Raw genomic sequence first — 48,128 nt, 5'->3', positions numbered from 1 at the left:
ACGCCACCCAAGCCGCCGGGCCGTCGTACGGGACGCCACCCAAGCCGCCGGGCCACCGTCCGGGACGCCACCCAAGCCGCCGGGCCACCGTCCGGGACGCCACCCAAGCCGCCGGGCCACCGTCCGGGACGCCACCCAAGCCGCCGGGCCACCGTCCGGACAGGGTGCCCCTGCCGTCAGGCCGTCGTGCGCAGGAGATCGGACAGTCGGCGGGCGGTGGTGGCGTCGCGGGCGGCGGTGAACGGCAGCGCGTTGCCGCCGGTCACGCGGAACGGCTCGCCGCCGAGGGTGACGTGCGCGCCGCCCGCCTCCTCGACCAGCAGCAGACCGGCCGCGTGGTCCCAGGCCGCCTCCCAGGAGAACGCCACGGCGTCCACCTCGCCCCGGGCGACGGCGAGATACTCCAGGCCCGCGGAGCCGCAGGGCCGGGGTGCGACGCCGTCGGTCCACAGGGCCCGCAGCGCGCGCTTCTGCTGGTCGGTGGTGAAGTCGGGGTGCGAAGTGGCGACGACGAGGTCCCGGCCGGGCACGGGCGGCCCCGCGAACAGCCGCTCACCGTCGAGGAAGGCGCCCTGGCCCCGGACGGCGGTGGCGAACTGGTCGCGTGCCGAGGCATACGTCCAGGAGGCGATGACGACCCCGCGGTGGGCGAGCGCGACCAGGGTGCAGAAGCCGTCGTCGCCGTGCACGAACTGGCGGGTGCCGTCGACCGGGTCGATGATCCACACCGGTGCGTCGCCCTGAAGCGCCTCGTACGTCGCCGGGTTGGCGTGCACCGCCTCCTCGCCGACCACCACGGAGCCGGGCAGCAGGGCCGCGAGATCCTCGGTGAGCCGCAGCTCGGCGAGGCGGTCGGCGTCCGTCACCAGGTCGTGCGGTCCGCTCTTCCGGTCCACCTCGTGCTCGGCGAGGCGGCGGAAGCGGGGCAGGATCTCGGCCGCGGCGGCCTTGCGGACCGCTTCCTCCACGTCGGCCGAGCAGCGGGCGAGAAACTCGTCGATGGTTTCCGTCTCTTCGATCATGCCTCCATGAGAGCACGCCCCTCTGACAATCCCCGCCCGGCCGGTGTACACCGGGTGGAATCGGGATGAGGGACAGGGGCCGGCCGGAGCCGTCGCCGGGTTCGTCACCGGCCCACCGCGTACCCCTGCATCCCGCGGGGGTTCGCCGCCGCCGACAGGATGCCGGTCTCCGGGGCCCGGGCGACCGCGCACAGGCGGCCCTCGGACCAGGCGGGGCCGACGGTGACGTCGTGCCCGCGGCGCCGCAGCTCCTCGATCACCTCGGCGTCCATCCGGGACTCCACGGTCACGCTGCCGGGGCGGCGGCCGCGCGGGTAGAAGGAGCTGGGGAAGCTGTCGTTGTGCCAGTTCGGGGCGTCGATGGCGCCCTGGAGGTCGAGGCCGCCGCGGACGGGTGCGCGCAGGACGGCGGCGAGGAAGAAGTGCAGCTGCCACTGGTCCTGCTGGTCGCCGCCGGGGGTGCCGAAGGCCAGGACCGGCACACCGTCGCGCAGCGCGAGGGACGGGGTGAGGGTGGTGCGCGGGCGGCGGCCCGGGGTGAGGGTGTTCGGCAGGCCCTCCTCCAGCCAGGTCATCTGCAGACGCGTGCCGAGCGGGAAGCCCAGCTCGGGAACGACCGGGTTGGACTGCAGCCAGCCGCCGCTGGGCGTGGCGGCGATCATGTTGCCCCAGCGGTCGACCACGTCGAGGTGGCAGGTGTCGCCCCGGGTGGTGCCGATCCGGTCGACGGTCGGCTCGCCCGCGCCCATGGGGTTGAAGGGAGGCTCGCTGGCGGCATCCACGCACGCGTGTGCCTGTGCGGGCAGATACGGAGTGCGTCCGCCGGGGCTGCCGGGGCGCAGCTCGTACGAGGCCTTCGCGCCGACGAGGGCGCGCCGGGCGGCGTTGTAGTCGTCCGACAGCAGCTCGGTGAGCGGCACCGCGGCGGCGTCCCCGTACCAGGCCTCGCGGTCGTCCATGGCGAGCTTGCAGCCCTCGATGAGCAGGTGGACGTAGTCGGCGGAGCCGTAGGCGGGCAGCTCGGGCGGGAGCAGGGCGAGCTGCTGGAGGAAGGCGGGGCCCTGGCTCCAGGGGCCCGCCTTGCACACGGTCCAGCCGTTCCAGTCGTACGTGGCCGGGGTCTCGTAGGCCGCCGACCAGCCGGCGAGGTCGGTCTCGGTGAGGGTGCCGGTGTGCCGTTCGCCGCTGGTGTCCAGGGTGGGCCGCCGGGACTGCCGCAGCAGGGCCTCGGCGATGAAGCCGGAGCGCCACACCTCGCGCGCGGCGTCGATCCGGGCTTCCCGGTCACCGGCGTGGGCGGTCTCGGCGAGCAGCCGCTTCCAGGTGGCGGCGAGGGCGGGGTTGCGCAGCAGCTCGCCGGGCCGGGGCGCCCTGCCGCCGGCCAGGTAGAGCTCCGCCGACGACGTCCACTCCGTCTCGAACAGCTCCCGTACGGTCTCCACGGTCGCGCCGACCTTCTCCACGGGCGCGTGCCCGTGTTCGGCGTAACCGATGGCGTACTTCAGGACGTCGTCCAGGGACTTGGTGCCGTGGTCGCGCAGCAGGAGCAGCCAGGCGTCGAAGGCGCCGGGCACGGCGGCCGCGAGCGGCCCGGTGCCGGGGACGAGCTCCAGCCCGAGGCTCCGGTAGTGCGCGGCCGTGGCGCCCGCCGGGGCCACGCCCTGCCCGCACAGCACGCGCACCGCGCCGCCCGCGGGGGCGAGCAGGATCGGCACCTCGCCGGCGGGCCCGTTGAGGTGCGGCTCCACCACGTGCAGTACGAACGCCCCGGCCACCGCGGCGTCGAAGGCGTTGCCGCCGTCCTCGAGGACCGCCATCGCCGACTGCGAGGCCAGCCAGTGCGTGGAGGAGACCATGCCTAAGGTCCCCTGGAGGGTGGGCCGGGTGGTGAACACAGCGCGCTCCTGGGCTCGGGTACGTCTTCCGGGTGATCGTACGGATGTACTCGCCGCCCGGGAACACCTCGCAGACGCCTCACGTTGATCTCTTACGGCAGGAACGGAGGCCCCAGTGCACGGTGAGTACAAGGTGCCCGGTGGCAAGCTCGTCGTCGTGGACGTGGACGCCGAGGAGGGCGTGCTGCGGCACGTGCGGGTGGCGGGCGACTTCTTCCTGGAGCCGGACGCGGCGCTGGACGCGGTGAACCGCGCGCTGGAGGGCGCCCCGGCGGACACCGACGCGGCGGGGCTGGCCGCGCGGATCGACGCGGTGCTGCCCGCCGGGACCGTGATGTACGGCCTGACCTCGGAGGGCGTGGGCATCGCGGTGCGCCGCGCGCTGGCGCACGCCACGGACTGGACCGACTACGACTGGCAGCTGATCCACGAGGGCCCGCAGCCGCCGGCCCTGCACATGGCACTGGACGAGGTGCTGACCGCGGAGGTGGCCGCGGGCCGGCGGCCGCCGACCCTGCGGGTGTGGGAGTGGGGCGCCCCGTCGGTGATCATCGGCAGCTTCCAGTCGCTGCGCAACGAGGTGGACCCGGAGGGCGCCGCGCGGCACGGCATCGAGGTGGTGCGGCGGATCTCCGGCGGTGGCGCGATGTTCGTGGAGCCCGGCAACACGATCACCTACTCGCTGTCGGTGCCCGAGTCGCTGGTGCAGGGCCTGTCCTTCCAGGACAGCTACGCCTACCTCGACGACTGGGTGCTCGGCGCCCTCGGCGACATGGGCGTCCGGGCCTGGTACCAGCCGCTGAACGACATCGCGACCGACCAGGGCAAGATCGCGGGCGCGGCGCAGAAGCGGGTCGTCGGTCCCGGCGGCGGGCCGGGGGCCGTGCTGCATCACGTGACCATGTCGTACGACATCGACGCCGACAAGATGGTCGAGGTGCTGCGGATCGGGCGGGAGAAGCTGTCCGGTAAGGGCACCGGGAGCGCGAAGAAGAGAGTCGATCCGCTGCGGCGGCAGACGGGACTGCCGCGTGAGGCGGTCATCGACCGGATGATCGCCTCGTTCCGCGCGCGGTACGGGCTGGCCCAGGGCAAGATCACGGACGAGGAGCTGGCGCGGGCGCGGGAGCTCGCGCGGACCAAGTTCGGTTCCCCGGAGTGGACAGCGCGGGTGCCCTAGCCGCCGGCTCGGCCTGAGCTCCGGTTCAGCAACGGGTCAAGGGTTGCTCTGCGCTCGGCCAAACGGTCGTATGAGTTCCGTGTGCGTCCTCATCGATACTGCGACATAGCCGGATTTGCGCCGTTGCCCGCTGGCTACCGTGGTCGAGCCGATCGGCCATGCAACCAACGGGGAAGAGGTGACGGCGGTGGGCGCGCCGATACGTTCACGCCTGCTCGATCTCGCCGAGCCGGATCCGACAGGACGCGACCTTCCACAGCAGGCTCCGGGACCGCGCCGCTCGGCGCTGCTGGACCTCGTGGCGGCCGCGCCGCCCTCGCGACCGGACACGGACGACCGGCCGGCCCCCAAACCGGGTGTGCCCGCCTACCACACACCGGTGTTCGTCCCGGCGCATCCGAGGTCCGTCGCGGGAACGGGGACGGACGGCCGCCCCGCGCGCGTGCCCTTCGTCGTCGTCGAGCTGTTCGAGCACCCCGAACACGGCACCGTGGCCTTCGCGTTCACCTCGCCGCAGAAGCTGGTGGAGGTGCTCGGCGAGGCGCAGCCGTGGGTCGCGGCATCCCTCGGTCCCCTGGCCGAGGGCGTGAGCGAGCAGGGCGTCACCGTCCTGCTGGATCCCCGGGGCGCGCCCGGGGAACCCACCTGGCGGCCGGAGGACCTGGCCGCCTACGCGCGGGAGGTACGCCGGTGAGCGACTTCAAAGCGGTCTACGACGACCTCGCCACCATGGCGAGGACCTTCCACGAGCAGGCCGGCGACTACCGCAAACTGCACCCCGACGTGGCACCGCCCGTGGTCAGCGGCGGTGATCCGGGGCTGGACTCGGCCATCAAGGAGATCGCGGACCTCATCGTCGCCCTGCACATCGGCATGGCCGACCGGATGGACGACCACGGGGACAAGGTCGCGTACGCCCGGGACTCCTTCCACCGGCACGACGTGGACGTCCACGGCGTCTTCGAGGACCTGATGGGATGAGAGCTGATGGGTGACAGCTGGGTCGGCGGCGACATCGGCGGTCTGCGCACGATGGCCGAGACGTACAAGAACGCCAAGGACAAGCTCGACGACGTGGTCAAGCCGCTCAGCGGCGCCGTCGAGAAACTGGTCGGCGACGCCGACTGGAAGGGCGAGGCGGCCGAGAGCTTCCGCGCCAAGTGGAGCGAGGACGCGCTGGCCGCCGGCGGCTTCGCGGAGCTGGTGCACGCGGCGGGCGAGATCCTCGAGACGCTGGCGGGCGCGCTGTCCACGTGCGAGAAGTCCCTGCAGAACGCGGAGCACATCGCGGCCGGCAAGGGTGTGGCGACGGACGCCAAGGGCGCGCCGCTGCCGATCATGACGGCGAACCCGCCGAGCGCGGACGACCAGAAGACCATCTCCGCGATGAACGACTACGCCACGGCGCGCAACGAGGTCCTGCACACCGCTCAGCACGCCCGGCTGGTGGCGGCGCAGCAGTTGCAGGGGCTGTACGACAAGGTGACGTCGAAGGACGGCTCGGTTTCCCCGGGGGACAAGGTCACCCTGTACGACGCGCTGCGCGGGCTGTACGCGTACGACGCCGAGGACGCCCGCGCCGGGGGCCTCGAGGCCCGCAAGCACCTCGACGCGGCCAAGGCCGAGGCGCAGGCCGCCAAGAAGGAACTCCGCACGGAGCGCAAGGCGTTCCAGAAGGCGGGCAAGGCGCTGCCCAAGGACCTGCCCGCCAAGAGCGCCTACCGCGACGCGGTCACCAGGGTCGACGCGCTGGAAGAGGACATCGCGCGCGCTGACAACGGCAGCACCAAGCTGCCGTACGACCGTGCCCTGAACGTCAAGCTGGCGGACGCCGCGGACGCGCTGCGCATGGGCAGGGGCCTGGAGGCGCTGCCGGACGTCCTGAAGGAGATTCCGGTACTGGACGTCGCCGCGGCGGCGGCCTGCGGTCTGATCGAGGCGAAGGACGACCACGACAAGGGCTGGTCCTGGCAGCACTCGGTCGCCGTCGACGGCGGGGCAGCCCTCGGCGGCCTGGCAGCCGGTGCGGCGATCACGGCGGCCCTGCCCGTCGAGGGTGCGGCCGCCGTCGCCGCGGTCGGGGTCGGCTCGGTGATCGTAGCGACATCCGTCCTCGACCACGCCTTCCACGAGCACTGGAGCGAGGACATCCACGACCACGGGGTGGTCGGTGGCGTGTGGACGGGGACCAAGCACGTCGCCACGGAGACCGTCGATGACGGAAAGCGACTGGTGAAGGATGTCTGGCATGGCGTCACAAGCATCTTCTGAGGCACCGGCCCCCGGATTCTCCGTGCCCATCCCCGCCTTGCCGAAGCTGGGACGCACCTGGTACCGGCGCGGCGGACTCTACTGGCTGTGCCGCGCCCGGACCACGGTCTTCATCGTCATCGCCATGGCCATGTTCTGCCTCTTCGCGCTGAGCCTGTACGCGGGGGTCCGCGACCTTCTGCCGTCCACCGCGCGTGTCGTGTGCGACGGCGTACAGGTGGCCGCGTCCGTCGTGACCCTGGTGTGGGGTTGGGTCGCGCAGCGCAGGAGCCACCGCGAGGCGATGCTGAATCCACCCACTCCGGAACAGACCCTTCGCGCCAAACGCGACCACAACAGGCGCGTCCCGGGCCGGATCGCCATGGGGCGCGGACTCGTGCTGCTCGCCGCTCCCGTCATGCCGGCGTTCGCGGCATGGATCGTCGGCTGGCTGCTCGCCTGGGTCACCGTCCGGGAATACCCGAGCGAAGTCGGCGCCCGCCGCTGGCTGGAGGAGCACAGGTCCGGGGCGTGACGCGGACCGGAACGCCCTACCGTCCCCGCCGGGCCTCGGCACCACCGTAGGCGCCCGCCACCGGTTGGAGAGGCGCATAACGGGCAGAGCAGTACGTCATGAACGCGCTCCCGTGACCGCGCGGCCACGCTGCGAGTTTCCGCTTCCGCCCACAGGGACTCTTGTGACACTGTCGTGCCACGTCCACCATGCGGACCCCTTCCTACCCCTCCCCCACGAGAAGTGCGCCGTGCGTTCTCTTCCTCTGCCGCTCGCCCTCACCGCGCGACTGACGCCGGTCGCGGTCCTCGCCTGTGCCGGCTGGGCGCTGACGTCCGGCCCGGCGGCGTCGCCGACGGCCGCCGGGCACCAGACGGCCCAGAAGACGTCCACCCAGTCCTCCTCGTCCTCCTCGTCCTCCTCCGACCCGTCCTCCACCGCGGCGGCGAAGGCGTACGGCACCGCGCCCGCCCCCTGCTCCAGCGTTCCCGTGGCCACCGTCAAGTCGCTGGTGCCCGGGGCGAGGACGGCGGGCAAGGAGATCCCGTCGACGGACACCGAGCTGCGCCGCACCTGCTCCTGGAACGCGCTCCAGGGCTACGACTACCGCTGGCTCGACGTGTCCTTCGAGATCAGCGCGACGGACGAGGAGGCGGAGCAGGAGTACCAGCAGCGGGTCGGCGAGAAGAGCGGTGGCGGGGCCGTTCCGGGGCTCGGGGACTCCGCCTACTCCGTCGTGAACCTCACCACGGAGGACCAGCAGCAGACCCGCGAGGGCGTGGTGCTGGTCCGGGTCTCCAACGCACTGGTGATCGTCACGTACAACGGCAGTGACTTCGAGACGAAGAAGGCGCCGAGCACGGACGAGATCAACAAGGGGGCCATCAAGGCGGCGAAGGCCGCGGTCGGCGCACTGGGGGGCGGGCAGTCCGGCTGACCGCCCCCAAGGCCCTTACACCGCCGTCTCCCTGCGGCCGGTGAGCAGCGTCAGGGCCAGGTACAGCACCAGGGAGGTGCCGAGGCCCACCGCCCAGCCGTAGTGGGCCAGCGGGGCCAGGGCGGGGATGGGGCGGCCGTCGATCAGCGGCTTGAAGTCGGCGCCGCCGATCGCGAGGAAACCGCCCGTCAGGAAGGCGACGACCGCCCGCCAGTTCCATCCGGCCACGTACCAGTAACGGCCGCCCGCGCGGTACAGGTCGGCGAGGTCGAGGCGGGTGCGGCGCAGGAACCAGTAGTCGGCGACGAGGATGCCCGCGACCGTGCCGAGCAGGCCGCCGACCAGGCCGAGCCAGGTGAAGATGTAGCCCTGCGGGTCGGAGTACAGCTTCCACGGGAAGATCAGCACGGCGAGGACGGCGGTGATCAGGGCGCCGGTGCGGAAACTCACCCGCCGCGGCGCGACGTTGGAGAAGTCGAAGGCCGGGGAGACCAGGTTGGCCGCGATGTTCACGGAGAGAGTGGCCACGAGCACGGTGACCAGGGCGTAGAGCAGACCGACCACGTTGTCCGTCTTGGCGGCGAGCTGGACCGGGTCCCAGACCGGCTTGCCGTACACCGCCTGCGAACCGGACGTGACGAGCACGGAGAGGAACGCGAAGAGGGTCATCGTGGTGGGCAGGCCCAGGGCCTGGCCCCAGGTCTGCGCCTTCTGGCTCTTGCCGTAGCGGGTGAAGTCGGGGATGTTCAGCGACAGTGTGGACCAGAAGCCGATCATGCCCATGAGCGAGGGCCAGAACAGCTTCCAGAAGCCGCCGCCCCAACCGAGTCTGGACGGCTGGTCGAAGAGCGGGCCGACGCCGCCGGCCTTGCTGCTCATCCACCACAGCATCACCAGCGCGCCGACGATCACGAAGGGTGCCGCCCAGTTCTCGAAACGGCGGATGGTCTCCATGCCCCGGTAGATGATCGCGACCTGGACGACCCAGAAGATCGCGAAGGACAGCCACATGGTCCAGGCGTAGCCGCCGATGTGCGAGGCGCCCGACCAACTGTCGCCGATCAGCTTGCCGGCGAGGAAGTAGATCGCCTCGCCGCCGATCCAGGTCTGGATGCCGAACCAGCCGCAGGCCACCAACGCCCGCACGATCGCCGGCAGGTTGGCGCCGCGCACGCCGAAGGAGGCGCGGGCGAAGACCGGGAAGGGGATGCCGTACTTGGGTCCGGCGTGCCCGGTCAGCAGCATCGGCACCAGCACGATCAGGTTGGCGAGGGCGATGGTGAACACGGCCTGTTTCCAGTCCATGCCCACCGCGATCAGCCCGGAGGCCAGGGTCCAGGAAGCGGTGTTGTGGGCCATGCCGACCCACAGGGCCGAGAAGTTGTACGTCGTCCACGTGCGCTTTGCCACGGGGACCGGGAGCAGGTCCTCGTTGGCGTAGCGGCCGCTGGGCGGTGGCGTACCGGGAGCGAGTTCCACGCGCCCGTCGGGGAGGGCGACTTGGCCGGATGTCGGTATGGCCGTGGGAGCGGTGTCGGTCATGGGCTGGCCAATCGGGGAGAGGCGGGTCGGGAAAGGCCGTGCGGGCACCAGCCCCCTCCCCGGGACGGCGGGGAGGGGAGACCAGGACAGGCGTGGGGGGCTCGGAGCCGGACTTCGGCCCGGGGAAGGGATCAGGCGTTGACCGCGGGAATGACCCGGTGGCCGTAGGCGTCGATCGTGGCCTCTTGCGCGTCGTGCATGTCGTACACCGCGAACTGGTCGACGCCGAGCGCGCGGAGGGCGTTCAGTTTCTCGATGTGCTTCTCGACCGGGCCGATGACGCAGAACCGGTCCACGATCTCGTCGGGCACGAACTGGGTGTCGGGGTTGTCGCTGCGCCCGTGGTGGGCGTAGTCGTAGCCCTGGCGTGTCTTGATGTAGTCGGTGAGTGCCTCGGGGACCTGGGAGGAGTGCTCGCCGTACTTGGTGACCAGGTCGGCGACGTGGTTGCCGACCATGCCGCCGAACCAGCGGCACTGCTCGCGGGCGTGGGCGAGGGCCTCGGGCGAGTCGTCCTCGGTGACGTAGGCGGGGGCGGCCACGCAGATAGTGAGCTCGGACGGGTCGCGGCCGGCGGCGGCCGCCGCGTCCTTGACGGCCTTCACCATGTACTCGGTCAGGTACAGGTCGGACAGCTGGAGGATGAACCCGTCGGCTTCCTCGCCGGTCATCTTCAGTGCCTTCGGGCCGTAGGCGGCCATCCAGACGGGGAGTTCGGCGCCCTCCTTGATCCACGGAAACCGGATCCTGGTGCCTCCGAGGTCGGCCTCTCCGCCCCGGCCGAGGGTACGGATGACCTTCATGGCCTCGCTGATGCGGGCGAGGGTGTTGGGTTTGCGGCCCGCGACACGCATCGCGGAGTCGCCGCGGCCGATGCCGCAGACGGTGCGGTTGCCGAACATGTCGTTGAGGGTGGCGAAGGTGGAGGCGGTGACCTCCCAGGTGCGGGTGCCCGGGTTGGTGACCATCGTGCCGACCGTCAGCTTCTGCGTGTTCGCCAGGATCTGGCTGTAGATCACGAACGGCTCCTGCCACAGCACGGCGGAGTCGAAGGTCCAGCCGTAGCGGAATCCGTTGCGCTCGGCCCGCTTCATCAGGCTGATGACTCGGGAGGCGGGCGGATCGGTCTGCAGGACGAGTCCGAAGTCCATGGACGCCACTCCTAGTTGAGGTACTGACACGTGGAACGCGGGGTGTAGACGCCGTGGCCGGCGCGTCCGGTGTAATCCCGCTGGTCGATGACGGGCTCGCCGCGCGAGAGCACGGTCTCGACCCGGCCGGTGACGCGCTTGCCCTCGTAGGCCGAGTAGTCGACGTTCATGTGGTGCGTCTCGGCGGACATCACCTGCTCGGCGTGCGGGTCGTAGATGACGACGTCCGCGTCGGCGCCCGGGGCGATGGTGCCCTTCTTCGGGTACAGGCCGAACATCCGGGCCGGTGCGGCGCAGGCGATCTCGATCCAGCGGCGGCGGGAGATGTGCCCGTCCACGACGGCCTGGTGGAGGAGGTCCATGCGGTTCTCCACGCCCGGCAGGCCGTTGGGGATCTTGGAGAAGTCGCCGCGGCCCAGCTCCTTCTGGCCGGTGAAGCAGAACGGGCAGTGGTCGGTGGAGACCACCTGCAGGTCGTTGGTGCGCAGGCCCCTCCACAGCGCCGCCTGGTGTTCGCGCGGCCTCAGCGGAGTGCTGCACACGTACTTGGCGCCCTCGAAGTCCGGCTCGGCGAGGTTGTCGGTGGACAGGAACAGGTACTGCGGGCAGGTCTCGCCGAAGACGTTCAGCCCCGCGTCCCGCGCCCGGGCCAGCTCCGCGACCGCCTCCTGCGCCGAGACGTGCACGACGTACAGGGGCGCCCCGGCCACCTGGGCGAGCTTGATGGCGCGGTGGGTGGCCTCGGCCTCCAGCAGGGCCTTGCGGACCTCGCCGTGGTAGCGGGGGTCGGTCTCGCCGCGCGCGAGGGCCTGTTCGACCAGCACGTCGATCGCGATGCCGTTCTCGGCGTGCATCATGATCAGGCCGCCGTTCTCGGCGGAACGCTGCATCGCGCGCAGGATCTGGCCGTCGTCGCTGTAGAAGACTCCCGGGTAGGCCATGAACTGTTTGAACGAGGTCACGCCCTCCTCGACCAGCAGGTCCATCTCCTTGAGCGTCTCCTGGTTCACATCGGAGACGATCATGTGGAAGGCGTAGTCGATCGCGCAGTTGCCCTCGGCCTTGGCGTGCCAGGCGTCCAGGCCTTCGCGCAGGGTGTGACCGACGCTCTGCACCGCGAAGTCGACGATCGTCGTCGTACCGCCCCAGGCCGCCGCCCGGGTACCGGTCTCGAAGGTGTCGGAGGCGGAGGTGCCGCCGAACGGCAGCTCCATATGGGTGTGGGCGTCGACGCCGCCCGGGATGACGTACCTCCCGGTGGCGTCGATGACCCTCTCGGCACCGAAAGCCGCGGCGGCGGGGGTGCCGGAGGCGGCGAGGGCGGCGATGCGGCCGTCCTCGATCAGCACGTCTGCGTGGATCTCGTCGGACGCTGTGATGACGAGACCACCGCGGATGACGGTACGGCTGCTCATGGTCCCTCTCCTGCCAGGGTGGACGGGGCGGTCGGTGCGATCAGGGTGCCGTCAGCGGCGTGTACGCCCCCGGTGCCCGGTCGCGGTAGAACTGCCAGCGGTCGCGGACCTCGCGGAGTCTGGCCAGGTCGAGGTCGCGGACGACGAGTTCGGTCTCCTTGTCGCTCGCCACCTCGCCGACGAACTGCGCCTCCGGGTCCACGAAGTAGGTGGTGCCGTAGAAGTCGTTGTCGCCCAGGTCCTCCACCCCGACCCGGTTGATCGCGCCGACGAAGTACTCGTTGGCGACGGCCGCCGCCGGTTGTTCCAGCTGCCACAGGTAGCGGGACAGGCCGCGCGAGGTGGCCGAGGGGTTGAAGACGATCTCGGCTCCGGCGAGGCCGAGCGCCCGCCAGCCCTCCGGGAAGTGCCGGTCGTAGCAGATGTAGACGCCGATCCTGCCCACGGCCGTGTCGAAGACGGGCCAGCCGCTGTTGCCGGGACGGAAGTAGAACTTCTCCCAGAATCCCCGCACTTGGGGAATGTGGGTCTTGCGGTACTTGCCGAGGTAGGAGCCGTCCGCGTCGATCACGGCGGCCGTGTTGTACAGGACGCCCGGCTGCTCCTCCTCGTACATCGGCAGGACCAGGACGATGCCCAGCTCGCGGGCGAGGGCCTGGAAGCGCTGGACGGTCGGGCCCTCGGGAATCCGCTCGGCGTACTCGTAGAACGCCTTGTCCTGCACCTGGCAGAAGTAGGGGCCGTAGAACAGCTCCTGGAAGCAGAGGACTTGGGCGCCCTGCGCGGCGGCGTCGCGGGCCGCCTGCTCGTGCACCTGGATCATGGACTCCTTGTCGCCGGTCCAGGCGGTCTGGAAGAGGGCGGCACGGATCACTCGGCTCATCGGGACCTCCGGTAGCTCGGTGTGCCGTGAGCCTAGAAAGCCAGGACGGGCCGTTTGAGTGGCAGCGTGTCACGTCTGCGGGCCGTGGGCGTGCCACCGTGTCACGTGTGCGGGGGCCCATGTTTCACCGCCGTTTTCCCAGGTCGTCGCATGCTTCACCGTTGTTGCGCGTCGTGCGCGAGGAGTGCGATGTGCACGGAGGCCGCCTGTTCGAAGTCGTCCAGGTCCACACCGAGGCGGCCCTGTATGGCCTCCAGGCGGCGGTAGAGGGCCGGCCGGGAGACATGGTGGAGCTGGGCGGTGCGGGACTTGTTGCGGCCGGTCGCGAGATACGTGCGCAGGACGTTCAGCAGCTCCGGTTCGGCGGCGCACAGCAGCCCGTCCAGTTCCCGCTCGGCGAAGGACTGCACATGAGGGTCGTCGCGCAGCAGCCGGATCAGCCCGCGCAGGTGGACGTCCCTGAGCCGGACGACGGCCGGCAGGTCGAGGGCGGCGGAGGAGTCGGTGACGGCGTCGGCGACATGCCGGGCCTCGCGCAGCCCGGCGGGCACGTCGTCCCAGGCGGTGCGCGGATCGGCGGCCGCGACCACCGTGGCCGGCGCTCCGGTCTCCGTGCGCAACCGGGCCGCGAAGTGCTCGGTCAGCGCCTCGGCGTGCTGATCGCGGGGAAGGCTGAGCAGGACGGCGGTGGCCCCGCCGGCCAGCTCCGCGACCAGACCGGGCAGCCCCAGCATCCGCAGCACGCGGCCGAGGCGGGCCGGATCCTCGCCGGGTACGACGAGCGGGACGAAGGTCCGCCGGTTGACCGGCAGTCCGGCCGCCCGCGCCCGCGGCAGCAGCTGCCGGGCCGGGACCACACCGGAGACCAGGTCGGTCAGCAGGCTCTGCGCGGACTGCTCCTCCCAGGTCTGCGCGGAGCCGCCGCCGAGCATGCGGTGCAGGACCAGCGCCTCGGCGGCCCGGTCGGCGAGCAGCCGCCCGGTGGCCGCATCGCCCCGGTGGCCGCACAGCAGCAGCCGGCCCCATCGCTCCCCGCCCCCGCCCAGCTCGGCGTGGATCCAGCCGTCGCCCGCGCCGCCGCCGGCCTGCCGGGCGATCCGCTCCCAGTCGCGCAGCACGTCCTCCACCGCGGACCGCTCCCCCGCGGTGGCGAGGACGCGGTGGGCGAGGTTGGTGACGACGACCGGGCAGCCGCTGTGCCGGGTGACCTCGTCCAGCAGCCGTTGCAGCGGGGCACCGGCCGTGATCAGCCCGGTGAGGGCGGTCCGTACGGTCTCGGACAGGCTGACGGCGGCGAACTTCCGCCGCACCAGACGGCATTGCACCTCCTCCGTCAACTCGGCGAAGGGGAAAGGCCGGTGCAGCACCACCATGGGCAGCCCGCACCGCTCGGCGGCCCGCCGCATCACCTCGGGCGGCGTGGGGAAGGCCCGTCCGAGGCCGAGCACGACGGCCGCGGCCTCGGCCCGGTGCAGGGACTGGATGTACTCCGCCTGCTTGGCCTCGTCCCCGGCGAGGAGCACCCCGGTGGTGAGCACCATCTCGCCGCCGCTGAGCATCACGCCGACGTCGGCGGCCTCGGCGACGTGCACCCAGCGCACCGGCCGGTCGAGCTGCCCGGCCCCGGCCACCACCTCCGGGTCCCCGGCGAGCACCCGCTCCAGGGTGAGCACCTGCCGGACGGAGAGCGCGGGTTCGAGCGGCTGCCACGTGACGGTCGAGATGGCGGTCATGGCCGTGTCCCTTGCTCGGATGGTGCTAACCCGGGTGGTGTCAGTACGAACTCCTTCTCAGTACGAACCCCTGAGCGCGTGTTCGAGGATGGCCGCGCCCTCCTCGGCCTCCGCGACGGTGAGCGACAACGGGGGTGCGACGCGCAGGGCGCTGGTGTTGTGGCCGCCGCCCTTGCCGATGAGCAGTCCGCCCTCGCGAGCCGTCTCCAGCACGGTGGCGGCCGCCTGCGGATCGGCCTCGTCCGTCCCCGGTTTCACCAGCTCGACGCCGATCATCAGCCCGCGTCCGCGTACCTCGCGCACGCCGGGCAGCTGGGCGGCGAGGGCCCGCAGCCGCTCGATGAGCAGGCCGCCGACCCGGCGGGCGTTGCCCTGGAGGTCGTGTTCGAGGAGGTAGTTGAGGTTGGCGAGACCCGCCGCCATGGTGATCTGGGTGCCGCCGAAGGTCGAGATACTGTTGGCGTCCAGGCAGTTCATGATCTCGGCGCGGGCGACGACCCCGCCGATGGACATGCCGTTGCCGATGCCCTTGGCGAACGTGACGAGGTCCGGCGGACCGCTGCGGGCGTGCGCCTGCCAGCCCCAGAAGTGCTCACCGGTACGGCCCCAGCCGGTCTGGACCTCGTCGGCGATCCACAGGATGCCGTGCTCCTTCAGGACTTCCCGGAAGGCGGCGTAGAGACCGTCGGGCGGGGAGGTGAACCCGCCGACGCCCTGGATGGGTTCGGCGATCAGCGCGGCCGGCGGCCGGGTGTGGCCGAGGATGTCCTTCAGGTCGGCGACGCAGGCGTCGATGAACGCGCGGTCGTCGAGTTCGGCGTACGGGCCCCGGGTGCGGACGCCGCCGTGGACGTACAGGGTCTGCAGCGGGGACAGCGAGGTCGGGGACCAGCTGCGGTTGCCGGTGATGCCGACCGTGCTGAAGGAGCGGCCGTGGTAGCTGTTGCGCATGGCCAGGACGGTGTTGCTGCGCCGGTAGGTGGTGGCCAGCAGCAGGGCGGTGTCGTTGGCCTCGGTGCCGGAGGTGGTGAAGAACACCCGGGCGTCCGGGATGCCGCTCAACTGGGCGACCCGCTCGGCGAGTTCGACCATCGGCCGGTTGAGGTAGAGGGTCGAGGAGTGGATGATCCGGCCGGCCTGCTCGGTGACCGCCTTGGTCACCTCGGGCAGCGCGTGCGCGGTCATCGTCGTCAGGATGCCGCCGAAGAAGTCGAGGTACCTGTTGCCGGCGGAGTCCCAGACGTACCGTCCCTCGCCGTGGGTGATCTCCAGCGGGTCGTCGTAGTAGAGGGCGAGCCAGTCGGGCAGGACGCCCCGGTGACGGGAGTAGAGGTCGTTCACGGCTGCACCAGCCCTTCGTAGGCGTCGGGGCGGCGGTCGCGGTAGAAGGCCCACTGCTGCCGCACTTCCTCGATGAGGTCGAAGTCGAGGTCGCGGATCAGGAGTTCTTCGCTCTTGTCGCTCGCCACCTCGCCGACGAACTTCCCGCGCGGGTCGACGAAGTAGCTCGTGCCGTAGAAGTCGTTGTCGCCGTACTCCTCCTGCCCCACCCGGTTGATGGCGGCGATGAAGTATTCGTTGGCGACGGCCGCGGCGGGCTGCTCCAGCTGCCAGAGATGGGCGGACAGTCCGCGGTGGGTGGCGGAGGGGTTGTAGACCAGCTGGGCGCCCTTCAGTCCCAGTTGCCGCCAGCCCTCCGGGAAGTGCCGGTCGTAGCAGATGTAGACGCCGACCCTGCCGACGGCGGTGTCGAAGACGGGCCAGCCCAGGTTGCCGGGCTTGAAGTAGTACTTCTCCCAGAAGCCCTTCACCTGGGGGATGTGATGCTTGCGGTATTTGCCGAGGTAGGTGCCGTCGGCGTCGATGACGGCGGCGGTGTTGTAGTAGAAGCCGGACTGCTCGACCTCGAAGACCGGGACGACGATCACCATGCCGGTCTCGCGCGCGAGTTCCTGCGTCCGGCGGACCGTCGGACCGTCGGGCACCGGTTCGGCCCAGCGGTAGTGCTCCGGCTCCTGGACCTGACAGAAGTAGGGGGCGTTGAAGACTTCCTGGAAGCCGATGATCTTCGCGCCCCGGCGGGCCGCCTCGCGGGCGTGCTCCTCGTGTTTCGCCACCATGGACTCGGTGTCGCCGGTCCAGGTGGCCTGGACCAGAGCGGCGCGGACGACGTTGGCCATGAGCTGCTCCTTCGACGCGACGTCAGAGCCTCTACGCCCGTAGAGCAGGGCCGTAGAGGGTCGAAAGTAAGCCTCCGGGCGGCCCTTGCCAAGACCATTGTCGTCAACCCGCGGAGTCGATCACGTTTCACACTCCTGTGGGTGAGCGCGGAGGCCGACCGGGGGGCCGATCGGGGGCCATCGCGTCCCGGCCTTGTCACGGCGCGTGCCCCGCGACCCGCAGGGCGTGTACGAGGTCCCAGTACCGTTGGTCGGAGACGGCGTGCGCGGCCTCCAGCAGCGGGGGTACGAGGCGGCCCGGGTCGGCGGCGACGCTGCGGGCGGCCTCTTCGGGGGTGCGGACGCGCACGTAGGCGTCCAGCAGCGCCCGGACGTCGCGCCGCCGCCCCTCGCCGTCCAGCCGCAGCACGGCCGCGCCGATCTGCTCCGCCGGGCGCGCCACCCCCTGCCGCAGCATCTGCTGCCCGTCGGCGTCCCGTCCGGCCGCGGCCAGCGCGTCGGCGGCGGCGACCAGCCGCTCGGCGGGCAGCGACGCGGCCTCCCACAGCAGGGTGGCCCAGTCGGCGCCGAGGCCGGCCCGGTGCAGGGCGTCCGCGAGGAGCGGGAAGCGGGCGGGGGGCCACCAGGTGGCCTCCACCAGCAGCACATGCGCCTCCCCGCTGCGCCCCTCGGCCCGCAGCCGCGCCAGCCGCTCCACGGCCCCGTCGACCGCCTCGCCCGCCCCGTCGTCCACCACGTCGACGGGGGCCGGCACCGGTACGGCCGGCGACGCGGCCCCGGCGAACCGGGCCCCGCGCGGCGTACGACGCCCATCGGAAGGGCCCGGCACCACGGGCACCGGCGCCTGCGGTACGGCCACGGGAGCGGCCTCGTCCTCGGCCATCCCGGCGAACCGGGCACTGCCACGGCGGCGTTTGCGGGGGCCGGCGGGGGCGGGAGGCGTTTCGGCGGAGGCAGCGGCCGGCGGGGCGAGTGGAGCACCGACCGGCGGGGCCGATGGGGCAGCGGCGGCATGCGGGGCGGCCTGACCGGCTGGGTCTGCGGCGACGTAGGGCGCATGAGCGGACGGAGCCTCGTGGGCGGGCTGCCCGGCTCGGGCCGGAGGCGCGGCTCGGTACGCCTGCCCGGCTGAGGCAGACGACGCCGCCGGGTACGCCTGCCCGGCGTGGTGGGCATTCGCTGCGGAGGTCGGCCGCTCGGCTTGGCCGGCGTCGGCGGCGTGCGCGCCCTGGGCGGGGTCCGCGGCTTGGTGAGCCGGGCCGGGGCGGTGGGCGGACGCGGTGGGGTTCGTGCCGGAGAGGCCGTCGGGGGTGCCGAGTCGGCCGTTTACCGACCGGCGGTCCAGCTCCGCCATCCTGGCCCGCAGTTCGGCACAGCGGGCGGTGGCGCGGTCGTGGTCGTCGCGGACCCAGGCGAGGTCCAGGCGGAGGGACCCGGCCTCTTCGCGCGAGGCCGGCGCCGACAGCAGCCGGATCAGTTCGGCCTGCCGTTCGGCGGCGTACCGCTGCTCGCGGAGCATGACGTCGAGGCGGTCGACCAGAGCGTCCCGGGCTCCGGGCCGGGCGTCGTACGCCGTCAGCGCGGCGGCGTACAGTGTGCCGGCCCGTTGCCGCTCGGCCGCGGCGGCGGCGGGGCCGTACACCGCGCCGAGGTCCTCCAGCAGCGCCTCCACCACGTCCCACGGCGGCACCTCGCGCCCGTCCAGACAGGCCCGCATGCCCTCGGGGTCGCGCTGCCAGAAGATCCCACACCAGCCCCCGCCCTGGTCGAGGCGCGCCATGAGGCCGTCCAGGTAGCTCGCGAACTCCCGCATCCGACCGGCGAGTTGATCCACAGCCATCACCCAGCTCTCCCGCCCGACCGTCAGCACTCCGGTCGGTAGGCAACACCAGCTGTGTTACGGGCCCGCTACGCACAGTTTTCCGGCAGCGCGCGGGCGGCTCATTGTGGGATCTTGACCGTTGCGCGCGCGGTGACGCCCGCGCCGGCGTCTCAGACGGCCGCCGGAGCGCACCGCGCGACGAGTTCGTCCATCGACAGGCCGAGCACCCCGGCCAGTGCGGCCACCGTGAAGAACGCCGGAGTCGGCGCCCGCCCGGTCTCGATCTTGCGCAGCGTCTCGGCCGAGATCCCGGCCTCGGCGGCGATCTCGGGCATGCTCCGGCCACCGCGCGCCTCACGCAGCAGCCGCCCGAGCCGTTCGCCGCGTTCATGCTCTTCGGGGGTGAGAGGGGTGCGCACCATGTGACCCATTCTAATACCGGCCCCCGGCACGCCGCCCATTAAAATACCGGTATAGTAATTGGCATGGTTGAGTTGAAGACAGACACGTCGATCGACGCGATGCACGCGGCGGGCCAGGTCGTCGGGCGGGCCCTGACGGCCGTACGGGGGGCCGCACGCGTAGGCGTCTCCCTGCTGGAGCTGGACGAGGTGGCGCGGGAGGTGCTGCGCGAGGCCGGGGCCTCCTCGCCGTTCCTCGGCTACCGCCCCTCCTTCGCCCCGACCCCCTTCCCGGCGGTGATCTGCGCCTCGGTCAACGACGCGATCGTGCACGGCGTCCCGAGCCGGTACCGGCTCCGCGACGGCGACCTGGTCTCCATCGACTGCGGCGCCGAGCTGGACGGCTGGGCCGGCGACTCGGCGATCAGCTTCGTGGTGGGCCGCCCGCGCCCGGCGGACCTCCGGCTGATCGACGCCGCCGAGCGGGCGCTGGCGGCAGGCATCGAGGCGGCCGTGGCCGGCCACCGCATCGGCGACATCGCGCACGCCGTCGGCCGCGTGTGCCGTACGGCCGGATACGGCATCCCGCAGGACTTCGGCGGCCACGGCATCGGCCGCCGGATGCACGAGGACCCCGAGGTCCCGAACGAGGGGCGGCCCGGCCGCGGCCTCCCGCTCCGCCCCGGCATGGTCATCGCCATCGAGCCCATGCTGATCGCGAGCGGCAAGGACGCCTATGCCACGTCGGACGACGGCTGGACCCTGCGCACGGCCGACGGCTCCCGGGCGGCCCACGTCGAGCACACCGTGGCCATCACCGATGCCGGTCCCCGGATCCTTACGGCACGAGAAACGCCCTGACGAGGCACGTGGAGGCGAGAACGCCCACCCCAAATGCCCGTTCCGGCGGATCGTGTCATCGTGGGCATGAGCGACCCACCCCCTGGTTACCCGGACTGCTCCGCACGTCGTCAGAGGAACGGAACGCCATGACCAACGGCTACCCTCCTGACCCCTTCGGTGAATTCCTGGCCCGCTTCTTCGGCGGCGCGCCCAGCGGTGCGCCCCGCCACATCGACATCGGCCGCCTGCTCAGCCAGCCGGCCCGGGAGCTGGTCAGAGGGGCCGCCCAGTACGCCGCCGAGCATGGCAGCCGGGATCTGGACACCCAGCACCTGCTGCGCGCGGCGCTGTCCACCGAGCCCACCCGGAGTCTGCTGAGCCGGGCGGGCGCCGACCCCGACTCGCTCGCGACGGAGATCGACGGCCGGGCCGGCCCGGTCCAGCACCCGCCGGGCGAGGCACCGCCGCCGACGTCGCTGTCGCTGACCCCGGCCGTCAAGCGGGCCCTGCTGGACGCACACGACATGGCGCGGGCGAGCGGCGCCGGATACATCGGCCCGGAGCACGTGCTCAGCGCGCTGGCCTCGAACCCGGACTCGGCGGCCGGGCACATCCTGAACGCGGCCCGCTTCTCGGCCGGCTCCCTGCCGCCCGAGGCCCCGGAGAGCACCCAGAAGCGCCCGGAGCGGCAGCGGCCCACCGGCACGCCCACCCTCGACAAATACGGCCGCGATCTGACCGAGCTGGCCCGGGAGGGCGGGGTCGACCCGGTCATCGGCCGGGACACGGAGATCGAGCAGACCATCGAGGTGCTGTCGCGGCGCGGCAAGAACAACCCGGTGCTGATCGGTGACGCGGGCGTCGGCAAGACGGCCATCGTGGAGGGGCTCGCGCAGCGGATCGCCGACGGGGACGTGCCGGACGGGCTGGCCGGGCGGCGGGTGGTCGCCCTGGACCTGACCGGAGTCGTGGCCGGCACCCGCTACCGGGGTGACTTCGAGGAGCGCCTGAACAACATCGTGGAGGAGATCCGCGCCCACTCCGACCAGCTGATCGTGTTCATCGACGAGCTGCACACCGTCGTGGGCGCGGGCTCCGGCGGCGAGGGCGGCGCGATGGACGCCGGCAACATCCTCAAACCGGCGCTCGCCCGGGGCGAGCTGCACATCGTGGGCGCGACCACGCTGGAGGAGTTCCGCCGGATCGAGAAGGACGCGGCGCTGGCCCGCCGGTTCCAGCCGATCCTGGTGCCCGAACCGACCGTCGAGGACACGATCGAGATCCTGCGGGGTCTGCGCGACCGGTACGAGGCGCACCACCAGATCCGCTACACCGACGAGGCGCTGGTCGCCGCCGTGGAGCTGTCGGACCGGTATCTGACCGACCGGCGGCTGCCGGACAAGGCGATCGACCTGATCGACCAGGCGGGCGCGCGGGTCCGGCTCGGTTCCCGGACGAAGGGCACGGACGTGCGCGCGATGGAGCGCGAGGTCGAGCAACTGGTCCGGGACAAGGACCAGGCCGTCGCCGACGAGGACTACGAGCAGGCGAAGCAGCTGCGTGACCGGATCGGTGAGCTGAAGCAGCGGATCGCGGAGGCGAGCGGGGGCGGAAAGGCCGACGAGGGGATGGACCTGGAGGTGACCGCCGACGCCATCGCCGAGGTGGTGTCCCGGCAGACCGGCATCCCGGTCAGCCGGCTGACCCAGGAGGAGAAGGAGCGGCTGCTCGGCCTGGAGGAGCATCTGCATCAGCGGGTGGTCGGGCAGGACGAGGCGGTGAGCGTGGTCGCCGAGGCCGTACTGCGTTCCCGCGCGGGTCTGTCGAGCCCGAACCGGCCGATCGGCAGTTTCCTCTTCCTCGGGCCGACCGGCGTCGGCAAGACCGAGCTGGCCCGGGCGCTCGCCGAGGCCCTGTTCGGCAGCGAGGACCGCATGGTCCGCCTGGACATGAGCGAGTACCAGGAGCGGCACACGGTCTCCCGGCTGGTCGGCGCCCCGCCCGGCTACGTCGGCCACGAGGAGGCGGGGCAGCTCACCGAGGTGGTGCGCAGGCACCCGTACTCGCTGCTGCTGCTCGACGAGGTGGAGAAGGCGCACCCCGACGTGTTCAACATCCTGCTCCAGGTGCTCGACGACGGCCGCCTGACCGACTCCCAGGGCCGGACCGTGGACTTCACCAACACGGTCATCGTGATGACCAGCAATCTCGGTTCGGAGGCGATCACCCGGCGCGGTGCCGGGATCGGCTTCGGCCCGGGCGGCGCGGACGCGGACGAGGAGGCGCGGCGCGAGCAGATCCTGCGGCCGCTGCGCGAGCACTTCCGGCCGGAGTTCCTCAACCGGATCGACGAGATCGTGGTCTTCCGGCAGCTGACGAGCGAGCAGCTGCGGCAGATCACGGACCTGCTGCTGGAGGGTACCCGGCGGCTGCTGGACGGGCAGGGCGTCGGCGTCCGGTTCACGCCCGAGGCCGTGGACTGGCTCGCCCAGCGCGGCTACCAGCCGGAGTACGGCGCCCGGCCGTTGCGCCGCACCATCCAGCGGGAGGTGGACAACCAGCTGTCCCGGCTGCTGCTGAACGGCACGATCTCCGAGGGCAGCCGGGTCACGGTGGGCGTGCGGGACGGCCGGCTGGACTTCCGCGTGGAGGAGAACCGGCCACCCGCACCGGAGCTGTGATCCGGCCGCCGCGACGGGGAGCCGTGAACGTGACATGACCCCCGGCGTCCCGGCGCCGGGGGTCACGGCGTCCACGGCGCCGGGCGTCATCACGTCTGTCGCGGTCTCTGCCCGGTGGTCAGGGCGTCTACGGCGCCGGGTCCACCACCATCGCGGAGCCGCCACCGCGCCGTACCTTCTCGGCGGCGGCCAGCCATTTGCCGTTCGGCAGCCGTTGCACGCCGGTGGCCGCGCCGATCTCCGGGTTCAGCTTGAAGCGGTGCCCGAGGGCCTCCAACCGTGCTTTCACGTCGCTGTCGTAGAGGGCCGGTTCGAGTTCGGTCTGGGCCGCGTTGCGCTGGCTGGCGCGGGGCGCGGCGATCGCGTCGACCAGCGGCTGGTGCCGGTCCAGGAACCCGGTGAGTGTCTGCAGCACGGTGGTGATGATGGTCGCGCCGCCGGGCGAACCGAGCGCCACCACGGGCCGGTTGTGCCGGTCGAGGACGATCGTCGGCGAGATGGACGAGCGCGGCCGCTTGCCCGGGCCGGGCAGGTTCGGGTCGCGGACGGCCGGGTTGGCCGGGGCGAAGGAGAAGTCGGTCAGCTCGTTGTTGAGCAGGAAGCCCCGGCCGGGCACGGTGATGCCGCTGCCGCCGGTCTGCTCGATGGTGAGTGTGTAGGCGACGACGTTGCCCCACTTGTCGGCCACGGTCAGGTGGGTCGTGTTCTCGCCCTCGTACGTCGTCGGGGCCGCCGTGCCGCCCTTGCCGCAGGCCGCCGGGTGACGCGGGTCGCCGGGGGCGAGCGGGCTGCTGAGCACCGCGTCGTCCTTGATCAGGCAGCCGCGCGAGTCGGCGAACCGCTGCGACAGCAGCTGCTTCGTCGGTACGTCCTCGAAGGCGGGGTCGCCGACCCAGCGCCCGCGGTCGGCGAAGGCGATGCGGCTCGCCTCGATGTAGTGGTGCAGGTACTGCACCTCGCTCGCCTTGGAAAGGTCCGTGTTCTCCAGGATGTTGAGCGCCTCGCCGACCGTCGTGCCACCCGAGGAGGACGGCGCGATGGAGTACACGTTCAGGCCGCGGTACGACGCCCTGGTGGGCGCCTGGAGCTTGGCCCGGTAGACGGCGAGGTCCTTCTCGGCCAGCTTGCCGGGGCGGGCGTTCCAGCCGGAGGCGGGGCTGACGGGCGGGTGTTCGACCGTCTTGACGATGTCGTCGCCGATGTCTCCGCGGTAGATGGCGCCGATGCCCTCGCGGCCCAGCTCCTCGTAGGTGCGGGCGAGTTCGGGGTTCTTGAGCGTGGAGCCGACGACGGGGAGCTGTCCCTTGGGCAGGAACAGCTTCGCGGTGTCGGGGAAGTAACGGAACCGGGTCTCGTTGGACGCCGTCTGCGAGCGGAACGTGTCGTCCACCGTGAAGCCGTCGCGGGCGATCCGCTCGGCCGGTTTCAGGACGGTGCCGAGTTTCTCGCTGCCCCACTCGTCCAGCGCCTTCTGCCAGGTGGCGGGCGTGCCCGGGGTACCGACGCTCAGGCCGCTGCTGACGGCGTCGGGGAAGGCGAGCGGCTTGCCGTTCTCCGTGAACAGGTCGGAGTCGGCGGACAGCGGAGCGGTCTCGCGGCCGTCGATGGTGTGGACGGTACGGGACCTGGCGTCGTAGTAGACGAAGTAGCCGCCTCCGCCGACGCCGGCGGAGTAGGGCTCGGTGACGCCGAGCGCCGCGGCGGTGGCGACGGCCGCGTCGACCGCGTTGCCGCCGCGTTTCAGCACCTCGATGCCCGCGGCGGAGGCGTCCGCGTCGACGCTGGCGACGGCGCCGCCGTAGCCGACGGCCACGGGAACCTTGGGCACCGTCCGGCTCGTTGTCGTGGCGGGTGGCGCCGCCGCCCCCACCGACACCACGGCGGCCGAGACCGCCACAACCGCCAGTTTCCGCGTACCTGGACGACCCATCCGTACCTCCCGTCGGGACAGTCCGCGCAGCGTAACCAGATCGCCGTAGTACCGACAGTACGCCTCGGCGCTCTGCCACACGAACGTCACACATCGAACACGGGTACGTTGCCGTCGCCCGGGCCCGCTAGCATGCGCGGCCATGAACGACGACGTGCGCAACATCGTCCTGGGCGTCATAGCGGCGGGTGTCTCCGCCGCACTCGGCTGGGTCGCCCGTACGTATCTGTGGCGGCGCAGACTGCGACGCAAGCAGGGGTTCTTCGGGCTGCCGGACCACTCGGAGTCGCTGCTGGTGGTCAACCGCAACGCGGGCGGGCCGGAGCTGTCGGTGATGCGGCACGACGTGTTCGCGTTGCTGGAACTCTCCGCCCTCATCAAGGACTGCAACGCGCACGCTCAGGTCGTGGCGCACGACGCGGCCCAGCAGGGGTTCGGCGAGCGCACGGAGTTCTGCCTGGGCGGTCCCGCCTCCAACCGCCGGATGGCGGCCCACCTCTCGTCGCTGCTGCCGGGCGTGCAGGTGAACGTCGAGGCCGAAGCCGGGCCGGACCTCGGCGCCTTCCGGATCGGCGGCAACGACTACCGCATGGAGGGCGGGCGGAGCGAGTACGTGCTGCTCGCCCGGCTCACCGCGGGCGGGCGGCGCGACGCCCGCCCGGTGTTCCTCTTCTGCGGCCAGCGGTCCATCACCAACCAGGCCGCCACCCGCTATCTCGCCCGCAACCACGAGCGGCTGGCCCGCAAGCACGGTGGCGGCTCCTTCGTCCTGCTCCTGAAGGTGGTCAACTCGCAGGCGTACGGCCCCGATGTGGTGGAGCTGGTGGCGGACGTGACCCGGGCGGCTCAGACACCACTGCCGGAGGCGGCCACGACCGGCGCCGCCTAGGGTTCCGGACCGACTGCTCCGGCGTCGTCAGGCCGCGGGGAATCCCCCGGAGTTCCGCACCTCGGACAGCGCCTTCTTGATGGTGACCTTCGCGAAGTAGCCGGCACCGAAGAATATGCACTGGACGACGTACCAGAACTTCTCGGCCCCGGTCATCTCGACCAGTCCGTACTCGCTCAGCGCCTTCTTCACCGGGACCTTCTGGAAGTAGGCGGCACCGAGGTAGATGCAACCCAGGACGTACCAGAAGCTCTCCCAGGAGGTGGTGGTGCCCTGACCGAGGTACTGCCGTTCTGCCATGACGTTCTCTGCCTTCCGATGACTGTGAGGATCCGGGGAGACACGCCGATCCGGACCCTTGCGGGCAGCCTCGGGCAGCAGCCGCACCGGCGCGGACGCCTGGCGGCATGCTGAAGCACGAGTTGAGATGGCGTGGATGATACGCACACGTGTAACGGTGCTGGTCGTCGTGACGGCCAGCCGCCCCCCGGATGTGCAAGCCGCAGCATAGGACAAGAGACCTTGATCGTCACCTTGGGTCGTCAGCCTGTCCATGTGATCCCCACCGGCGACCACCGGTTCCGCCGGAGCCTGTCGGGCCTTCAACAGTCCCGCCGCGCAACAATCTTTACCCGCACGTAACTTACCGACGGGTTACTTGCGGTAAGAGGGCGCGGTTACCGTCGGGTCACTTTGCACTTGACCAGTCAAGGAGTGACCCATGAGACACCGTCGCACCGCTCCGCGCGCCTCCGCCGCCGCAGCCGTCTCGGCGGCGCTGATCGCCGGCACCGTCGTCGGCCTGGCGCCGGCCGCCGAGGCCGCGCCGTCCGTCCGCTTCGTCGACATCACCGGCGACGGCGGCACCGTGCTGAAGGCCAACGTCCTCACCCCTGCCGACTCCGACGGCTCACGCAGCTACCCGCTCATCGTGCTGCCCACGAGCTGGGGCCTGCCCCAGGTCGAGTACCTGGCACAGGCACAGAAGCTCGCCGACTCCGGCTATGTGGTCCTCAGCTACAACGTACGCGGCTTCTGGCAGTCCGGCGGCCGGATAGAAGTGGCCGGTCCGCCCGACACAGCGGACGCCTCCAAGGTCATCGACTGGGCCCTCGCGCACACACCGGCCGACCCGCGGCACATCGGCATGGCGGGGGTGTCCTACGGCGCCGGGATCAGCCTGCTCGCCGCCGCCCACGACAAGCGTGTCAAGGCCGTGGCCGCGCTCAGCGGCTGGGCCGACCTGGTCGGCTCCATCTACTCGGGCCGCACCCAGCACGTCCAGGCGTTGGGCGTCCTGGACGGCGCGGCCACCCTCACCGGCCGGGAGAGCCCCGAACTGCGGACCATCTTCGACCACCTGTACTCCTCCGACCTGTCGAAGGAACAGGAGATGATCGACTGGGGGCGGAAACGTTCCGCAACGACCTATGTCGACCAGCTGAACAGCAACGGCACCGCGGTCATGCTGGCCAACGCCTGGGGCGACACGGTCTTCCCGGCGAACCAGGCCGCCGACTTCTACGAGAAGCTGACCGGACCCAAGCGGCTGGAGCTGCGCCCCGGCGACCACGCGACCGCCGAGCTGACCGGCCTGTTCGGGCTGCCCAACGACGTGTGGACGGACACCGAGCGCTGGTTCGACCACTACCTCAGAGGCACCGACAACGGCATCGACCACGAGCAGCCGGTCCGGCTGAAGTCCCGTAGCGCGGGGGGATACGAGGGCTACCCGGACTGGAAGTCGGTCGGCGCCACACGTCGGAAGATCGCGCTCGCGGGCTCCACCACCATCCACGCGAACGTCGACTCGGGCGCGGACGGCGGAATCGTCTTCCTCTCCAGCATCCTCGACCAGATCGCCCAGTTGCCGCCGATCGCCTCGATGCCGCTGCTGCCGCGCCGCTGGGCGGCCGTCTGGCAGTCGGAGCGGTACGGCAGTGCCCAGCAGGTACGCGGCACCGCGCGCCTGCACACCACGCTGACCCCGACCGGGGAGAGCGGCACCCTCGTCGCCTACCTGTACGACGTGGGCCCGCTCGGCATCGGCAAGCTGGTCACCCACGCACCGTACACGTGGCACGGGCGGACGCCCGGCGAGCCGTTCGACGTCGACCTGGAGCTGTTCTCCACGGCCTACGACGTTCCCGCCGGGCACCGCCTCGCGGTGGTGGTCGACACGGTCGACCCGCTGTACATCGAGCACAACCCGTCCGGCGCGCAGCTGACCTTCTCCTCGCCCTCGGACGACCCGTCATACGTGTCCGTCCCCGTGCGCGAGCAGTGATCTCCGGCTGCCGCCGGACGAGCCTGGCCCGTGTGAACTGCCGCCCCCTACGGTCTCGGGGCCGTGGGGGGCTCCCCACCCGGCAGCGGCGCCCCAGGTCCGGCCGTGGCGATCACCACGGCCTCGGTCTTGGGACTGCGCTGCTCACGGCGGGACACCCAGCCGGCGAACCACGAGAGCAGCATGCACATCCCGATGTAGATCGGCGAGATCACCATCACCACAGGGATGAACGGCAAATCGTAGTCGAGGTTCGAGGCGATGAGCTTCCCGGCGTGGAGGAACTCCTCGTAGGTGATGAGGAAACCGAGGGAGGTGTCCTTCAGAGCGACCACCAACTGGCTGATGATGGCGGGCAGCATGGCCCGTACGGCCTGCGGGGCGAGGACGTACGCCATGACCTGGGTCTTGCGCATGCCGAGCGCGGACGCGGCTTCGTGCTGGCCGCGCTCGACGGCGCCCACGCCCGCGCGGAAGACCTCGGCGAGCACCGAGCCGTTGTAGAGGGTGAGTCCGGCGACCAGGGCGGGCAGCGGCTGCGCCTTGAGCGCCACGAAGATGAAGAAGATCATCACCAGGACGGGCATGGCGCGGAAGAACTCCACCACCAGTGTGGCCGGCCAGCGCACCGCACGGTGGTCCGACAGCCGTCCGGCGGCCAGCAGTCCACCGAGGGCGAGGGAGAGGACGGCCGCGAGGGCGAACGCCTTCAGAGTGTTGCCGAGCCCGCGCAGCAGCAGTTCCTGAATGCCCTTGTACTCGAACGGCATCCACTTGGTGTAGGTGAACTGGCCGGTGTCGAAGAGGAGATACAGGAGCCAGGCGACGAGGGCGAGGAGGAGGGCGGTGGACAGGACGCCGTAGACGAGGTGCCGTTGCCGGGTGCGCGGGCCCGGGACGTCGTAGAGCGCGGTGGTCCCGGTCATCGGGCGACTCCCCACTTCTGCTCCAGCAGGTTGAACAGGGCGCTGATGGCGAGCGTGATGATCAGGTAGCCGACGGCGATCCAGACGAAGGTCCAGACGATGTTGTAGCCCAGTTCGTTGATGGTCTTGTAGGTGCCGAGCAGTTCGGTGACGCTGAACGCCCCGGCGATCGCGGAGTTCTTGGCGAGCGCGATGAGTGTGGAGCCGACGGGCGGGATCACGGACCGGAACGCCTGCGGCAGCACGACCAGGTTCAGGGTCTGCCCGAAGGTCATGCCGAGGCTGCGGGCCGCCTCACCCTGGCCCCTGGGCACGGTGTTGATGCCGGAGCGCAGCGCCTCGCAGATGAACGCCGAGGTGTAGCAGCCGAGGGCGAGAACCGCGAACACCTCGAAGGGCAGGACCAGTCCGAACCGGGGCAGGCCCAGCAGCACCGCGAAGAACAGCAGGGTGAGCGGGGTGTTGCGCAGCACGGTGACCCACAACGTGCCGAAGACGCGCAGGGAGCCGACGGGAGCGACCCGGAAGGAGGCCATCAGGAAGCCGAGGGCCAGCGCCAGCAGGGAGGAGTACACGGTGAGTTCGACGGTGCCGAGAAAACCTTCCCAGTAGGTCGAGAAGTTGTCTTTCAGTACGTTCATGCCGTCCTCGCTCAGCTCGCCGGGTAGCGGTCGATGGCGGGCGGGTGCGGTGCGGGCACGCCGGACAGGCCGAGCGTGGCGTCGTACGCCCTCTTCCAGTCGCCGTTCTTCTCCCCGGCCCGAAGGGCGTCGTCGAGGGCGAAGCGCAGGGCGTTGTCACCGTGCGGGACGCCGATGCCGTAGGGCTCCTTCGAGAACGGCTTGCCGACCACCTTCAGCTCGTCGGGGACCTTGGCGGCGTAGCCGATGAGGATGGCGTCGTCGGTGGTGACCGCGTCGACCTGGTAGGTGAGGAGGTTGTCGACGCAGATGGAGTAGGTGTCGTAGGCGACCAGGATCGCCCGCGGGTAGTCGGTCCTGATGCGCTGGTACGGCGTCGAACCGGCCGCCGAGCAGACGCGTTTGCCGGCGAGGTCCTCAGGGCCGTGGATGTCGTTCTCGTCCGCGCGGACCAGCAGGGACTGGCCGGCCAGGTAGTAGGGGCCGGCGAAGCCGACGAGCTTCTTGCGGCCCGCGTTGATGGTGTAGGTGCCGACGTAGTAGTCGATCTGGCCGTTCTGCAGGGCCGTCTCGCGGTTGGCGGAGGCGATGGTGCGGAAGCGGATCGTGTTCGGCGGGAAGCCGAGGGAGGCGGACATCATTCTGGCGATCTCGATGTCGAAGCCGGAGTAGGTGCCGGTCGCCGGGTCCTTCTCGCCCAGGTAGGGCTGGTCCTCCTTGGCGCCGACGACGAAGTAACCGCGCTTCCTGGCACGGATCCAGGTCTTGGAGTCGGGCAGGCGGAAGCCCTGTGCCACCGGGTAGTCCGGGAGCCGGCCGGCTGCCGGGCCCTTGGCGGGCGGGCTGCCGTCCTTGCCGCAGGCGGCGGTGAGCAGCGCGAGGACGCCGAGGAGGGCGGCGCACAGGGCGCGGGGCACGCGGATGGTACGGAACACGGGTCGCACTCCCCCGGGTCAGTGCTTGAGGATCTTGGAGAGGAAGTCCTTGGCGCGCTCGCTGCTCGGGTTGGTGAAGAACTCCTCCGGACCGCGGTCCTCGACGATCCGTCCGTCGGCCATGAAGACGACGCGGTTGGCGGAGGCGCGGGCGAAGCCCATCTCGTGGGTGACGACGACCATGGTCATGCCGTCCCGGGCGAGCTGCCGCATGACCTCGAGCACCTCGTTGATCATCTCCGGGTCCAGGGCGGAGGTGGGCTCGTCGAAGAGCATCGCCTTGGGCTCCATGGCGAGGGCCCGGGCGATGGCCACGCGCTGCTGCTGGCCGCCGGAGAGCTGCGCCGGGTACTTCTCGGCCTGGTTCAGCAGGCCGACGCGGTCGAGGAGTTCACGGGAGCGGCGGTCGGCGTCGTCCCTCCCGCGTCCGCGGACCTTGACCTGGGCCAGGGAGACGTTCTGCAGGACCGTCTTGTGGGCGAAGAGGTTGAAGGACTGGAAGACCATGCCGACCTCGGCGCGGAGCCGGGCGAGGGCCTTGCCCTCCTCCGGCAGCGGCTGCCCGTCGAGGGTGATGGTGCCGGACGCGATGGTCTCCAGCCGGTTGATCGCTCTGCACAGGGTCGACTTGCCCGACCCCGACGGGCCGATGACCACGACCACCTCCCCCTTGCCGACGGTGAGGTCGATGTCCCTGAGGACATGCAGTTCCCCGTAGTACTTGTTGACGTTCCGCAGTTCGATCAACGGATCGACGGCCATACGCAGCGCTACCCACTCTCAGCTGTGTCGTGGTTGCCGCAACCTATCCAGACGGCAGTGGAGCTGACGGACGACACGCATCTTTCGGGCAATAGCCGTATTTACGTCAGAGGGGTGGCCGACGGGGCCTCCGTGGGTGCTCGTCGGGGGCCGTGGGTTCAGGCCTCGGCGATCTCCGCGTACAGCTGGGACAGCTCGGGGACGCCGGTCACCGCCCACTCGAGCCCGGCCGGCACCACCTCGACCTCACGGCCGGAGGGCAGGCATACGACGGGCTCGCCGTCGGAGCGGATCTCCCAGACCGCGCCGGGCACGGTGCGCACCACGACCGTGCCCAGGTACAGCCCGGCGTCGTTGCCCAGCCACGGCAGGATCTCCGCGTCGTCGCGCCAGCGGGGCACCATCTGGTCCAGGGCCTCCAGCGAGGCCGGGCTGTCGTCGAGGCGGACGCCCGCCTGGGCCGCCTGCGAGCGGAGCAGCTCGCACTCGGACAGCAGCGCGGCGACCGACTCGGGGTCGGCGGGGAGCGCCGCGTGACCGTCCTTCTTGTGCCGGTGGCCCAGGAACGGAAGGTTCATGGTCCCAGCGTGACATCACACCTCGAGGTCGACCACCACCGGCGCATGGTCGGAGGCACCCTTGCCCTTGCGCTCCTCACGGTCGACGTAGGCGTCCTTGACGGCCGTGGCGAACGGCGCGTTGCCGTACACCAGGTCGATGCGCATGCCGCGGTTCTTGGGGAAGCACAGCTGGCGGTAGTCCCAGTACGTGAAGGGGTGCTCGTACTTGAGCGGACGCGGGACGACGTCGTCCAGGCCGGCCTCGCGCAGGGCGGCGAGGGCGGCGCGCTCGGCGGGGGTGACATGCGTGGCGCCCTCGAAGGCGGCCGGGTCGAAGACGTCGTCGTCGGTCGGCGCCACGTTGTAGTCGCCCAGCACGGCGAACGGGCGGCTGCCCTGCGCGTCGCCGTACACCGCCGCCTTCAGGGCCTCGAGCCACTGGAGCTTGTACGCGTAGTGCGGGTGACCGACCTCGCGGCCGTTGGGCACGTACACCGACCAGACGCGGACCGGGCCGCAGGTCGCCGCTATGGCGCGCGGCTCGGTCACGCCGTCGTAGCCCGGGTCGCCGGGCAGGCCCCGGACCACGTCCTCGATGCCGACGCGGGAGAGCACCGCCACGCCGTTCCACCGGCCGGTCGCGTGGACCGCCGCCTCGTAGCCCAGCTCGCGCAGCTGGTCGAACGGGAACTGGTCCTCGGCGATCTTCGCCTCCTGGAGGCAGAGCACGTCGGTGCCGCTGCTCTCCAGCCAGGCCAGCAACCGCGGGAGGCGGGCGGTGATCGAGTTCACGTTCCAGGTGGCGATGCGCATGCGTCACAACCTACCTGGCGGGTGTGACAACGCCGGTCCGCGCACTCAGACCTGCGCCGACGCCCCCGGCGTGAGCCGCTGGTGGTCCGTGCCGCCCAGCGCGCCGATCTGGCGGTCGTAGATCGGCCGCGCGAGGTCGGTGAGCAGCGCGTCGTGGACGTCGTAGGCGCGCTGCGGCTTGACCTCGCGGACGTACTCGATCACCTCGGCGATCTTGTTCCACGGGGCCATCACCGGCAGCAGCAGCGTCTCCACCGGGTGGTCCGGGACGGTGAGGGCGTCGCCGGGGTGGAAGACCCTGCCGCCGTCGACCAGATAGCCGACGTTGGTGATGCGCGGGATGTCCGGGTGGATCACGGCGTGCAGTTCACCGTGGACCTGGACATCGAAGCCCGCGGCGGTGAAGGTGTCGCCGTGGCCGACGGTGTGCACGCGGCCCGGGAAGGCCGCCGTGATCTGGTCGGCGACGGACTTCAGCGTCCAGATCTCCGCGGCCGGGTTCGCCTCCAGGGCGGCCCGAAGCCGGCCCTCGTCGAAGTGGTCCGGGTGCTCGTGCGTGACCAGGATCGCGTCCGCGCCGACCGCCGCGTCCTGCTCGCTGAACCCGCCGGGATCGATGACGAGCGTCCGCCCCTCCTTCTCGAGGCGGACACAGGCGTGGGACTTCTTCGTGAGCTTCATGACGCCCCATCCTGCCGCGTCGAACCCCGCGAGGTCTCACTCGGCGGGCGTGGTCTCCTCGCGGATGACCTGCTGGGCCACCCGGAACGCGCTGTTCGCGGCCGGCACCCCGCAGTAGACGGCCGCCTGGAGCAGCACTTCCTTGATCTCGTCCGGGGTGAGCCCGTTGCGCAGGGCCGCCCGGGTGTGGGCCGCCAGCTCCTCCAGGTGGCCGCCCGCGACGAGCGCGGTCAGCGTGATGCAGCTGCGGGTACGGCGGTCCAGGCCCGGCCGGTCCCAGATCTCGCCCCAGGCGTAGCGGGTGACGAACTCCTGGAAGTCCCCGGAGAACTCCCCGGCCTGCGCCAGCGTCTGGTCGACGTGGGCGTCGCCCAGCACCTCCCGGCGGATCTTCAGCCCGGTCTCGTACCGTTCCGGCGGTCCGGCGGGCTGCGCCGGTACGGCGGCCGGGGCGATTTCCGCGACCGGCGCGGCCTGCGGCGGCATGAGCGGGACCGGGACGGCCGCGACGCCCGGCAGGGCGGTCTGCCCGGTGTCGAAGGGCTGCTGCCAGGCGGTGGAGAAGTGGTGCACCAGCAGGTCGGTGACGGCGGCGGGCTGCTCGACCGGCACCAGGTGGGAGGCGCCGGGGACCACCGCGAGCCGGGCGTCCGGTATGCCGGCGACCAGGGTGCGGGCCTCGGCGGGGCCGGTGACCTGGTCGTCGGAGCCGACCAGTACGAGGGTCGGCACACCGACCCGGCCCAGTTCGGGCCGTACGTCGAACGCGGCGAGGGCCTCGCAGGCGGCGATGTAGCAGCCGGGGTCGGTGGTGCGGACCATCTGCACCGCCCACTCGGTGATCGCGGGCTGTGCGGCGGAGAACCCGCCGGTGAACCAGCGGTCCGGCGCGGTCCGGGCGATCGGGTCGAGCCCGTTCGTGCGGACGATCACTCCGCGCTGCCGGAACTCGTCGGCGGTGCCGAACCGGGGCGAGGCCGCGACCAGCGCGAGCGAGGCGACCCGCTCCGGGTGGCGCAGCGCCAGCTCGATGCCGACCGCACCGCCCAGGGCGCAGCCCGCGTAGCCGAAGCGGTGCACGCCGACCGCGTCCAGCGTGACCAGCAGACGGGCGGTCAGCTCGGCGACCGAACCGGCCGGGTGGGCGGGAGCGCCGCCGTGCCCCGGCAGGTCGAACCGGAAGACGCGCCACTGCTTCGTCAGCTCGGGAACCTGCCGGTCCCACATGTGCCATGTGGTACCCAGTGAGGGACCCAGGATCAGGACCGGAGCGTCTTCTGGCCCGTCAAAGCGGTATTGCAGGGTGTTCGGTGGTGTCTCACTCACGCCCCAGACCCTCTCACGTCTCACGGATGCCCCTATGACGCGGGGGTGCGGGCGACCGGTCTGACCAGGTTGAACACCTCTCGGGCGGCATATCGCTTGAGGCATCGGATGATCTCGCGTCGGGTCTTGCCCTCCTGGGTGCGGCGTTCGTAGTACGCCTGGGTGCGCGGGTCGTGGCGCAGGCGGGTGAACACGATGCGGTGCAGGGCGGCGTTCGCCTGCCGGTCGCCGCCGTAGTTGAGTCGGTGCGTGCTCCGACGGCCCGAGGAGTACTCGATGGGGCTGGCTCCGCAAAGGGCAGCAAAGGACGCCTCGGTGTTCAGCCGGTCGGGGTTGTCTCCCATGGTGATCAGGAGAGTGACGGCGCTGTCCGGACCGATGCCCACCGGTTCGAGCAGCTGCGGGGCGTGGCGTTCGACGAGCCGGGTCAGGCGCTGGTTCAGCTCATCGATCTGCCCGGTGAGCTGCTCAACGCGCTCGGCGAGCATACGCAATGTCAGGTGGGTGGCCTGGGCCACCGCGTCCTCGTCTCCCCCACCGCCGGATAGGCCAAGGCGTGCGCAGGTGCGGAACAGCTCGCGGTTGCCCAGGCTGGACAGCTGTTCCCGCAGTGCGGGGTCGGCGATGACCAGGACGGCTTTGAGCTGGTTGATCGCCTGGGTACGGGCCTTGACCGCGGAGTTTCAACAACCGGGCACTGTGCACCGGACCGTCGCCGGACTTGGCCCGGGCCCGGGCCCGGCCACTGAGCACGGCCCGCGCGGCGCCCTGTGCGTCGAGGGGGTCCGACTTCCCGATCAGCCGGCGGGCCGAGCGGTCGGGCCGGTTCACTTCGAACACCTGGATCTGCTGGGCCAGCAGGTAGCGGGACAGGCCCGCGCCAAAGGTGCTGGTGCCCTCCACACCCGCCCGACGCACCGTCCCCCGCTTACGGGCCCACACGAGCAGCCGACGGTAGCCGGCCGCCGTCGCCGGAAAGGACTCGGTCCCCAGAATCTTCCCGAGCGGGGAGATCACGGCGGCGACATGCACCTCGCCGTGCGTGTCCACACCCAGGACGACCTCGCGCCGAACGGGAGGATCCGTGCTCGAGGACGTGCTGCGCTGCCGGGTCGTCATGATGGTTCGCCTCCCACGTGGTGACGTGCTGGCTGGGTGAACGGCACCGGCCTGCTCGGACGGTCTGAACCGTGATCGCGCCTGGAACTCGGCAAGGCCCCTATAGGGACACGCCCTGTGGCTCGGTGACAGCAGAGAGCATCCCGCAACGACGGTCGACATGCCTGTGACTGGACACTTCGGTCAAAGATCTCAAGAGTCAGACCCCCGTACGGGACGGCATCGCGCAACCCTCCCATCGGTCCCCGTGCATCGGCACGTCCCGACCACAGCCGGATGGCTTCGCCCGAACCAATGCCCAACCTGGCCGGAGCAGGCTGAGAATGAGTTGAATCCCCGCCCACTCGTGACCGGCAATGACGGACAGCCGTCTGGCCCGCCGCACGCTCATCCCTTCATCGACCATCGCACGAACGGCTTCGAGCCCTCTTTCTGGTACACGGCTTTACCACAAGTCATGTAGCGGGCGCCGACGGTCCGCGATGCGGCGAACTCGGCGCGCTGTCGGCGTTCCCCCTCCCGGCGGGCCTGGGCCTGGGCTATCTACTGCAGTGCGCGGGCCTCGATGGCGGTCGCCCTCTCGGTGCAGGTCGTCGGCGCACTGCTGGTCCTGACCCTCGTCGTGACCCCGGCAGCCGCCGCCGCACGCATCACCGCCTCCCCGGTGCTGCTTCCGCTGCTCAGCGTGGTCTTCGCCGTGGTCTCAATCGAGGGCGGCATCCTGCTCGCCCTCGGCAGCAGCATCCCCATCAGCCCCTTCGTCACGACCATTTCGTTCACCATCTACGCCGCCTGCCGCTTGGCGGGGGCCCACCGCACCCGACGGTGGGGAGCGAGAAGGGTAACGCCCCAACCGGTCTGAAGGAGTGGGGGGAGTTGCCCTGATACCCGGTCCGCTTGTGTTGCACACCTGAAGCCTGCGCTGCCGACGGCTGGACTCGCCGTCGGTTCAGGCGCGTGAAACCTCCCTATGATTGGTCAGCCTGTGCTCGGGCGATGAGCAGGGCGACGTCGTCCTCCCCGCCGGGCGGCCGCAGGATCTCCAGGATGCGGTTGCAGGTGTCATCCAGGTCGTGCCCACGGGTCGCGGTCAGGGTGTCGAGAAGGGTGTCCAGGCGGGCGTCGATGGGTTCGCTGCGGGTTTCGACCAGGCCGTCGGTGTAGAGGACCAGTTCGTCGCCGGGGCGGAAGGGGATGGTGGTGGCCTCGAAGGGGACCCCGCCCACGCCCAGCGGTGCGCCGGTGGGCATGTCCAGCAGGTGCGCCGCGTGGCCGGCTCGCATGAGAGCGGGGGGCAGGTGGCCGGCGAGGCAGATCTGGCACGTGCCCTGGTGAGGGTCGTAGACGCAGTAGATGCAGGTGGTGATGGTCTGCTCGACGCCCTCGGTCAGGTGATCGAGGTGACGAAGGGCGTCTGCGGGGGCTAGGCCGAGTTCAGCGAACGCGCGGGCGGTACTGCGGAGTTGGCCCATGGTGGCGGCGGCGTTGATGCCACTGCCCATGACGTCCCCGACGACCAGGGCGGTTTTGTCCCCCTGCAGAGGTATGGCGTCATACCAGTCGCCGCCGATCTCGCTCGTGACCCCGGCGGGCTGGTAGCGGCAGGCAACGTCTAGGCCCGGCAAGTGCGATGGAGGCTCAGGGAGCAGGCTGCGCTGGAGGGTGAGGGCCGCGTGGCGCTGGGCCTGGTATCCGCGGGCGTTGTCGATGCAGACCGCGGCTCGGGCGGCCAACTCCGAGGCGAAGGCGGCGTCGTCGTCATCGAAAGGCGCGGAGTTCCGGGTGCGTTTGAGGTCGAGGGCGCCGAGGACTTCGCCCCGGGCCACGAGTGGTACGGCCAGGTAGGAGTGCACGCCGGCCGCCGCAAGAAGGGAGGCTGCCTCACCATGGCGGGCGATGTGATCCAGATCCCGACGAGTGGTGCGGGGCACCAGGACCGGTTGGCGGGTGCGTACGCATCGGGAGATGAGGCGGTCGTCGTCGTAGACAGCGAGTTCCCCGGGTGGATCGGCCGCACGGACCGCCTCGGTGCGATGGGCCGCGCGGACGGCAAGGGCACGGAACCGGGCAGGGCCCGTCTGTGGCGCCGTGCGGCCCTGAAGGGCGCTGTCGAGTACGTCCACGGCGGCCACGTCAGCCAGGAGGGGTACGACGAGGTCGGCGAGCTCGCGCGCTGTCGTCTCCAGGTCGAGGGTGCTACCCACGCAGGCAGAGGCTCTGGCGATCAGTGCCAGTCGTTGCCGGGCTTGTGCGGCCTCGATGGCGGCTCGGTGACGCTCGGTGACGTCGATGACGGAGTACGCCAGGCCCAGCACCCGTCCACTTGAATCCTCCAGCCGGTAGTACGAGACGGACCAGGCATGTTCATGGTCCGGGTCGGAGGGCGGACGGCAGACGATGTGCCGGTCCACGACCGACTCGCCCGTCTCCAGGACACGGCGCAGACGGGCCTCGGGATCCGTGTCCAGGTAGCTCAGGGCCTCGCCGACCGGCCGGCCGAGACGCTCGGCGGCGGACTGGCCGGTGATGCGTTCGAGAGCAGGATTCACGGCCAGGTACCGCAGGTCCGGATCCAGAATGGCCAGCCCGACCGGGGACTGGGACACCAGCCGCATGGCCAGGGCGGCATCTCGCTCGACCCGCTCCACAGCGGCCTGATCCGCGGCAAGGCCCAGGGCGTAGACGTCACCGAGGTCGTCCAGCAGCCGCATGTTGCGGAACTCCACCAGACGGGTGCTGCCGTCCTTGTGCCGGATCGGGAAGGCCCCTGCCCAGTCGGTGCCGGATTCCATGACGTCGGCGAGCAGCTTGATCACCGCGTCCCGGTGCTCCTCGTGGACCGTCAACCCAGCCGCGTGCTGGCCCAACGCCTCCGCCGCGGTGTAGCCGAACAGTTCCTCGGCCTTCCGGCTCCAGAAGACCACCTGGCCCTGCGCATTCAGCACCACCGCGGCGACGCTGAGCAGATCGAGCAGGCCACTGGGTGGCGCAGCAGGACCCGTCAGTGACCGGCCGTCGTCCGCTCGGGAGGAGTCCGTCGTGCCCATGTCTCGTTTCCCTTCCCGCTCGGCGCCTTGGCTTGTGCCGTACCGGCGGGCGTTCTGCCTTCATCCATGGTCGGCCCAGACCGAGGAAGAACACACCCCCGACTGGATGCGAGCCTGCTCGGGATCGGCGCCCAGCCCTTCACAGCAGCTGGCGCCATAGCCAGACCGTGCTACGCGATGAAGGCATGTCGCGGGCGAACAGCCTGGGTGATCGAGTGGATCCATGGGGCCTGCAAAGGGATAATTCAAGCGATAACCGTTCCGGTTTCGCTATGGCGCAGGGGCCGGTCCGCAAGCTACGGCGGTCTGCCAGCGGGGCACGGCATCCCAGTAATTCCGTCACGCAAGCCCTGCCTCCCGTCAGGACAACGTCAGCTGGATGAACTCCGATATCGATGCGCGCAACAACGCCTTGGACAGTAGGCGACGAGCAGCTGGACAGACCATGGACGGCACCGAGGCCAGCACGTCACTCTCCCTTCGAGGCCACGGCCGCCGGAGGGCCGAGTGGACCACGCCCGTGATCAGTCTGCGAGACGCCGCACTGGCCTACGGCGACCGTGCGCTGCGGAGCGGTCTGGACTTGGCGGTGCGCCCGGAGAGTTCCTCGCGGTTCTGGGCCCGAACGGATCCGGCAAAACCAGCTGCTGCGCGTGATCCTGGGCCGACAGCAGCTCACCGCGGGGTCCGTCACAGTCCTCGGCCGGGCGCCGCGGCACGGCACGGCACGGCACGGCACGGCACGGCAGCAGAAACATCGGCTACATCCCCCAGCCGGAGTCCCTTCCCGCCCACACCATGCTCCGCGCCCGCGACCTGGTACAGCTCAGGATCGACGGGCATCGCTGGGGGCCGTCGCTCACTCCGCGGGCGATCCGCCGCTGTGTCGATGAGGTCCTGGCCTCGGTCGGAGCGACGCACTTCGCGGACATACCGATGGGCACGCTCTCCGGCGGTGAGCAACAGCGCATCCGCGTCGCTCAGGCGCTCGCCACGGACCCACGGATCCTGCTCTGCGACGAGCCGCTTCTCTCCTTGGATCTGCAGTACCGGCGCACGGTCGTCGAGCTGGTGGACCGACGCCGTCGCACCGACGGCACGGCCGTCGTCTTCGTGACACACGAGATCAATTCCGTGCTGGAGCCGGTGGACCGGGTTCTGATCTGGCACCGGGCGGATTCCTGATCGGCGCACCGGACGAGGTGATGACCACGCCCGCCCTCTCCCGGCTGTAAGGGACGCAGATCGACGTCGTCCGCGTCGGGGGCCGCACATGATCGCGGAGGCCAGGACCTCGTCGGGCGAGGAGGCACCGCCGCCTTCCGCTGTCGGCGTGTCTGCGTCAGGGGCAGCAGTCGCACCCCGGAGCACAGCCGCAGGCATCCGCCTCCGTCCGGCCGGCGCCCGGCGTGACGGCCGACGGCGTTGCGCAGCACCCCTGCCCACGCCACGCGTCGCGCCCCTCCTTCACCGCGACCGCGGCGATGACCAGAGCAGCGAGCGGATCGGCCCACGACCAGCCGAACACGGCGTTGACGAGGAGGCCCCCCAGCAGGACCGCCGACAAATAGGTGCACAGCAGGGTCTGCTTGGAGTCGGCCACGGCCGATGCGGAGCCGAGTTCCCGTCCAGCGCGGCGCTGGGCCGCCGACAGGACCGGCATGACCACGAGTGAGAGAGCAGCCAGCACGATCCCGGCCAGGGAGCGCGTGGCCTCACCTGTGCCGGTCAGGGCCCGTACGGCATCGACGGTGACATAGGCGGCGAGCGCCAAGAACGACAGCGCGATGATCCGCAACGCGGTCTTCTCGCGGGCCTCGCGCACCGCGTGCTCACGGGCGGAGAACTGCCAGGCGACGGTGGCGGCGGAGGAGACCTCGATGACGGAGTCGAGACCGAAACCGATCAGCGCGGTGGACGAAGCCAGGGTCCCGGCCGTGAGGGCGACGGCCGCCTCGACGACGTTATAGGTGATGGTCGCGGCGACCAGCAGCCGTATCCGCCGGGCAAGCACACCGCGCCTGGCCGGGTCGGGGCCGAGGGACAGGGACATCTCTGCGCTCACGGTCAGCAGCACCCTTCGTCGTCGGCGCACGTCCGGTCGCCCTCGACGGCGACCACGGCGGTGCGCAGGTCGTCGAGCGCGTGGCCGAGGCGTTCGTCGGCGAGTTCGTAGCGGGTGCGGCGGCCGTCGGGGACGGTGACGACCAGGCCGCAGTCGCGCAGGCAGGCGAGGTGGTTGGACAGCCTGGTGCGCGAGATGTCCAGCGCGTCGGCGAGGTCCGCGGGATAGGCGGGTGCTTCCCGCAGGGCGAGCAGGATGCGGCAGCGGATCGGATCGGCGAGCGCCCGGCCGAACCGGACCAGGACCTCGATGTCGGAGGCAACAGTCAGCACACCGTCAACGGTACACAGATCCCTGAATTCAGGGAACCATGAACTATAGCCATTTCGTAATGGTGTTCATTTTCATGTAGCCTTTACTCGCCATCCCAACCAGGAGGACTTCCATGGCCGTTCCCAAGCGGAAGATGTCAAGCAGCAACACCCGCCACCGCCGCGCCCAGTGGAAGGCGACCACATCGGTGCTCGTACCGGTCACCGTCGACGGAGTGTCACACCTGGTACCGCAGCGGCTGGTGAAGGTGTACGAGCGCGGTCTGCTGCGCCCCGAGGGCTGAGCGTCGATGCCGTCCAATCCCTCCGGCCGACTGCCCGTCACCGTCCTGTCCGGGTTCCTCGGCGCGGGCAAGACCACCCTCCTCAACCACGTCCTCGGCAACCGCGAGGGACTGCGCGTCGCGGTGATCGTCAACGACATGAGCGAGGTCAACATCGACGGCGCCCTGGTGCGGGGCGGCGAGGCGGCCCTGTCGCGCGCCGAGGAACGCCTGGTCGAGATGACCAACGGCTGCATCTGCTGCACCCTGCGCGACGACCTGCTGGTGGAGGTCGACCGGCTGGCCCGCGAGGGCCGCTTCGACTACCTGCTCATCGAGTCGTCCGGCATCTCCGAACCCATGCCGGTCGCCGCGACCTTCGCCTTCGCCCGCGACGACGGCGCCACCCTCGGCGAGATCGCCCGCCTGGACACCATGGTCACGGTCGTCGACGCCGCCAACTTCCTGCCCGAACTGGCAAGCGGCAACGAACTCGTCGAGCGCGGCCTGGACCAGTACGAGGACGACGAACGCACCGTCAGCGACCTGCTGATGGACCAGATCGAGTTCGCCGACGTCATCGTCCTCAACAAACTCGACCTCGTGGACAAGGAGTCGGCCGACCGGCTGCGGGCGACACTCACCCGCCTCAACCCCGCCGCACGCCTCGTCCCGGCCGTCCACGGCCGCGTGAAGATGGGCGACGTGCTGGGCACCCGGCTGTTCGACCTGGAACGCGCCCAACAGGTCCCCGGCTGGGTGAGGGAACTCAACGGCGACCACGTACCCGAGACGGAGGAGTACGGCATCTCCTCCTCCGTCTTCCGCTCCGAACTTCCCTTCCATCCGGGCAGGTTGTGGACGTTCGTGACGGAGGAACTCGACAGCGGCGCATACGGACAGATCCTGCGCTCCAAGGGCTTCTTCACCCTCTCCAGCCGCCCGCACGTGACGGGCCTGTGGTCGCAGGCCGGCTCCGTCGCACGCTTCGAACCGTCCGCCGCACGCGACACCGAGAGCCCCGAGTGCCAGGAACTGGTCTTCATCGGCACGCACCTGCACACGGATGCGCTGCACGCGACCCTGACCGACTGCCTCATGGCCGACGGCGAGAGCCTGCCGCCCACGGACCCGTTTCCCACCTGGGACACCTACGGCATCGACGACACCTGTGAGGATGAGCATCCCGAACTCGTCGCGGGCCCCTGAGGACCCCGGGCCGGGCGGCGAACACAGCCACGCCGCCCGGCCCGGTATGGACACCAAGAGCTCCGGATAAATGCGTTGGGCTGACCGGCCCCCGCTGATAGCGTCTGGGCAGCCGTGAGAGAACGCGAGGAGGTGAGACCCATGAAGGCTGTATCCCTGTGGGTGCTCTCCCATGTCGTCACGGTGGGCGATTGACTTAGGTGTCGCCGGGAGCGCCTCCAACAAGGCACTCCTGAGAGGCATCACCTATGAACTTTGTGCATTCCGCTGCGGGCACGGACAACCATCCGGTTGTGGTCACGCGGGTCTCGGAAACGCAGTGGCACGCTGTGGAGGACGACTTGACGGTCGGCCGCGGCGTCGCTTCGCGTCGGCCCGACGGGCGGCTTTTCGTATGCATCGACGCGTGGCACGGCGCGGTCTTCGACCGCATCGCCGACGCGATGCTGGCGGACCTGCCGACACCGCTGTACACGGTCGTCGACGAGGCCGACCACGACTCGAGGTCCGCCTGGGAGCGGGCCGGCTTCGCCACCGCACGCCGCGAGTGGGGCTATCTCGTGCCCACCGATCCGCAGGTCACCGGGCTCGGCTCGGTGCGGCCGCCGTCGGGCGTGGTGATCGTGCCCGCCGGTGAGGCGGAGGAGGGCCCGCTGCGCGCCCTGGACCGCCTCATCCGCGACGAGGTCGAGGCCACCGTCGGATGGCAGACGATGCCGGCCGAGGTGCTGCCACGCCCGGCGGGGACCACTGTGCTCGACCCGTCGAAATACGCGGTGGCCAGGCACGTGGACCAGTACGTGGGACTGGTCAGGGTGGCCCCGCTGACCCGGCAGCCACGGATCGGGCTGATCGCCGTCCGGACCGACAGGCACCGCCGCGGCATCGCCCGGGCGCTGCTGGCCCACGCCCTGGGGTCGCTGCACCACTCCGGGACCGCTTCGGCATGGGCCGAGGTGAACGAGTGCAACGCGGCGGCCGGCGCCCTGTTCGAGAGCATCGGTGCCCGGCGCGCGGCCAGCACCCTGGAACTCGTCCGCCACTGACGCGCCGCCACATCAAACCGAGCGACCGTTTCCTACCGAATTCGCCGTCACAGAACGGGAGAAGTGAGAGACCATGACAAAGGCAGCAGGGGGCGTAGAAGCCGAAGGCACCGTCGTCGAGTGCTTGCGCAATGCCACCTTCAAGGTGGAGCTCCAGAACGGGCACACGGTGCTCGCCCACATCAGCGGGAAGATCCGGAAGAATCGCATCAAGATCCTCCCGTACGACCGAGTGCTCGTGGAACTCAGCCCCTACGACCTCACCCGCGGCCGGATCCGCTACCGGTACAGGGCGTAACGGAAGGTGCCGGCGCCTCCGAGACCACCCGGTAGGACAATCAGAAGCCGCGGTCGTTCTGCTGCCTCCCGCACGGGGCCATCGCCCTATCGGGAGCCGTAGGGCAGGAGCGCCATCTCGCGTGCGTTCTTGATGGCCTGCGCTATCTGCCGCTGCTGCTGACGCGTCACGTGGGTCACCCGACGGCTGCGGATCTTTCCGCGGTCGGAGATGAACTTCCGCAGCAAGTCGGTGTCCTTGTAGTGGATGTAGGTGATGCCGGCGGCGTCCAGCGGGTTGGTGCGCTGACGCTTGGCAGTCTGCCGCCGGATGTTTGTGCGTCGGGTCATGGGGAGGTCGGTCCTCTCTTTCAGGTCACGGGGTCGAGCAAGCCGTCAAAGGCGTGCGGGAGTTGCTTCCAGCGGTCCCTGCCCGCCGCGTACTCGTCGTCGGTGAGCAGGCATGAGTCGAGCAGGGCCGACAGGCCGTCGCAGTCCAGGCCGGGCGAGGTGAAGGTGAGGTACTGGCAGCGGTCACCGTGTTCGGGATGCCAGTCCACGGACGCGGCGAGGCGGCGCTCGGCGGGCACCATCTCCCAGGCGGCGTCGGGCAGGGCGGCCAGCCAGGGCCCGGCCGACTCCACGCACAGCGCGCCGCCGGCGGCGTCCCAGGACAGCAGGGTGTCGGGGCGGTCCGCCAGCCAGAACCGCCCCCGGCTGCGGGCGGCCGCACAGGTCAGGTCCTCCAGTGCCGCGTACAGGCGCTGCGGATGGAAGGGCCGTTCGCGCCGCCAGACGAAGGTGCTTACCCCGTGCTCGTCGCACGACTGCGGCAGCAGCGCGCACGCAGGATGCACACGGGCGGCGGCCGCTGCCACGTTGAAGCCCGCCAACAACGCTGCCACCAGGGGGCCGTCGCTCTCCACCCGTACGCTTCGTGCGCCTGGTGTGAGCTGGGCGAGCAGCGCGTGGTCGGTGTCGTCGGCGACCTCGTCGCAAGAATCGTCGTCGCCGAGGGCGATCACCGTGGGGTACTCCAGCTGCCGGGCGAAGGTGTCGGCGACCGTGCGCTGGTCGGTCGGCGCGGCGGCGAGGCCGACGTCGGCCAGGTCGTCGCCGTTGGACAGGTACGGCAGGACGAGTGCGGGGTCGACCGCGGTGGCGACCCCGGTCAGGACCAGCGGTGCGCCCGCGGCGGCGACGACTCCGGCCATGGCCTGGGGCTCGACGGAGTCCCACAGTTCCACGACGGCCAGCCGGCACGTTCCCTCCGCTGCGAGCCGCAGCAGTTCGGGGACGAGATCCTCGCGAAGGGCGCAGCACGCGCAGTCATTCACCAGGGGTGCGTCGCCACTGCCCAGCAGACCGTCGGCGTCGCGCACCGTCCGGCGCACCGCGCTGTCGACGGCGGACGTCAGGTCGTGGTGCAGCGCGACCGAGCCGGGGACCGAACGCAGGATCTCCTCGACGGCGGTCCGGCGGGCGTCGGCGTGCAACCCGCCGACGATCGCCACCGGCAGCCGCGCCTCGTCCCGGTTCACGGCTCGCTCCGTCCGCGTCCGTACCGCCGTTCGAAGCGCTCGACCCGCCCCGCGGTGTCCAGGACCCGCTGGGTGCCGGTGTAGAAGGGGTGGCTCGCCGAGGAGATCTCGACGTCGATGACCGGGTAGGTGTTGCCGTCCTCCCATTCGATGGTCTTGTCGCTCGTGGCCGTGGACCGGGTGAGGAAGGCGTAGTCGGCGGCCCGGTCACGGAAGACGACCGGGCGGTACTCGGGGTGGATTCCGGGCTTCACGGCTCTCAGCGCTCCTCACGGAAGTCGACGTGGCGGCCGGCGAGCGGGTCGTACTTGCGCAGGGTGAGCCGGTCGGGGTTGTTACGGCGGTTCTTGCGGGTCACGTAGGTGTAGCCGGTGCCGGCGGTGGACCTCAGCTTGATGATCGGGCGCAGTTCGTTACGGGTCATGGACAGCACCATACAAGAGATTGGTTTTCATTTTCATCTAGCGCTAGTGTGCTGCTGCATCCACTCCCAAGGAGGAACAGCCATGTCCGCCCACTGCCAACTCACCGGTCGACAGCCCGGCTTCGGCCATCGCATCTCCCACTCGCACCGGCGGAGCAAGCGCCGCTTCGACCCGAACGTCCAGAGCAAGCGCTACTGGCTGCCGAGCGAGGGCCGCCATGTCCGGCTCACGCTTTCCGCCAAGGGCATCAAGACGGTCGACACGATCGGCATCGAGGCCGCGGTGGCCCGCATCCGCGCCCGGGGAGGGAAGGTCTGATGGCGAAGAAGAGCAAGATCGCGAAGAATGAGCAGCGGCGCCTCATCGTGGCCCGGTACGCCGCGCGCCGCGCCGCGTTGAAGGCGATCATCGCGTTCCCTGGAAGCTCCGACGAGGACCGCGCCGCCGCCCAGCGGGAACTGCGCCGGCATCCCCGCGACGCCAGCGCCGCCCGCCTGCGCAATCGCGACTCCGTGGACGGCCGCCCCCGCGGCTACCTGCGCGCCTTCGGCCTGTCCCGCATCCGCGTACGCGAGATGGCCCACGCGGGCGAGCTCCCTGGCGTGACCAACAGCAGTTGGTGACCCGGCACGCCAGGGGCTCACAACGGGCGCGCCAGCGACGCAGCCCGAATCTGTGCCCGGTTTCGAACGCGCCTTCCGCCACTCTGAACGGCGGGCGGGCGGCGGCACCTGCTCGTGGCGTTCTGCCACGAGCAGGTGGGTACGGCTCACCCCGCACGCGGAGCGAATCCCACGCCGGGCGCGAACTGCCCGTCCACGACGGGGCCGCGTCGCTGCAGGAGGCGGTCGCCGACGTCCTGACCCGCAAGGCGATCGCCGCCTGCACGGAGCACGGGGTGAGCACGCTGGTCGTCGTCGGCGGGGTCGCCGCGAACTCGCGGGTGCGGTCACTGGCCGAGGAGCGCTGCCGGGCGGCCCGGATCGCACTGCGGGTACCGCCGCTGAGACTGTGCACGGACAACGGCGCGATGATCGCCGCCGTCGGCGACCTCCTCGTACGGGCCGGAGCCGAACCGGCGCCGTGGGACGTGTCGATCGACCCGTCGGCACCCTTGGAGCACGCGGCCCTGCATTCGGTGGCGGCCGGAGCGGTGGCCACGTGATGGACATCCGTGTCGTCGCGTACGACGCTCTCCTGGAGCATGGCACCGCCCTGCGCTCCGTCTACGCCGACGCGTTCTGCGCGCCGCCCTGGAACGAGGACGAGGAGAGGCGGACGCCTTCGTCGCGCGGCTCGGCTCCGACGTACGGCGTCCGGGATTCACCGCCGCACTCGCCTTCGACGGACGGAACGTCGTGGGTTTCGCCACCGCCTGGGCCACGCCCACCCCCTTCCCGGTCGACCGTTGCTATCCGCAGGCGGCCGCCGGTCTCGGTGCGAGCCGTACCGAGGAGTGGTTGTGCGGGGCCCGCGAGATCGACGAGTTCGCCGTCCGCGCCACCGCTCGCGGCACCGGGACCGCAGCCGGCCTCCTGCGAGCGGTGACCGAGGACGCCCCCCACGGCCGCGCCTGGCTGCTCACCTCTCTGCGCTCGACCCGGGCCATGACCTTCTACCGCAGCCAGGGCTGGACCCAGGCCACGCACCCCTCCCCCGACGGACACGGCATCGCGGTCTTCCTCGGCCCTCACCATCCCGCCCGAACCCTGGCCGCCGAGCCCCTGTAGTCCCGGGAGCCCGCCGTGCCGAGTGCCCTGGAGTCGTGGTGACCGGAACAGCCTCCGACGGCAAGGCGAGCCTGGTGGCCGCCGTCACCGCTGCCGCCGATGCCGCGGGACTACACGCCTCGCGACTGGTCAAGCGGCTCGCCTCCGTTCGAGCGAATGCGCGGCCGAAAGCGACAACCCCAGTTGTCGGTACACCCGGGATAGCAGCCCGTTCCTACGGCCTTACCAGTGCAACGCGTTCAAAACCGCTCCGCGGCGGCTCACGTCGGCCGTGCGGCCAGAGCCCTGCCCGACGGCAGGTGAGATGCGGCTGCATCAGCGCATCAGAATGGTCCTTCCGCGGGACCTGCGGATGGCATCGCACCTGGCGGTACACCTACGGGAAGCGGCAGGTTGGTCACCACGAACTGGTTCAGGATGTCGTCGCGATCCATGAACATGATCTGGCTCCGTTTTGCCGCGTCCAACGCGTTGCCCAGCCAGTTGCGTGCAGCCTTGGTGATCTCCCCGCCGGCCACGATGAACGCATGGTCGACGAGGACGCGTCGGTTGGTCTCGGGGTCGAAGATCTCGTGCGCCAGCATCATCAGAGCTTGATTGTGGATCTCAGCGATGTTGGCATTGCCCGCCCTGGACTTTCCGGTGGCGTCCAGTTTCCCGCGCTTCACCTGGATGCCGAAGTACAGGAAGTGCTGAGTCGGCAGGGTGAAACGCATCCAGATGTCCTTGCCGTACTCCAGCGCCTTGTCCCGGTGCCCGGCTGCAGTGAGCTCTTTCCAACCTCACGCTGATGCGTGGTGAAGGACGAGCACGGCCTTCACCACGTTGGTGATTCGGTTGGTGCTGCAGCGGAGCTTCCGCAGGAGACGCCAGCCC

Annotated in this window: 46 protein-coding genes and 5 pseudogenes; 20 read left to right on the top strand and 31 right to left on the bottom strand. The window is 70.8% G+C overall.

The window, feature by feature from the left end:
• Positions 1-176: 176 nt before the first annotated feature.
• Positions 177-1,022, bottom strand: a complete 846-nt coding sequence (locus tag AC07C1_RS37470; protein ID WP_478946570.1) for an inositol monophosphatase family protein — start codon at positions 1,020-1,022, stop codon at positions 177-179.
• Positions 1,023-1,126: 104 nt separating this feature from the next.
• Positions 1,127-2,917: a gamma-glutamyltransferase family protein gene (locus tag AC07C1_RS37465; protein ID WP_478946568.1), complete on the bottom strand. Its 1,791-nt coding sequence runs from the start codon at positions 2,915-2,917 to the stop codon at positions 1,127-1,129.
• A gap of 115 nt (positions 2,918-3,032) precedes the next feature.
• Here AC07C1_RS37465 and AC07C1_RS37460 point away from each other — a divergent pair, with 115 nt between their 5' ends.
• The 6 genes from AC07C1_RS37460 (at position 3,033) to AC07C1_RS37435 (ending at position 7,798) form a co-directional block, all read left to right on the top strand.
• The gene (locus AC07C1_RS37460) at positions 3,033-4,097 is read left to right on the top strand and encodes a lipoate--protein ligase family protein (RefSeq protein ID WP_478946566.1); all 1,065 of its coding nucleotides are present in this window, start codon (positions 3,033-3,035) and stop codon (positions 4,095-4,097) included.
• 187 nt (positions 4,098-4,284) lie between these two features.
• Entirely contained in the window at positions 4,285-4,791 is a 507-nt protein-coding gene (locus AC07C1_RS37455) for an SAV_915 family protein (RefSeq protein WP_478946564.1), read from the top strand.
• Positions 4,788-5,078: a DUF6317 family protein gene (locus AC07C1_RS37450; RefSeq protein ID WP_478946562.1), complete on the top strand. Its 291-nt coding sequence runs from the start codon at positions 4,788-4,790 to the stop codon at positions 5,076-5,078. Before AC07C1_RS37455 ends, AC07C1_RS37450 begins: the two co-directional genes overlap by 4 nt.
• A gap of 6 nt (positions 5,079-5,084) precedes the next feature.
• Positions 5,085-6,368: a WXG100 family type VII secretion target gene (locus AC07C1_RS37445; protein WP_478946560.1), complete on the top strand. Its 1,284-nt coding sequence runs from the start codon at positions 5,085-5,087 to the stop codon at positions 6,366-6,368.
• Positions 6,346-6,882, top strand: coding sequence for a hypothetical protein (locus tag AC07C1_RS37440; protein ID WP_478946558.1), 537 nt, complete (start codon positions 6,346-6,348; stop codon positions 6,880-6,882). Before AC07C1_RS37445 ends, AC07C1_RS37440 begins: the two co-directional genes overlap by 23 nt.
• 229 nt (positions 6,883-7,111) lie before the next feature.
• The gene (locus AC07C1_RS37435) at positions 7,112-7,798 is read left to right on the top strand and encodes a hypothetical protein (RefSeq protein WP_478946556.1); all 687 of its coding nucleotides are present in this window, start codon (positions 7,112-7,114) and stop codon (positions 7,796-7,798) included.
• A 15-nt stretch (positions 7,799-7,813) separates the two neighbouring features.
• On the opposite strand, the gene AC07C1_RS37430 is transcribed toward AC07C1_RS37435, so the two are convergent.
• The 9 genes from AC07C1_RS37430 to AC07C1_RS37390 form a co-directional block, all read right to left on the bottom strand.
• On the bottom strand, positions 7,814-9,340 hold the full coding sequence (locus tag AC07C1_RS37430; RefSeq protein WP_478946554.1) for an NCS1 family nucleobase:cation symporter-1: 1,527 nt from the start codon (positions 9,338-9,340) through the stop codon (positions 7,814-7,816).
• Positions 9,341-9,471: 131 nt separating this feature from the next.
• A complete protein-coding gene (locus AC07C1_RS37425; RefSeq protein WP_478946552.1) occupies positions 9,472-10,491 on the bottom strand; it encodes a TIGR03842 family LLM class F420-dependent oxidoreductase in 1,020 nt (339 codons plus the stop codon).
• An 11-nt stretch (positions 10,492-10,502) separates the two neighbouring features.
• Complete coding sequence (gene hydA / locus AC07C1_RS37420; protein ID WP_478946550.1) at positions 10,503-11,906, bottom strand: dihydropyrimidinase; 1,404 nt, start codon at positions 11,904-11,906, stop codon at positions 10,503-10,505.
• Positions 11,907-11,946: 40 nt separating this feature from the next.
• On the bottom strand, positions 11,947-12,789 hold the full coding sequence (locus tag AC07C1_RS37415; RefSeq protein WP_478946548.1) for a nitrilase-related carbon-nitrogen hydrolase: 843 nt from the start codon (positions 12,787-12,789) through the stop codon (positions 11,947-11,949).
• Positions 12,790-12,944: 155 nt separating this feature from the next.
• Positions 12,945-14,522: a PucR family transcriptional regulator gene (locus tag AC07C1_RS37410; protein ID WP_478946546.1), complete on the bottom strand. Its 1,578-nt coding sequence runs from the start codon at positions 14,520-14,522 to the stop codon at positions 12,945-12,947.
• Positions 14,523-14,579: 57 nt separating this feature from the next.
• Positions 14,580-15,863 carry an aspartate aminotransferase family protein gene (locus AC07C1_RS37405; protein WP_478946544.1) on the bottom strand — a complete coding sequence of 428 codons (1,284 nt, stop codon included), beginning with the start codon at positions 15,861-15,863 and terminating at the stop codon, positions 14,580-14,582.
• Positions 15,860-16,702 (bottom strand): nitrilase-related carbon-nitrogen hydrolase, encoded by an 843-nt coding sequence (locus AC07C1_RS37400; protein ID WP_478946542.1) that lies wholly within the window; start codon positions 16,700-16,702, stop codon positions 15,860-15,862. Before AC07C1_RS37400 ends, AC07C1_RS37405 begins: the two co-directional genes overlap by 4 nt.
• Before the next feature lie 196 nt (positions 16,703-16,898).
• Complete coding sequence (locus AC07C1_RS37395) at positions 16,899-18,542, bottom strand: hypothetical protein (protein ID WP_478946540.1); 1,644 nt, start codon at positions 18,540-18,542, stop codon at positions 16,899-16,901.
• 152 nt (positions 18,543-18,694) lie between these two features.
• The gene (locus tag AC07C1_RS37390; protein WP_478946538.1) at positions 18,695-18,946 is read right to left on the bottom strand and encodes a helix-turn-helix domain-containing protein; all 252 of its coding nucleotides are present in this window, start codon (positions 18,944-18,946) and stop codon (positions 18,695-18,697) included.
• Between the two features lie 63 nt (positions 18,947-19,009).
• Here AC07C1_RS37390 and map point away from each other — a divergent pair, with 63 nt between their 5' ends.
• Both map and AC07C1_RS37380 read left to right on the top strand, forming a co-directional pair.
• Positions 19,010-19,786 carry a type I methionyl aminopeptidase gene (gene map / locus AC07C1_RS37385; RefSeq protein WP_478946536.1) on the top strand — a complete coding sequence of 259 codons (777 nt, stop codon included), beginning with the start codon at positions 19,010-19,012 and terminating at the stop codon, positions 19,784-19,786.
• A 128-nt stretch (positions 19,787-19,914) separates the two neighbouring features.
• On the top strand, positions 19,915-22,449 hold the full coding sequence (locus AC07C1_RS37380; protein ID WP_478946534.1) for an ATP-dependent Clp protease ATP-binding subunit: 2,535 nt from the start codon (positions 19,915-19,917) through the stop codon (positions 22,447-22,449).
• Positions 22,450-22,576: 127 nt separating this feature from the next.
• Here AC07C1_RS37380 and ggt read toward each other — a convergent pair whose 3' ends face one another.
• A complete protein-coding gene (gene ggt, locus AC07C1_RS37375) occupies positions 22,577-24,379 on the bottom strand; it encodes a gamma-glutamyltransferase (RefSeq protein WP_478946532.1) in 1,803 nt (600 codons plus the stop codon).
• A gap of 142 nt (positions 24,380-24,521) precedes the next feature.
• Here ggt and AC07C1_RS37370 point away from each other — a divergent pair, with 142 nt between their 5' ends.
• Positions 24,522-25,268, top strand: a complete 747-nt coding sequence (locus tag AC07C1_RS37370) for a hypothetical protein (protein WP_478946530.1) — start codon at positions 24,522-24,524, stop codon at positions 25,266-25,268.
• 27 nt (positions 25,269-25,295) lie between these two features.
• Here the strand turns inward: AC07C1_RS37370 and AC07C1_RS37365 are convergent, their stop codons facing one another.
• Entirely contained in the window at positions 25,296-25,568 is a 273-nt protein-coding gene (locus tag AC07C1_RS37365; protein WP_478946528.1) for a hypothetical protein, read from the bottom strand.
• Between the two features lie 421 nt (positions 25,569-25,989).
• On the opposite strand from AC07C1_RS37365, the gene AC07C1_RS37360 reads away from it, so the two are divergent.
• Positions 25,990-27,555: an alpha/beta fold hydrolase gene (locus AC07C1_RS37360; protein WP_478946526.1), complete on the top strand. Its 1,566-nt coding sequence runs from the start codon at positions 25,990-25,992 to the stop codon at positions 27,553-27,555.
• Positions 27,556-27,602: 47 nt separating this feature from the next.
• Here AC07C1_RS37360 and AC07C1_RS37355 read toward each other — a convergent pair whose 3' ends face one another.
• The 9 genes and pseudogenes from AC07C1_RS37355 to AC07C1_RS37315 form a co-directional block, all read right to left on the bottom strand.
• Positions 27,603-28,481 carry an amino acid ABC transporter permease gene (locus AC07C1_RS37355; RefSeq protein WP_478946524.1) on the bottom strand — a complete coding sequence of 293 codons (879 nt, stop codon included), beginning with the start codon at positions 28,479-28,481 and terminating at the stop codon, positions 27,603-27,605.
• A complete protein-coding gene (locus AC07C1_RS37350) occupies positions 28,478-29,122 on the bottom strand; it encodes an amino acid ABC transporter permease (RefSeq protein ID WP_478946522.1) in 645 nt (214 codons plus the stop codon). Before AC07C1_RS37350 ends, AC07C1_RS37355 begins: the two co-directional genes overlap by 4 nt.
• An 11-nt stretch (positions 29,123-29,133) precedes the next feature.
• Positions 29,134-30,057: a glutamate ABC transporter substrate-binding protein gene (locus tag AC07C1_RS37345; RefSeq protein ID WP_478946520.1), complete on the bottom strand. Its 924-nt coding sequence runs from the start codon at positions 30,055-30,057 to the stop codon at positions 29,134-29,136.
• Between the two features lie 18 nt (positions 30,058-30,075).
• Positions 30,076-30,819: an amino acid ABC transporter ATP-binding protein gene (locus AC07C1_RS37340; protein WP_478946518.1), complete on the bottom strand. Its 744-nt coding sequence runs from the start codon at positions 30,817-30,819 to the stop codon at positions 30,076-30,078.
• A gap of 158 nt (positions 30,820-30,977) precedes the next feature.
• Positions 30,978-31,397: a DUF6278 family protein gene (locus tag AC07C1_RS37335; RefSeq protein WP_478946516.1), complete on the bottom strand. Its 420-nt coding sequence runs from the start codon at positions 31,395-31,397 to the stop codon at positions 30,978-30,980.
• Positions 31,398-31,412: 15 nt separating this feature from the next.
• The gene (locus AC07C1_RS37330; RefSeq protein WP_478946514.1) at positions 31,413-32,192 is read right to left on the bottom strand and encodes an exodeoxyribonuclease III; all 780 of its coding nucleotides are present in this window, start codon (positions 32,190-32,192) and stop codon (positions 31,413-31,415) included.
• A gap of 45 nt (positions 32,193-32,237) precedes the next feature.
• Positions 32,238-32,873 (bottom strand): MBL fold metallo-hydrolase, encoded by a 636-nt coding sequence (locus AC07C1_RS37325; RefSeq protein ID WP_478946512.1) that lies wholly within the window; start codon positions 32,871-32,873, stop codon positions 32,238-32,240.
• Between the two features lie 36 nt (positions 32,874-32,909).
• The gene (gene pcaDC, locus AC07C1_RS37320; RefSeq protein WP_478946510.1) at positions 32,910-34,199 is read right to left on the bottom strand and encodes a bifunctional 3-oxoadipate enol-lactonase/4-carboxymuconolactone decarboxylase PcaDC; all 1,290 of its coding nucleotides are present in this window, start codon (positions 34,197-34,199) and stop codon (positions 32,910-32,912) included.
• Between the two features lie 32 nt (positions 34,200-34,231).
• Positions 34,232-35,318: pseudogene (locus AC07C1_RS37315) on the bottom strand (IS110 family RNA-guided transposase).
• A gap of 565 nt (positions 35,319-35,883) precedes the next feature.
• On the opposite strand from AC07C1_RS37315, the pseudogene AC07C1_RS37310 reads away from it, so the two are divergent.
• Positions 35,884-36,180: pseudogene (locus AC07C1_RS37310) on the top strand (metal ABC transporter permease); the annotation flags it as partial.
• Positions 36,181-36,286: 106 nt separating this feature from the next.
• On the opposite strand, the gene AC07C1_RS37305 reads toward AC07C1_RS37310, so the two are convergent.
• Positions 36,287-38,365 (bottom strand): SpoIIE family protein phosphatase, encoded by a 2,079-nt coding sequence (locus AC07C1_RS37305; RefSeq protein ID WP_478946508.1) that lies wholly within the window; start codon positions 38,363-38,365, stop codon positions 36,287-36,289.
• 756 nt (positions 38,366-39,121) lie between these two features.
• On the opposite strand from AC07C1_RS37305, the gene AC07C1_RS37300 reads away from it, so the two are divergent.
• Positions 39,122-39,550, top strand: coding sequence for an ATP-binding cassette domain-containing protein (locus AC07C1_RS37300; protein ID WP_478946574.1), 429 nt, complete (start codon positions 39,122-39,124; stop codon positions 39,548-39,550).
• A 157-nt stretch (positions 39,551-39,707) separates the two neighbouring features.
• On the opposite strand, the gene AC07C1_RS37295 is transcribed toward AC07C1_RS37300, so the two are convergent.
• Positions 39,708-40,418 carry a cation efflux transmembrane domain-containing protein gene (locus AC07C1_RS37295; protein ID WP_478946572.1) on the bottom strand — a complete coding sequence of 237 codons (711 nt, stop codon included), beginning with the start codon at positions 40,416-40,418 and terminating at the stop codon, positions 39,708-39,710.
• A gap of 14 nt (positions 40,419-40,432) precedes the next feature.
• Positions 40,433-40,762 carry an ArsR/SmtB family transcription factor gene (locus AC07C1_RS37290; RefSeq protein ID WP_361985659.1) on the bottom strand — a complete coding sequence of 110 codons (330 nt, stop codon included), beginning with the start codon at positions 40,760-40,762 and terminating at the stop codon, positions 40,433-40,435.
• A 113-nt stretch (positions 40,763-40,875) separates the two neighbouring features.
• On the opposite strand from AC07C1_RS37290, the gene rpmF reads away from it, so the two are divergent.
• The 4 genes from rpmF to infA all read left to right on the top strand — a co-directional run bounded on the left by rpmF (position 40,876) and on the right by infA (position 43,578).
• Positions 40,876-41,046, top strand: a complete 171-nt coding sequence (rpmF, locus tag AC07C1_RS37285; RefSeq protein ID WP_478946505.1) for a 50S ribosomal protein L32 — start codon at positions 40,876-40,878, stop codon at positions 41,044-41,046.
• Between the two features lie 6 nt (positions 41,047-41,052).
• A complete protein-coding gene (locus tag AC07C1_RS37280) occupies positions 41,053-42,234 on the top strand; it encodes a GTP-binding protein (protein WP_478946503.1) in 1,182 nt (393 codons plus the stop codon).
• Between the two features lie 248 nt (positions 42,235-42,482).
• Complete coding sequence (locus tag AC07C1_RS37275; RefSeq protein ID WP_478946500.1) at positions 42,483-43,280, top strand: GNAT family N-acetyltransferase; 798 nt, start codon at positions 42,483-42,485, stop codon at positions 43,278-43,280.
• A 73-nt stretch (positions 43,281-43,353) separates the two neighbouring features.
• On the top strand, positions 43,354-43,578 hold the full coding sequence (infA, locus tag AC07C1_RS37270) for a translation initiation factor IF-1 (protein ID WP_361985672.1): 225 nt from the start codon (positions 43,354-43,356) through the stop codon (positions 43,576-43,578).
• An 86-nt stretch (positions 43,579-43,664) separates the two neighbouring features.
• Here the strand turns inward: infA and rpsR are convergent, their stop codons facing one another.
• Genes rpsR through rpmG form a run of 4 tightly spaced genes read right to left on the bottom strand, consistent with a single transcriptional unit; the run spans position 43,665 to position 45,521 of the window.
• Positions 43,665-43,907, bottom strand: coding sequence for a 30S ribosomal protein S18 (rpsR, locus tag AC07C1_RS37265; protein WP_478946498.1), 243 nt, complete (start codon positions 43,905-43,907; stop codon positions 43,665-43,667).
• A 20-nt stretch (positions 43,908-43,927) separates the two neighbouring features.
• A complete protein-coding gene (locus AC07C1_RS37260) occupies positions 43,928-45,097 on the bottom strand; it encodes a CobW family GTP-binding protein (protein ID WP_478946496.1) in 1,170 nt (389 codons plus the stop codon).
• Positions 45,094-45,351 (bottom strand): type B 50S ribosomal protein L31, encoded by a 258-nt coding sequence (locus AC07C1_RS37255; RefSeq protein WP_361985681.1) that lies wholly within the window; start codon positions 45,349-45,351, stop codon positions 45,094-45,096. Before AC07C1_RS37255 ends, AC07C1_RS37260 begins: the two co-directional genes overlap by 4 nt.
• 5 nt (positions 45,352-45,356) lie before the next feature.
• On the bottom strand, positions 45,357-45,521 hold the full coding sequence (rpmG, locus tag AC07C1_RS37250; protein ID WP_361985684.1) for a 50S ribosomal protein L33: 165 nt from the start codon (positions 45,519-45,521) through the stop codon (positions 45,357-45,359).
• An 82-nt stretch (positions 45,522-45,603) separates the two neighbouring features.
• On the opposite strand from rpmG, the gene rpmB reads away from it, so the two are divergent.
• The 4 genes and pseudogenes from rpmB to AC07C1_RS37230 all read left to right on the top strand — a co-directional run bounded on the left by rpmB (position 45,604) and on the right by AC07C1_RS37230 (position 47,252).
• On the top strand, positions 45,604-45,840 hold the full coding sequence (gene rpmB / locus AC07C1_RS37245) for a 50S ribosomal protein L28 (protein WP_361985687.1): 237 nt from the start codon (positions 45,604-45,606) through the stop codon (positions 45,838-45,840).
• The gene (gene rpsN, locus AC07C1_RS37240; protein ID WP_478946492.1) at positions 45,840-46,145 is read left to right on the top strand and encodes a 30S ribosomal protein S14; all 306 of its coding nucleotides are present in this window, start codon (positions 45,840-45,842) and stop codon (positions 46,143-46,145) included. Before rpmB ends, rpsN begins: the two co-directional genes overlap by 1 nt.
• Before the next feature lie 161 nt (positions 46,146-46,306).
• A pseudogene (locus AC07C1_RS37235) lies at positions 46,307-46,687 on the top strand (tRNA (adenosine(37)-N6)-threonylcarbamoyltransferase complex transferase subunit TsaD); the annotation flags it as partial.
• Positions 46,687-47,252, top strand: a pseudogene (locus tag AC07C1_RS37230) (GNAT family N-acetyltransferase). The pseudogenes AC07C1_RS37235 and AC07C1_RS37230, both read left to right, overlap by 1 nt.
• A gap of 323 nt (positions 47,253-47,575) precedes the next feature.
• Here AC07C1_RS37230 and AC07C1_RS37225 read toward each other — a convergent pair.
• Both AC07C1_RS37225 and AC07C1_RS37220 read right to left on the bottom strand, forming a co-directional pair.
• Positions 47,576-47,968, bottom strand: a complete 393-nt coding sequence (locus tag AC07C1_RS37225) for a hypothetical protein (RefSeq protein ID WP_478946490.1) — start codon at positions 47,966-47,968, stop codon at positions 47,576-47,578.
• 66 nt (positions 47,969-48,034) lie between these two features.
• A pseudogene (locus AC07C1_RS37220) lies at positions 48,035-48,128 on the bottom strand (IS5/IS1182 family transposase); the annotation flags it as partial.

The organism is Streptomyces sp. NPDC045022 (assembly GCF_056432605.1).
The sequence above is the reverse complement of the archived record's forward strand: the minus strand, read 5'-3'. Positions and strand labels throughout refer to the sequence as shown.

What these genes read in the sequence shown, in the direction of transcription:
- AC07C1_RS37470 (WP_478946570.1), bottom strand. Translation starts at nt 1,022, where the DNA reads ATGATCGAAGAGACGGAAACCATCGACGAGTTTCTCGCCCGCTGCTCG.
- AC07C1_RS37445 (WP_478946560.1), top strand. Translation starts at nt 5,085, where the DNA reads ATGGGTGACAGCTGGGTCGGCGGCGACATCGGCGGTCTGCGCACGATG.
- AC07C1_RS37440 (WP_478946558.1), top strand. Translation starts at nt 6,346, where the DNA reads ATGGCGTCACAAGCATCTTCTGAGGCACCGGCCCCCGGATTCTCCGTG.
- AC07C1_RS37430 (WP_478946554.1), bottom strand. Translation starts at nt 9,340, where the DNA reads ATGACCGACACCGCTCCCACGGCCATACCGACATCCGGCCAAGTCGCC.
- AC07C1_RS37425 (WP_478946552.1), bottom strand. Translation starts at nt 10,491, where the DNA reads ATGGACTTCGGACTCGTCCTGCAGACCGATCCGCCCGCCTCCCGAGTC.
- hydA (WP_478946550.1), bottom strand. Translation starts at nt 11,906, where the DNA reads ATGAGCAGCCGTACCGTCATCCGCGGTGGTCTCGTCATCACAGCGTCC.
- AC07C1_RS37415 (WP_478946548.1), bottom strand. Translation starts at nt 12,789, where the DNA reads ATGAGCCGAGTGATCCGTGCCGCCCTCTTCCAGACCGCCTGGACCGGC.
- AC07C1_RS37410 (WP_478946546.1), bottom strand. Translation starts at nt 14,522, where the DNA reads ATGACCGCCATCTCGACCGTCACGTGGCAGCCGCTCGAACCCGCGCTC.
- AC07C1_RS37400 (WP_478946542.1), bottom strand. Translation starts at nt 16,702, where the DNA reads ATGGCCAACGTCGTCCGCGCCGCTCTGGTCCAGGCCACCTGGACCGGC.
- AC07C1_RS37395 (WP_478946540.1), bottom strand. Translation starts at nt 18,542, where the DNA reads ATGGCTGTGGATCAACTCGCCGGTCGGATGCGGGAGTTCGCGAGCTAC.
- AC07C1_RS37390 (WP_478946538.1), bottom strand. Translation starts at nt 18,946, where the DNA reads ATGGTGCGCACCCCTCTCACCCCCGAAGAGCATGAACGCGGCGAACGG.
- map (WP_478946536.1), top strand. Translation starts at nt 19,010, where the DNA reads ATGGTTGAGTTGAAGACAGACACGTCGATCGACGCGATGCACGCGGCG.
- AC07C1_RS37380 (WP_478946534.1), top strand. Translation starts at nt 19,915, where the DNA reads ATGACCAACGGCTACCCTCCTGACCCCTTCGGTGAATTCCTGGCCCGC.
- ggt (WP_478946532.1), bottom strand. Translation starts at nt 24,379, where the DNA reads ATGGGTCGTCCAGGTACGCGGAAACTGGCGGTTGTGGCGGTCTCGGCC.
- AC07C1_RS37370 (WP_478946530.1), top strand. Translation starts at nt 24,522, where the DNA reads ATGAACGACGACGTGCGCAACATCGTCCTGGGCGTCATAGCGGCGGGT.
- AC07C1_RS37365 (WP_478946528.1), bottom strand. Translation starts at nt 25,568, where the DNA reads ATGGCAGAACGGCAGTACCTCGGTCAGGGCACCACCACCTCCTGGGAG.
- AC07C1_RS37360 (WP_478946526.1), top strand. Translation starts at nt 25,990, where the DNA reads ATGAGACACCGTCGCACCGCTCCGCGCGCCTCCGCCGCCGCAGCCGTC.
- AC07C1_RS37355 (WP_478946524.1), bottom strand. Translation starts at nt 28,481, where the DNA reads ATGACCGGGACCACCGCGCTCTACGACGTCCCGGGCCCGCGCACCCGG.
- AC07C1_RS37350 (WP_478946522.1), bottom strand. Translation starts at nt 29,122, where the DNA reads ATGAACGTACTGAAAGACAACTTCTCGACCTACTGGGAAGGTTTTCTC.
- AC07C1_RS37340 (WP_478946518.1), bottom strand. Translation starts at nt 30,819, where the DNA reads ATGGCCGTCGATCCGTTGATCGAACTGCGGAACGTCAACAAGTACTAC.
- AC07C1_RS37335 (WP_478946516.1), bottom strand. Translation starts at nt 31,397, where the DNA reads ATGAACCTTCCGTTCCTGGGCCACCGGCACAAGAAGGACGGTCACGCG.
- AC07C1_RS37330 (WP_478946514.1), bottom strand. Translation starts at nt 32,192, where the DNA reads ATGCGCATCGCCACCTGGAACGTGAACTCGATCACCGCCCGCCTCCCG.
- AC07C1_RS37325 (WP_478946512.1), bottom strand. Translation starts at nt 32,873, where the DNA reads ATGAAGCTCACGAAGAAGTCCCACGCCTGTGTCCGCCTCGAGAAGGAG.
- AC07C1_RS37305 (WP_478946508.1), bottom strand. Translation starts at nt 38,365, where the DNA reads ATGGGCACGACGGACTCCTCCCGAGCGGACGACGGCCGGTCACTGACG.
- AC07C1_RS37295 (WP_478946572.1), bottom strand. Translation starts at nt 40,418, where the DNA reads ATGTCCCTGTCCCTCGGCCCCGACCCGGCCAGGCGCGGTGTGCTTGCC.
- rpmF (WP_478946505.1), top strand. Translation starts at nt 40,876, where the DNA reads ATGGCCGTTCCCAAGCGGAAGATGTCAAGCAGCAACACCCGCCACCGC.
- AC07C1_RS37280 (WP_478946503.1), top strand. Translation starts at nt 41,053, where the DNA reads ATGCCGTCCAATCCCTCCGGCCGACTGCCCGTCACCGTCCTGTCCGGG.
- AC07C1_RS37275 (WP_478946500.1), top strand. Translation starts at nt 42,483, where the DNA reads ATGAACTTTGTGCATTCCGCTGCGGGCACGGACAACCATCCGGTTGTG.
- infA (WP_361985672.1), top strand. Translation starts at nt 43,354, where the DNA reads ATGACAAAGGCAGCAGGGGGCGTAGAAGCCGAAGGCACCGTCGTCGAG.
- rpsR (WP_478946498.1), bottom strand. Translation starts at nt 43,907, where the DNA reads ATGACCCGACGCACAAACATCCGGCGGCAGACTGCCAAGCGTCAGCGC.
- rpmG (WP_361985684.1), bottom strand. Translation starts at nt 45,521, where the DNA reads ATGACCCGTAACGAACTGCGCCCGATCATCAAGCTGAGGTCCACCGCC.
- rpmB (WP_361985687.1), top strand. Translation starts at nt 45,604, where the DNA reads ATGTCCGCCCACTGCCAACTCACCGGTCGACAGCCCGGCTTCGGCCAT.
- rpsN (WP_478946492.1), top strand. Translation starts at nt 45,840, where the DNA reads ATGGCGAAGAAGAGCAAGATCGCGAAGAATGAGCAGCGGCGCCTCATC.
- AC07C1_RS37225 (WP_478946490.1), bottom strand. Translation starts at nt 47,968, where the DNA reads ATGCGTTTCACCCTGCCGACTCAGCACTTCCTGTACTTCGGCATCCAG.